This is a genomic window from Pseudoalteromonas sp. T1lg48, assembly GCF_002964785.1.
Lineage (GTDB): Bacteria > Pseudomonadota > Gammaproteobacteria > Enterobacterales > Alteromonadaceae > Pseudoalteromonas.
Genome location: NZ_PQCC01000003.1, coordinates 114,503 through 172,173, shown reverse-complemented (window position 1 = coordinate 172,173; position 57,671 = coordinate 114,503). Strand labels below are relative to the sequence as shown.

General features: G+C 48.4%; 47 protein-coding genes and 1 pseudogene (2 of these 48 running past the window's edge). 36 read left to right on the top strand and 12 right to left on the bottom strand.

The window, feature by feature from the left end; translation table 11 throughout:
- Together pepQ and C2M29_RS05315 are read right to left on the bottom strand one after the other, a co-directional pair.
- A protein-coding gene (pepQ, locus tag C2M29_RS05320) for a Xaa-Pro dipeptidase (RefSeq protein WP_105188762.1) crosses the window boundary here: on the bottom strand, positions 1 to 853 show its 5' portion. The gene continues 470 nt to the left of window position 1, outside the view; 853 of the gene's 1,323 nt are visible here — the first part of the coding sequence; the start codon lies at positions 851 to 853; the stop codon falls past the left edge of the window.
- A 59-nt stretch (positions 854 to 912) separates the two neighbouring features.
- Positions 913 to 2,796, bottom strand: coding sequence for a transglycosylase SLT domain-containing protein (locus C2M29_RS05315; RefSeq protein WP_105188761.1), 1,884 nt, complete (start codon positions 2,794 to 2,796; stop codon positions 913 to 915).
- A gap of 297 nt (positions 2,797 to 3,093) precedes the next feature.
- On the opposite strand from C2M29_RS05315, the gene fadB reads away from it, so the two are divergent.
- The 3 genes from fadB (at position 3,094) to tusA (ending at position 6,765) form a co-directional block, all read left to right on the top strand.
- Positions 3,094 to 5,256, top strand: coding sequence for a fatty acid oxidation complex subunit alpha FadB (fadB, locus tag C2M29_RS05310; RefSeq protein WP_105188760.1), 2,163 nt, complete (start codon positions 3,094 to 3,096; stop codon positions 5,254 to 5,256).
- Between the two features lie 2 nt (positions 5,257 to 5,258).
- Positions 5,259 to 6,422 (top strand): acetyl-CoA C-acyltransferase FadA, encoded by a 1,164-nt coding sequence (gene fadA, locus C2M29_RS05305; RefSeq protein WP_105188759.1) that lies wholly within the window; start codon positions 5,259 to 5,261, stop codon positions 6,420 to 6,422.
- A gap of 103 nt (positions 6,423 to 6,525) precedes the next feature.
- Positions 6,526 to 6,765, top strand: coding sequence for a sulfurtransferase TusA (gene tusA / locus C2M29_RS05300; RefSeq protein WP_105188758.1), 240 nt, complete (start codon positions 6,526 to 6,528; stop codon positions 6,763 to 6,765).
- On the opposite strand, the gene C2M29_RS05295 is transcribed toward tusA, so the two are convergent.
- From C2M29_RS05295 to glyQ, 3 genes and pseudogenes are all read right to left on the bottom strand, one after another.
- On the bottom strand, positions 6,762 to 7,208 hold the full coding sequence (locus tag C2M29_RS05295) for a hypothetical protein (protein WP_105188757.1): 447 nt from the start codon (positions 7,206 to 7,208) through the stop codon (positions 6,762 to 6,764). The two genes, tusA and C2M29_RS05295, sit on opposite strands and share 4 nt — an antisense overlap.
- A 114-nt stretch (positions 7,209 to 7,322) precedes the next feature.
- Positions 7,323 to 9,391, bottom strand: a pseudogene (glyS, locus tag C2M29_RS05290) (glycine--tRNA ligase subunit beta).
- 8 nt (positions 9,392 to 9,399) lie between these two features.
- Positions 9,400 to 10,299 carry a glycine--tRNA ligase subunit alpha gene (glyQ, locus tag C2M29_RS05285; RefSeq protein ID WP_105188756.1) on the bottom strand — a complete coding sequence of 300 codons (900 nt, stop codon included), beginning with the start codon at positions 10,297 to 10,299 and terminating at the stop codon, positions 9,400 to 9,402.
- Positions 10,300 to 10,586: 287 nt separating this feature from the next.
- On the opposite strand from glyQ, the gene C2M29_RS05280 reads away from it, so the two are divergent.
- Positions 10,587 to 11,732, top strand: a complete 1,146-nt coding sequence (locus C2M29_RS05280) for a S8 family serine peptidase (RefSeq protein ID WP_105188755.1) — start codon at positions 10,587 to 10,589, stop codon at positions 11,730 to 11,732.
- Between the two features lie 76 nt (positions 11,733 to 11,808).
- On the opposite strand, the gene gyrB is transcribed toward C2M29_RS05280, so the two are convergent.
- The 4 genes from gyrB to dnaA are packed head-to-tail and all read right to left on the bottom strand — an operon-like array spanning position 11,809 to position 17,783.
- Positions 11,809 to 14,226: a DNA topoisomerase (ATP-hydrolyzing) subunit B gene (gene gyrB / locus C2M29_RS05275; protein ID WP_105188754.1), complete on the bottom strand. Its 2,418-nt coding sequence runs from the start codon at positions 14,224 to 14,226 to the stop codon at positions 11,809 to 11,811.
- An 11-nt stretch (positions 14,227 to 14,237) separates the two neighbouring features.
- Complete coding sequence (gene recF, locus C2M29_RS05270) at positions 14,238 to 15,329, bottom strand: DNA replication/repair protein RecF (RefSeq protein WP_105188753.1); 1,092 nt, start codon at positions 15,327 to 15,329, stop codon at positions 14,238 to 14,240.
- 5 nt (positions 15,330 to 15,334) lie between these two features.
- A complete protein-coding gene (gene dnaN, locus C2M29_RS05265) occupies positions 15,335 to 16,438 on the bottom strand; it encodes a DNA polymerase III subunit beta (RefSeq protein ID WP_105188752.1) in 1,104 nt (367 codons plus the stop codon).
- A gap of 10 nt (positions 16,439 to 16,448) precedes the next feature.
- Entirely contained in the window at positions 16,449 to 17,783 is a 1,335-nt protein-coding gene (dnaA, locus tag C2M29_RS05260; protein ID WP_442792535.1) for a chromosomal replication initiator protein DnaA, read from the bottom strand.
- 661 nt (positions 17,784 to 18,444) lie between these two features.
- Between dnaA and rpmH the strand changes: the two genes are divergently transcribed.
- From rpmH to creD, 29 genes are all read left to right on the top strand, one after another.
- A complete protein-coding gene (gene rpmH, locus C2M29_RS05255) occupies positions 18,445 to 18,579 on the top strand; it encodes a 50S ribosomal protein L34 (RefSeq protein ID WP_008488847.1) in 135 nt (44 codons plus the stop codon).
- Positions 18,580 to 18,585: 6 nt separating this feature from the next.
- Positions 18,586 to 19,011 (top strand): ribonuclease P protein component, encoded by a 426-nt coding sequence (gene rnpA, locus C2M29_RS05250; RefSeq protein ID WP_105188750.1) that lies wholly within the window; start codon positions 18,586 to 18,588, stop codon positions 19,009 to 19,011.
- 91 nt (positions 19,012 to 19,102) lie between these two features.
- The gene (gene yidD, locus C2M29_RS05245) at positions 19,103 to 19,354 is read left to right on the top strand and encodes a membrane protein insertion efficiency factor YidD (RefSeq protein WP_105188749.1); all 252 of its coding nucleotides are present in this window, start codon (positions 19,103 to 19,105) and stop codon (positions 19,352 to 19,354) included.
- Between the two features lie 27 nt (positions 19,355 to 19,381).
- On the top strand, positions 19,382 to 21,010 hold the full coding sequence (gene yidC, locus C2M29_RS05240; protein WP_105188748.1) for a membrane protein insertase YidC: 1,629 nt from the start codon (positions 19,382 to 19,384) through the stop codon (positions 21,008 to 21,010).
- A gap of 128 nt (positions 21,011 to 21,138) precedes the next feature.
- Complete coding sequence (mnmE, locus tag C2M29_RS05235) at positions 21,139 to 22,503, top strand: tRNA uridine-5-carboxymethylaminomethyl(34) synthesis GTPase MnmE (protein WP_105188747.1); 1,365 nt, start codon at positions 21,139 to 21,141, stop codon at positions 22,501 to 22,503.
- A 471-nt stretch (positions 22,504 to 22,974) separates the two neighbouring features.
- Positions 22,975 to 23,421 (top strand): FMN-binding protein MioC, encoded by a 447-nt coding sequence (gene mioC, locus C2M29_RS05230; RefSeq protein WP_105188746.1) that lies wholly within the window; start codon positions 22,975 to 22,977, stop codon positions 23,419 to 23,421.
- A gap of 405 nt (positions 23,422 to 23,826) precedes the next feature.
- On the top strand, positions 23,827 to 25,716 hold the full coding sequence (gene mnmG, locus C2M29_RS05225) for a tRNA uridine-5-carboxymethylaminomethyl(34) synthesis enzyme MnmG (RefSeq protein WP_105188745.1): 1,890 nt from the start codon (positions 23,827 to 23,829) through the stop codon (positions 25,714 to 25,716).
- Positions 25,717 to 25,728: 12 nt separating this feature from the next.
- A complete protein-coding gene (gene rsmG / locus C2M29_RS05220; RefSeq protein ID WP_105188744.1) occupies positions 25,729 to 26,349 on the top strand; it encodes a 16S rRNA (guanine(527)-N(7))-methyltransferase RsmG in 621 nt (206 codons plus the stop codon).
- A gap of 15 nt (positions 26,350 to 26,364) precedes the next feature.
- Positions 26,365 to 27,150, top strand: a complete 786-nt coding sequence (locus tag C2M29_RS05215) for a ParA family protein (RefSeq protein ID WP_105188743.1) — start codon at positions 26,365 to 26,367, stop codon at positions 27,148 to 27,150.
- A gap of 20 nt (positions 27,151 to 27,170) precedes the next feature.
- Complete coding sequence (locus tag C2M29_RS05210; protein ID WP_105188742.1) at positions 27,171 to 28,079, top strand: ParB/RepB/Spo0J family partition protein; 909 nt, start codon at positions 27,171 to 27,173, stop codon at positions 28,077 to 28,079.
- Positions 28,080 to 28,222: 143 nt separating this feature from the next.
- A complete protein-coding gene (locus C2M29_RS05205; protein ID WP_105188741.1) occupies positions 28,223 to 28,603 on the top strand; it encodes an ATP synthase subunit I in 381 nt (126 codons plus the stop codon).
- 15 nt (positions 28,604 to 28,618) lie between these two features.
- Positions 28,619 to 29,449: a F0F1 ATP synthase subunit A gene (atpB, locus tag C2M29_RS05200; RefSeq protein ID WP_105188740.1), complete on the top strand. Its 831-nt coding sequence runs from the start codon at positions 28,619 to 28,621 to the stop codon at positions 29,447 to 29,449.
- Between the two features lie 72 nt (positions 29,450 to 29,521).
- Complete coding sequence (gene atpE, locus C2M29_RS05195) at positions 29,522 to 29,770, top strand: F0F1 ATP synthase subunit C (protein ID WP_105188739.1); 249 nt, start codon at positions 29,522 to 29,524, stop codon at positions 29,768 to 29,770.
- 40 nt (positions 29,771 to 29,810) lie between these two features.
- The gene (gene atpF, locus C2M29_RS05190) at positions 29,811 to 30,281 is read left to right on the top strand and encodes a F0F1 ATP synthase subunit B (RefSeq protein WP_105188738.1); all 471 of its coding nucleotides are present in this window, start codon (positions 29,811 to 29,813) and stop codon (positions 30,279 to 30,281) included.
- Between the two features lie 15 nt (positions 30,282 to 30,296).
- The gene (atpH, locus tag C2M29_RS05185) at positions 30,297 to 30,830 is read left to right on the top strand and encodes a F0F1 ATP synthase subunit delta (protein WP_105188737.1); all 534 of its coding nucleotides are present in this window, start codon (positions 30,297 to 30,299) and stop codon (positions 30,828 to 30,830) included.
- Between the two features lie 14 nt (positions 30,831 to 30,844).
- Complete coding sequence (atpA, locus tag C2M29_RS05180) at positions 30,845 to 32,386, top strand: F0F1 ATP synthase subunit alpha (RefSeq protein ID WP_105188736.1); 1,542 nt, start codon at positions 30,845 to 30,847, stop codon at positions 32,384 to 32,386.
- Positions 32,387 to 32,443: 57 nt separating this feature from the next.
- Positions 32,444 to 33,304, top strand: coding sequence for a F0F1 ATP synthase subunit gamma (atpG, locus tag C2M29_RS05175; RefSeq protein ID WP_105188735.1), 861 nt, complete (start codon positions 32,444 to 32,446; stop codon positions 33,302 to 33,304).
- 33 nt (positions 33,305 to 33,337) lie between these two features.
- Entirely contained in the window at positions 33,338 to 34,723 is a 1,386-nt protein-coding gene (gene atpD / locus C2M29_RS05170) for a F0F1 ATP synthase subunit beta (protein WP_105188734.1), read from the top strand.
- A 13-nt stretch (positions 34,724 to 34,736) separates the two neighbouring features.
- Positions 34,737 to 35,159 carry a F0F1 ATP synthase subunit epsilon gene (locus C2M29_RS05165; RefSeq protein ID WP_105188733.1) on the top strand — a complete coding sequence of 141 codons (423 nt, stop codon included), beginning with the start codon at positions 34,737 to 34,739 and terminating at the stop codon, positions 35,157 to 35,159.
- Between the two features lie 235 nt (positions 35,160 to 35,394).
- Positions 35,395 to 36,756: a bifunctional UDP-N-acetylglucosamine diphosphorylase/glucosamine-1-phosphate N-acetyltransferase GlmU gene (gene glmU, locus C2M29_RS05160; RefSeq protein ID WP_105188732.1), complete on the top strand. Its 1,362-nt coding sequence runs from the start codon at positions 35,395 to 35,397 to the stop codon at positions 36,754 to 36,756.
- A 199-nt stretch (positions 36,757 to 36,955) separates the two neighbouring features.
- On the top strand, positions 36,956 to 41,161 hold the full coding sequence (locus tag C2M29_RS16825) for a S8 family serine peptidase (protein ID WP_158684649.1): 4,206 nt from the start codon (positions 36,956 to 36,958) through the stop codon (positions 41,159 to 41,161).
- Between the two features lie 17 nt (positions 41,162 to 41,178).
- The gene (locus C2M29_RS16555) at positions 41,179 to 41,976 is read left to right on the top strand and encodes an Ig-like domain-containing protein (protein WP_158684648.1); all 798 of its coding nucleotides are present in this window, start codon (positions 41,179 to 41,181) and stop codon (positions 41,974 to 41,976) included.
- Positions 41,977 to 42,221: 245 nt separating this feature from the next.
- Complete coding sequence (locus C2M29_RS05150; RefSeq protein ID WP_158684647.1) at positions 42,222 to 43,049, top strand: MipA/OmpV family protein; 828 nt, start codon at positions 42,222 to 42,224, stop codon at positions 43,047 to 43,049.
- The gene (locus C2M29_RS05145; protein WP_105188730.1) at positions 43,049 to 43,441 is read left to right on the top strand and encodes a DUF3019 domain-containing protein; all 393 of its coding nucleotides are present in this window, start codon (positions 43,049 to 43,051) and stop codon (positions 43,439 to 43,441) included. The genes C2M29_RS05150 and C2M29_RS05145 overlap by 1 nt, the downstream gene beginning before the upstream one ends.
- Complete coding sequence (locus tag C2M29_RS05140; RefSeq protein WP_105188729.1) at positions 43,441 to 44,157, top strand: response regulator transcription factor; 717 nt, start codon at positions 43,441 to 43,443, stop codon at positions 44,155 to 44,157. The genes C2M29_RS05145 and C2M29_RS05140 overlap by 1 nt, the downstream gene beginning before the upstream one ends.
- A gap of 5 nt (positions 44,158 to 44,162) precedes the next feature.
- A complete protein-coding gene (locus tag C2M29_RS05135) occupies positions 44,163 to 45,362 on the top strand; it encodes an ATP-binding protein (RefSeq protein WP_105188728.1) in 1,200 nt (399 codons plus the stop codon).
- Between the two features lie 67 nt (positions 45,363 to 45,429).
- On the top strand, positions 45,430 to 46,101 hold the full coding sequence (locus C2M29_RS05130) for a response regulator (RefSeq protein WP_105188788.1): 672 nt from the start codon (positions 45,430 to 45,432) through the stop codon (positions 46,099 to 46,101).
- Positions 46,088 to 47,566, top strand: a complete 1,479-nt coding sequence (gene creC / locus C2M29_RS05125) for a two-component system sensor histidine kinase CreC (protein WP_199774858.1) — start codon at positions 46,088 to 46,090, stop codon at positions 47,564 to 47,566. Before C2M29_RS05130 ends, creC begins: the two co-directional genes overlap by 14 nt.
- A 76-nt stretch (positions 47,567 to 47,642) precedes the next feature.
- A complete protein-coding gene (creD, locus tag C2M29_RS05120) occupies positions 47,643 to 48,941 on the top strand; it encodes a cell envelope integrity protein CreD (protein WP_105188727.1) in 1,299 nt (432 codons plus the stop codon).
- Between the two features lie 68 nt (positions 48,942 to 49,009).
- Here the strand turns inward: creD and C2M29_RS05115 are convergent, their stop codons facing one another.
- The 3 genes from C2M29_RS05115 to C2M29_RS05105 form a co-directional block, all read right to left on the bottom strand.
- Complete coding sequence (locus tag C2M29_RS05115; RefSeq protein WP_233998359.1) at positions 49,010 to 50,302, bottom strand: LysM peptidoglycan-binding domain-containing protein; 1,293 nt, start codon at positions 50,300 to 50,302, stop codon at positions 49,010 to 49,012.
- Between the two features lie 253 nt (positions 50,303 to 50,555).
- Positions 50,556 to 51,851 (bottom strand): sensor histidine kinase, encoded by a 1,296-nt coding sequence (locus C2M29_RS05110; RefSeq protein ID WP_105188726.1) that lies wholly within the window; start codon positions 51,849 to 51,851, stop codon positions 50,556 to 50,558.
- Between the two features lie 6 nt (positions 51,852 to 51,857).
- Positions 51,858 to 53,261 carry a sigma-54-dependent transcriptional regulator gene (locus C2M29_RS05105; protein WP_105188725.1) on the bottom strand — a complete coding sequence of 468 codons (1,404 nt, stop codon included), beginning with the start codon at positions 53,259 to 53,261 and terminating at the stop codon, positions 51,858 to 51,860.
- Positions 53,262 to 53,487: 226 nt separating this feature from the next.
- On the opposite strand from C2M29_RS05105, the gene C2M29_RS05100 reads away from it, so the two are divergent.
- The 3 genes in view from C2M29_RS05100 to C2M29_RS05090 are tightly spaced (at most 10 nt apart) and all read left to right on the top strand, a layout consistent with a single transcriptional unit that may run on beyond the window.
- Positions 53,488 to 54,741: an efflux RND transporter periplasmic adaptor subunit gene (locus tag C2M29_RS05100; RefSeq protein WP_105188724.1), complete on the top strand. Its 1,254-nt coding sequence runs from the start codon at positions 53,488 to 53,490 to the stop codon at positions 54,739 to 54,741.
- A 10-nt stretch (positions 54,742 to 54,751) separates the two neighbouring features.
- Positions 54,752 to 55,453 carry an ABC transporter ATP-binding protein gene (locus C2M29_RS05095; RefSeq protein WP_105188723.1) on the top strand — a complete coding sequence of 234 codons (702 nt, stop codon included), beginning with the start codon at positions 54,752 to 54,754 and terminating at the stop codon, positions 55,451 to 55,453.
- Between the two features lies 1 nt (position 55,454).
- On the top strand, positions 55,455 to 57,671 hold the 5' portion of the coding sequence (locus C2M29_RS05090) for an ABC transporter permease (RefSeq protein WP_105188722.1). The gene runs 180 nt beyond the window's last position; the window shows 2,217 of its 2,397 coding nt (coding positions 1-2,217); its start codon is at positions 55,455 to 55,457; the stop codon falls past the right edge of the window.

Here is a 57,671-nt window from a genome sequence, read left to right as displayed (position 1 = left end):
AATTACACAGTTCTACCTGATGTTGGTTCATCACCGCCAGAAGCTCAGCAAACTGGCCCTGACGCGCAAAGTCGTAGGTACGGGTAATATCGGCGGCGTAGCCATTAAAGTTAGCGCCGGCATCGATCAAAAACGAACGGTGTTGCGCCGGGATATCCCGTTCAAAATGGGTGTAGTGCAAAATGGCACAATTTTCATTCAGGGCCACGATATTGCCATACGGCGTGTCGTTTTCGCTGTGTTTCGTCGCCAACAGGTAAGCATGTTGGATTTCAAACTCCGACTTGCCCTGATAGAAAGCATCACGCGCTGCCTTATGGCCAGCCACCGCCAGTTTATTCGCTTCGCGCAAACAGGCTAGCTCATACTGGGTTTTGTAAGCACGATGATAATGCAGATAATTCATCACCGGCTCTGGGTTCATCAACTCAAAGCCTAAGGCTTGCGCCACTTCTAAACACTCGCCGATGTAGGCATAACGCGCCTTATCATAGGGCAATAGTTTTTCTACCTGCTCCGGCTTAACCAGCAGCTCAATATCAAAATAGTCGGCCCAGTATTCGCTCGGCTCGTCAGGCACCTTGTGCCAGAAATCAACGGGACGATAGAAGATAAGTTTAGGTTTATCGCTGCCGTTAACGACCAGCCAGCAATGCGGGTTGTCGATCACCGGCAACCACGCCTTAAATTGCGGGTTTACCTTGAACGGATAATACATATCATCTAAAAACTGGCGCTTTGCCTGACCAGAATGAATTACCACACCATCAAGGTTTTCACGCTCAACAATTTCGCGCGTGCGTTTTTGCAAGGTTGCAATATGTTCAGCGTATAACACCGCTAATGTATTCATGTATCACCCACTTTGCTAATTATGTTTATGCCAGTCTATCATAGCCGCAGCCGTCGCGGCTAACCGCCAATGTTCATATCCAAAATTGTCGCCAACACATTTTCGTCCTTACCCTGCTTCGCCAGATAGACCTGACGATAGGCAAATACGTTTTTCACGTAATCACGGGTTTCACGATACGGGATCAGCTCAATCCACAACTCCGCCGGCATGGCTTCATCTGGGATCCACTTATTGACGCGATGATAACCGGCGTTATACGAGGCCGTGGCTAAGATTTGATTGCCGCGGGTCTTCCCTTCCAAATACTTTAAATACTTGGTACCTAAATTAATGTTAGTGCTGGGTTCATATAGACGATTGCTGGCAACCGAGCTGCGATTAATGTATTGGGCGGTACTCGGCAGCAGTTGCATCAGGCCCCTGGCGTTGGCTCGAGAGCGCGCATCGGCGGCAAAAGAGCTTTCCCTGCGGGCAATGGCGATGCTCCAATCCAGGTCGACCTTATGACGGTTGCTATAACGTTCGAAGAGGTTGGTGTAAGCATCGGGAAAACGCAGGTCGACATAATCCCAGGCCTTGAGCCCCGCCAGGGTAATAATGGCACGGTCGTGCCAGCCCTGCTCCGAGGCCAGCACCGCAGCGGCCAGTTTCTCGGCATTGCTAGAGGTATCGATAAGGTAATTCCATTCTCTTCTAGCATTGGTAACCCTATCCAACTCATATAAAACCTTTGCCCGTTTATAGCCCGGCGCCTGCTCTACCTTAGCCTTTAAACCCGGTGGCAGGGTCAACTCTTGGTTATTAAGGTTAACCGGCAAATCTAATCGCGCCGCCGCCAAAAAACCGTAATAGTCGCGTTCTGTTGCCAGCTTTTGCCATAACTCGTTCGCCTTCTCATGCTTGCCCTGGCGTGAATAACTGTAGGCCAGCCAATATTGATGTCCGGCACTGAGCTCTTTTTTCGGGGTAAAGAAGGCGATAATGGCCGGCCAGTCCTGCTCCCTAAGCATGTTGGCCAAATGCCATTGCACCAATTTATTATCCTGCTGGGCATCAGGCACCTTATTCAGCCAGAACTTGGCTTCATCATGCTGTTTTACCGCTAGGGCATAGGCCAGGGCATAATGCACCTTATCCTGTTGCTGCGCGCTAAAGGTAAACATGGTCGATAGTTTTTGCCAAGCACGAATGGCCAAATCTGGGTCTTGCCACACAAGGCGTTTAACCCCGTACACCGCAATTTCTGCTTCCTTGGACGATTTGTTCTTATAGCGATACAAACCGGCTGCGGCACTGGGGTCTTTTTTAACCTTGGTATATAAGTCCGCTAGATACCTTTCTTTGGCTGGCAATTGCGTTTTTAAATAGCCTACCAACTTATGCTGCCCCGCCTGGGCCGCCAACCCCAATCGTTGCCACACTATTTCCGGCGTCTGTCCGCCAGCCTTGCGCCAGTAAGAAAACACCCCATCGCATTCTTTAGGTTGTGATTTATTGACCAACCATAGCTTTTCTATTTGCTCCAGCAGGGCGTCTTTTGGCGCACCAAGCTGCCATTGAAAATCAAGGTACTGACAGGTGAGCTCGACATCCTTGGTAATGCTGTAATTTTCTACGAACTTGGCCTTATGCCCATGCTTAGCCAGGTACTTTAGCCAGGCACTGCGGACCGGCCATTCCAACGGCGTATGCTGATATACCTGTAAAAAATGCTCTATTTCAGTTTGATACTTGATATGTGGATGGTGCTTATAAAAGGCCATTTCCACATAGGGCTTAAGGGGATGCTTAAGTTGCTCGTTAACACGCTTAAATTCGGTGTAATTGCCGCCACGGGCAATTTTTTCGGCTTTTAGAAAATCATCGTGACTGCCGGCAAATGAGACACTGCAAACTTGCATTAAGGAGGCAGCCAGCAGGGTGTGAAGAAGTCGTTTCATGATAATCCTAACTGTATTTCGTGAAACAAAAGCAGCGAAGAAGCCAGCATTAGGCAAAAAAGGCGCGCTGCCCTCATTGAGTCAATGACTCTCATTAACTGTACTACATAAATGCCAGACTTTTGACCTATGCCAACCGCATTCTGGCGTGTTTTGGTCGCATCTATTTTTTGAGCTAACTTTAACCGTATGTAAATTTTAAGCTTAAATTTTCATTGCATTTTGCGATTAAAGGCGCGACACTGATTTAAATCCAACTCATCGTACCAGTTTCATGTGAAACAAAGGGAGATACCCATGATATTTCAGAGCGATTCCTTTGTAGTTTCTTTTATAAAGGACCAAATTGCCGAGTTTAAGTTCACTGTACCCGGTTCAGTAAACAAGCTTTCGCAGCAAACCCTGAGTGATTGCCATCAGGCAATTAAAGAATTAGCCCAACGCGACGACATCAAAGGTATGGTGTTCACCAGTGACAAAGATCACTTTATCGTTGGCGCCGACATTTTCGAATTCCTACCCACTTTCCAAAGACCAGAAGAAGAATTAATCGGTTGGATTAAAAATGCCACCGACGTGTTCGATGCCCTAGAAGATTTACCTTTCCCAACCCTGAGTGCCGTCAATGGCATGGCCTTGGGTGGTGGCTGTGAGTGGATCCTGACAACCGATTTCCGTGTAGCCAGCGAAACCGCCAAAATAGGTTTACCTGAAACCAAACTAGGTATTATGCCGGGCTTTGGGGGTACTGTACGTTTACCTCGCTTAATCGGCGCTGATAACGCCATGACCTGGATCACCACGGGTCAGGAAAACAGAGCGAACGATGCCCTAAAAGTAGGCGCCGTCGATGCCGTGGTGGCCGGTGAAAAACTCCTTGATGCCTGTGTCGGCATGTTAGAACAGGCCATTGCCGGCAAGCTAAACTGGCAACAACGCCGCGCACAAAAACAAGCGCCATTGAAGATGAACAAGGTCGAGCAAGGCATGAGCTTTGCAATGGCCGAAGGTCTGGTGATGGGTAAAACCAAGGGTCATTACCCCGCCCCAATCATGGCGGTGAAGACCATTAAAGCGGCCGCTAACATGAGTCGTGATGAAGCCATGGCCCTGGAAAACGCCAATTTCGCTAAATTGGCTAAAACCCAGGAAGCAGCGGCGCTAACCGGTATCTTCCTCGCCGACCAGTACATTAAAGGTAAGGCCAAGAAACTGGCCAAAGGCAGCGACACCCAAATTAATCAAGCCGCCGTGCTAGGTGCTGGCATCATGGGTGGTGGTATTGCCTATCAATCGGCCTATAAAGGTACCCCCATTATAATGAAAGACATCAACCAAGGTGCCTTGGATCTTGGTATGGGAGAAGCCGCTAAGCTACTTGGTAAGAAGGTAAAACGCGGCCATATGAGCATGGAGAAAATGGTTGGCGTACTGGGTAAGATTAAACCGACCTTGAACGATGCCGATGTGCAAGCCGCCGATATCGTTGTTGAAGCCGTGGTTGAAAACCCCAATGTGAAAAAAGCGGTATTGAGTGACCTAGAAAAGTCCATGCCCAAGGGCACAGTGCTGACTTCTAATACCTCAACCATTCGCATCGATGAACTGGCGACAGCGCTTGATAACCCAGAAAAGTTCTGTGGTATGCACTTTTTCAACCCGGTACCACGCATGCCGCTGGTAGAGATTATTCGCGGTGAAAAGACCTCTCAGGAAACCGTTAACGCGGTTGTCGATTACGCCCTTAAGCTGGGTAAGTCACCTATCGTCGTCAATGACTGCCCGGGCTTCTTTGTAAACCGCGTGCTATTCCCTTACTTCGCCGGTTTCAGCAAGATGGTTAGTGAAGGCGTCAGTTTCGCGAAAATCGATAAGGTCATGGAAAACATCTTTGGCTGGCCTATGGGCCCTGCCTACCTGCTTGATGTTGTTGGTATCGATACCGCCTTCCACTGTACCGGTGTGATGGCCGATGGCTTCCCTGAGCGTATGGCGCGTCAGGAAAAAGACCCGGTTACCATCATGGCCAATGCCGAACGTTTTGGTCAGAAAAATGGTAAGGGCTTCTACAGCTACGCCCCGGATCGCCGTGGCCGCTTGAAGAAAAGCCAGGATGCGCAAGCCCTAGAGCTAATTGCGCCGCTGTTCGATAGCGAGAAAGAGCTGGATAAGCAAGAAATCATCGACCGCTGTATGATTCCGATGATCAACGAAGTACTGCTTTGCCTGCAGGAAAACATTGTTGCGTCACCACAAGAAGCCGACATGGCGCTGGTGTACGGCATTGGTTTCCCTCCGTTTAGAGGCGGCGTATTCCGCTACCTAGACCAAATTGGCCTCGCCAACTTTGTCGCGGCAGCCGATAAGTACGCGCACCTAGGTGCTATTTACCAGGTTTCAGACGAAACCCGTCAATGGGCTGAACAAGGCCGTGTGTTTTATCAAGTGGAGGGACAATAATCATGAATAAGGTTGTTATTGTAGATTGTATTCGTACGCCCATGGGCCGTTCTAAAAACGGTGTATTCCGTCATAAACGTGCCGAAGATCTCAGTGCGCACTTGATGAAGGGGTTGCTGGAGCGCAACCCTGCGGTAGACCCGGCTTCTATCGACGATATTTATTGGGGCTGTGTGCAGCAAACGCTAGAGCAAGGCTTTAACGTGGGCCGTAATGCCGCCCTGCTTGCCGGTATTCCTCACACCGTGCCAGCCGTAACCGTAAACCGCTTGTGTGGTTCATCCATGCAGGCGCTCCACGACGCAGCCCGCGCCATTATGACCGGCGCCGGTGACACCTACCTAATCGGTGGTGTGGAACATATGGGTCACGTGCCTATGACGCACGGCAACGACTTCCACCCTGGCCTGGCAACATCCGTTGCTCAAGCGGCTGGAGTGATGGGTCTAACCGCCGAATACCTGGCTACCCTACACGGCATCAGTCGTCAGCAGCAGGACGAATTCGGTGCTCGCTCTCACCAGCGCGCGCACGCGGCAACGGTTGAGGGTCGCTTCAAATCAGAAATCCTGCCAATGGAAGGTCACGATGAAAACGGTGCTCTGACCTTGGTTGAGGACGACGAAGTTATCCGCCCGGAAACCACAGTGGAAGGCTTGTCTCAACTTCGTCCTGTATTCAATCCGGCATCAGGCAGCGTGACCGCGGGGACCTCTTCGGCCCTGTCTGACGGTGCGTCGGCCATGTTGGTCATGAGTGAAGACAAGGCCAAAGAGCTGGGCCTGCCGATCCGCGCCTATGTGAAGTCGATGGCGGTGGCGGGCTGCGATCCGTCCATCATGGGCTATGGTCCCGTACCTGCCAGTAAGAAGGCATTGCAATTGGCCGGTTTGACTATCGATGATATCGATGTGGCCGAATTGAATGAAGCCTTTGCCGCTCAGTCTTTACCTGTACTAAAAGACCTGGGCTTGCTGGATAAGGTAGACGATAAGGTCAACCTCAACGGCGGTGCTATTGCCCTGGGTCACCCACTGGGTTGCTCTGGCTCACGTATCAGCACCACACTTATCAATATCATGGAAGACAAGGATGCTAAATATGGTTTAGCGACCATGTGTATAGGCCTTGGCCAGGGTATTGCCACGGTATTTGAACGTCCGTAACCACAAACTTGGTGACAAAAAGGCGGGTTCAGCTTTATGCTCCCGCCTTTTTTCTTGCCGCGACTTTGGGTAAAATGGGCGTTTTATACACGAGCACTCATTTATGACCTTTGATACCGCCGATCACGTTCTTGACGCCCTTGGTTTACGCTGCCCGGAACCCGTTATGATGGTGCGCGGTACGGTGCGCAAAATGAATAATGGTGAAACCTTGTTGATCACCGCGGATGACCCTTCAACCACCCGCGACATTCCCAGCTTTTGCCGCTTTATGGACCACACCTTGGTGGCCCAGCAAACAGAGCAATTACCTTATCAGTACCTGATCAAAAAAGGTCTTTAATCAAAGACCTGATTAATGGTTACCAATGGCTTGCTAAAGCGTGAAAAGTTAATAGACACCTTGTACCAGCCCTCTTCCGAAGGGGTAAAGCTAAAGTAGTTATACACGCTGTTACAGTCCGCTTGAACCGGCAGGCCAATCTCCAATTGCTTATCCAGACCTTCGTCTAAATAGCCACAGTTATAATTTTCACTCCAGTCGGCATCGGCGATTTTAAATTCATAGGCCTTGCCCGGAGTCGATAGCTTGATCTTGGTTTCATAAATGGCCGGCGCCACCTTGACCATTTGATATTCCGGCTGCGCATCCCATAATGAGAAGTCACCACGCAGATACAGCGGCTTTTGCACTTCTTCAACCGGCACTATGTCGTCTAAGGTGACCGAGCTTGAACACGCACCTAAAAATAATGTGGCTAAAACGAGGGAGAGTTTTGTCTTCATTGTTATTGTTTCCAAATTTGACGCACTTTTCATCAGTCTAAGAAATTAGTGCATTAGCTTCAATAAAAAAGCCAGCTAAATGCCGGCTTTTGTCATGAATGTGAGAAATATTCACTATTTTTGCAGTACCGAGATATCGGCAACCTGTAAGAACAGATCCTGCAGTTGTGATAGAAGCGCCAAACGGTTGCGTTTAATTGCTTCGTCGTCCGCCATGACCATGACGTTATCGAAGAAAGCATCAACGCTTTGGCGAATATTGGCCAGCTCGCTTAGCGCTTGCTGGTAATCGCCTTGCTCGTATAAAGGCGCAAGTTTGGCCTGATAGGCCGCCACTTCTTGCGCTAAAGCCTGCTCTGGCGCTTCTTGCAGTAAGCTTTGCTCAATCGCTCCGCTTTCATGCACGTCATTTTTGCTCAGGATGTTACCAACACGTTTATTGGCTGCAGCCAGAGCCTCTGCCGGTTCAAGCGTACGGAAATGGCTTACCGCTTTCACACGCAGGTCAAAGTCCAGTGGCTTCGAAGGACGACGCGCCAATACCGCTTGGATCACATCCACTTCAATGCCCTGCTCATGATACCAGGCGCGGAAGCGACCCAGTAGGAACTCAAACACATCTTCGGCAACTTGTTCATTGCTTAGCTTATCGCCGAATAAGGTTTTCGCTTTCGCAACGATATCAAGCACATCCAAAGATAATTGCTTTTCAACCATGATGCGCAAGGCACCGATAGCGGCACGGCGCAGTGCAAATGGGTCTTTGTCACCTTTAGGGGCCTGGCCAATGCCGAAAATACCAACCAGGGTATCGAACTTATCCGCCAGAGCCACGGCACAGCTGATATCGCTGTGTGGCAAGGCATCACCGGCAAAACGCGGCATATATTGTTCGTTCATGGCCAGGGCAACGGCTTCGTCCTCACCGTCAAAACGCGCATAGTGCATACCCATCACGCCCTGTACGTCGGTGAACTCCATCACCATTTCGGTCATCAGATCGGTCTTACTCAACAGACCGGCACGCTCGGCCAGGGCCTTATCGGCACCCAGTTGCTCAGCGATATAACCAGAAAGCGCGCTAATGCGCTCCGATTTGTCCTTAAGCGTACCCAGTTGCTTTTGGAACAACACGGTACCCAAGGATTCCAGTCGGCTTTCCAGGGTTTTTTTTTATCCGTTTCAAAGAAGAATTGCGCGTCGGCAAGACGTGGACGAACCACCTTCTCGTTACCGGCGATGACCACGCTCGGGTCTTTGCTTTCGATGTTTGAAACAAACAGGAACTTGTTAATCAGCTTGCCATCTTGGTCTAGCAGCGGGAAGTACTTTTGGTCGTCCTTCATGGTGTAGATCAGGGCTTCGTCCGGCACCGCCAGGAAGCTTTCTTCGAATGATGCCGTCAGCGTGACCGGCCACTCCACCAAAGAAGTCACTTCTTCAAGCAGATCTTCATCCATTGCCACAACCGCACCGAGTTTAGCCGCTGCCGCTTCTATTTGGTTGCGTATCATGGCCTTACGGGTTTCATAATCGGCAATAACATAGGCGTTTTTAAGCTGCTCTAAGGCCTCATCTGCATGCTTGATGGTGACCTTTTCCGGGTGATGGAAACGGTGACCCTGAAGCTGGTTAGTAACCTGCTTACCCAAGATCTCACCGGCAATCAGGCTATCGCCATAAAATACCGTGGCCGTGTGCACCGGGCGGATAAACTGTGTCTTGTTAGCGCCCCAACGCATTGGCTTAGGAATAGGTAGTTTTGCCAGTGCCGCATTCACCGCGGCCACGATCAGTTCCTGAACCGGCTGACCGGCAACCTCGGCCTTGTGTAGCAGCCACTCACCTTTATCTGTGACATGACGACCCGCTTCACTCACATCGATACCACAACCACGGGCCCAGCCCATTGCCGCTTTGGTCGGGTTACCCTCGGCATCAAATGCCGCCTGGATCGCAGGACCACGCTTTTCTACTACCTTGTCAGCCTGTTTGCCATCAAGTTGTAGCACCATTAAGCCCAGGCGACGTGGTGAGGCGTACCATTGCACCCCGTCATGTGCCAGAGCAAGTTCTTCTAATTGTGCCTTCAGACCCTCTGCGAAAGCCTCGGCCAGCGTACGCAATGATTTCGGCGGTAGTTCTTCGGTACCGATTTCTACTAATAAATTTTGCTTTAACATGGTAATTCTTAATCCTTACACAGCGGGAAGCCAAGCGCTTCACGCGCCGCGTAGTAACTTTCAGCACAGGCTTTAGACAGAGCACGTACACGCAAAATGTAGCGCTGACGTTCTGTTACAGAAATAGCGTGACGTGCATCTAACAGGTTAAACGCATGAGACGCCTTCATTACTTGCTCGTAGGCCGGCAGCGGTAAATTCGCTTCAATAAGCTTCTGGCTTTCTTTTTCACACTGATCGAATTGCTTAAACAGCGCGTCTACGTCGGCGTATTCAAAGTTGTATTTCGATTGCTCAACTTCGTTTTGGTGGAATACGTCGCCGTAAGTCACCTTGCCCATAGGACCATCTGTCCAAACCAGGTCATAGATGCTGTCTACGCCTTGAATATACATGGCTAAACGCTCAAGACCATAAGTGATCTCACCGGTGACCGGTGCACACTCAAGGCCACCGACCTGTTGGAAATAAGTGAACTGAGTCACTTCCATGCCATTTAGCCACACTTCCCAACCTAGACCCCAGGCACCCAGTGTCGGTGATTCCCAGTTGTCTTCCACGAAACGTACTTCGTGTTTCAAGGTGTCGATGCCCATGGCCGCAAGTGAACCCAGGTAAAGCTCCTGAATATTATCGGGAGAAGGTTTTAACACCACCTGGAATTGATAGTAATGTTGCAAACGGTTCGGGTTTTCACCATAACGACCATCGGTTGGACGGCGGCATGGCTGTACGTAAGCACTCGACATCGGCTCTGGGCCGACGGCTTTTAAAAACGTAAGCGGATGGAAGGTACCGGCGCCCACTTCGAGATCGAGCGGCTGAGCAATAACACAGCCTTGCTGTGCCCAATAATCCTGAAGCGCAAGGATCAGGCCCTGAAAAGTTTGTAAGTCGTATTTTTGCATAATGACGTAAAATTCTGCTGCTTAGAGTGCGGTTTTATTGCTCACAGTATACCCCTTGCACCGCCTTGTTTTAAGCAGTTTCTTTTTATTGGCTTATGAGCGGCTTTGATAAATCTCCTGCATTCTTCATTTTCATCATCCTCAAAACACGCATTTTTTAATCTTTTTCTAATACCCTTTTCGTATTTTCTATTTGAAACAGTTGCTTTTTTTGCAAACCGTCCTAGATTGTTAACCTGGTGTTAAAAAACACCATTTTAATAATAACGATTATAAAGGTTAAACTAATGAACAAAACTCTCATCGCAACAGCTGTTTTAGCTGCATCAACCGGCTTCGCAAATGCCCAACCTGCTCCAGATCATGCAGGTATGGCAGCGGAACTTGAAATTGCAAATACCTGTATTATTCGCTTTAACGACAGCGTTTCTAAATTTGATGTCGAGGGCAAGGCCCGCGGCATGCTAATGAAGTCTCAGTCTCAAGCAAAGCACATTTATAGCAATGCCATTAAAGGTATGGCCATTAACATGAGCTGTGATAAAGCGAAAAGCGTGTTTGCTGACGAAGCTGATATCATGCGCTTTACTCCTGACGGTATCGCCCATGCTTCTCCATCTATTGATCAAGGTAAGCCTGGTGGCGGCGGCGGCAGCCAAGGTCAACAAACACCTTGGAGTGTAACCCGTGTAGGTGGTCCGGTAGACGGCTCAGGCTATACCGCTTGGGTTATTGATACTGGTATCGATCTAGACCACGGCGACTTAAACGTTGATGCTAGCCGCGGTTTTAGCGCCTTCACCAGCGGCCGTAATGCCGGTATGGATGATGGCAATGGCCATGGTACCCATGTTGCCGGTACTATCGCTGCCCTAAATAACCAGCAAGATGTTGTTGGCGTTGCAGCCGGTGCAACCGTGATTCCGGTAAAAGTATTGGACTCTCGCGGCTCTGGTAGCTGGTCTGGCGTATTGGCCGGTGTAGATCACGTGGCAGCGAATGCGTCTGCCGGTGACTGTGCGAATATGAGTTTGGGCGGTGGCTTTAACCCTGACCTGAACGATGCCGTCGAGAATGCAGCCCAGCAATCGGGTGCTTTCTTTGTTGTTGCCGCGGGTAACGAAAGTCAACATGCAGGTAACGTGTCTCCTGCCAGTGCATCACACCCTCGCGTGTTTACCATTTCTGCGACCGACAGCAACGATAACTTCGCTAGTTTCAGTAACTATGGTAACCCACCGGTAGATTATGCGGCGCCAGGCGTAAGCATTCTATCTACTCGTTCTGGCGGTGGCACGACAACCATGTCGGGTACCTCTATGGCATCTCCTGCTGCCTGTGCGGTTATCATGATGCGCAATGGTAACCCAGGTACAGATGGCCAGGCCATTAATGATCCTGACGGCAATGCAGACCCTATCCTTCACCTCTAAGATTGTTGTGAACTAAATAAAAAGCCCCCGCGATTGCGAGGGCTTTTTTATGCTTGTTTATCTATATCGACAGGGGTTATACGTCTAGGTTAACCACACGCAGTGCGTTCTGCTCGATAAACTCACGACGCGGCTCAACCTGGTCACCCATCAGGGTCGCAAACAGTTGGTCGGCAGCGATGGCATCTTCGATGGTAACGCGCAGCATACGACGGGCTGCCGGGTCCATGGTGGTTTCCCACAACTGATCCGGGTTCATCTCACCCAGTCCTTTATAACGCTGGGTATACAAGCCCTTCTTAGAGTCACTGATCAGCCATTCTAATGCCTCAACAAAGGTGTCGACCGTCTGGGTCTTCTCACCACGTTGTACGTAAGCACCGGCACCGATAAGATTACCCACCTTCTCTCCGGTAACGCAAATGCGCTGGTAGTCTTTAGAAGTCAGGAAGTCGTGATTAAGCACATACTGCTTGTCCACACCGTGCTGACGAATATTGACCATGGGGTAATACAGCTTACGCTCATCGTCGAAATGCGTATGGGCGCTGTAGATTGCCGCGTCTTCGTCGCGGACCACCAAATCGTCAACCAATGCCTGAGTCCACTCCTGTACCTTGGCTTCTTCGCCTAAATCGGCTTCGCTGATGCAATCGCGATAAATTAGGCTATGCATCATGGCCGACGGATATTTGCGGGCTAAACGTTCAATTACCTTCTCGGTGCTTTGATAATCACGCACAAGGTTTTCCAGTGCATTACCTTCGATAACCGTCGCGCCCTCGCTGCTATAGAGCGCAGAGCCATTTAGCGCCAACGACGTTAGGTACTCGACCAGGGCGTTATCATCTTTAATATAACGCTCTTGCTTGCCTTTTTTAATCTTGTATAACGGTGGCTGGGCAATGTACACATAACCACGCTCGATGATTTCCGGCATTTGGCGATAGAAGAAGGTCAATAGCAAGGTACGAATATGCGAGCCATCGACGTCGGCATCGGTCATGATAATGATGCGATGATAACGCAGCTTCTCGGGGTCATATTCATCACGACCAATACCACAACCAAGGGCGGTGATCAGGGTTGCAACTTCTTGCGAAGAAAGCATCTTATCAAAACGCGCTTTCTCAACGTTTAATATTTTACCCTTTAGCGGCAGGATGGCCTGGTTCTTACGGTTACGGCCCTGCTTGGCAGAACCACCCGCAGAGTCACCCTCCACTATGTACAGTTCAGATTCTGCCGGGTCTTTTTCCTGACAGTCTGCCAGCTTACCCGGTAGGCCTGCTAAGTCCATGGCGCCTTTACGACGAGTCATTTCACGGGCTTTACGGGCCGCTTCACGAGCACGGGCAGCATCAATGATCTTACCTACCACAATTTTCGCGTCGCTTGGATTTTCCAAAAGGAATTCACTGAGCTTTTCACCCATGGCTTGCTCTACCGCTGTCTTCACTTCACTGGAAACCAACTTATCCTTGGTTTGTGATGAGAATTTAGGATCAGGAACCTTAACGCTAACAACCGCGGTCAAACCTTCACGGGCATCATCACCACTGGTCGATGCTTTAGCCTTTTTGTTGAGGCCTTCTTTTTCCATATAGGTGTTCAGCGTACGCGTTAGTGCGGCACGGAAGCCGGCAAGGTGAGTACCACCATCACGCTGTGGAATATTGTTGGTAAAGCAGAAGATGCTTTCCTGGAAGCCATCATTCCACTGCATTGAAACTTCAACGCTGATACCGTCTTCACGTTCATGAGTGAAGTGGAATACGTTCTGATGTACTGGTGTTTTCTTACGGTTTAGATAGGCAACAAAGGCTTCGATACCACCTTCATATTTAAAGTGGTCGCGCTTATCTTCCTCACGCTCATCGGTCAAAATAATCGACACGCCCGAGTTCAGGAAAGACAGCTCGCGTAAGCGCTTGGCTAAAATGTCGTAATGGAAGTTGGTGTCACTAAAGGTCTGTGAACTAGGCCAGAAACGAATTTCCGTGCCCGTAGAATCGGACTCACCAATCACAGCTAACGGCGCATCCGGCTCACCCATTGAATAAGTTTGCTTATGTAATTTACCGTCGCGACGAATTTCCAGCGCAAGTTTCTCAGATAGAGCGTTTACTACTGAAACACCTACTCCGTGCAAACCACCGGATACTTTATATGAGTTATCGTCAAACTTACCACCGGCGTGAAGCACGGTCATAATAACTTCTGCGGCCGACACCCCTTCTTCCGGGTGCAGCTCGGTTGGAATACCACGGCCGTTATCGCGTACCGAAACGGAACCATCGGTATGAATTGTCACGTAAATATCGTCACAATACCCCGCCAACGCCTCATCGATAGAGTTGTCGACTACCTCGAATACCATATGGTGTAAACCGGTGCCATCATCGGTATCACCAATGTACATTCCTGGTCGTTTCCGTACAGCGTCTAGTCCTTTAAGTACTTTAATACTTGATGAATCGTAATTTTCAGACATGGTGTTTCCATTTATCTTGTTATTAGTTCGCCATGTTTCACGTGGAACAAAGCCTTGGGTCTTGCCAACGCCTCTAACACGGCGGAGACACTCTGGGATTCAATCGTTGTTATGAATATCTGTGCATCACAGCGAGAAAGCAGTTGCCCTACTTTCTTCTTTGTATCTTCACTTAATTCCGACGGTAAATCGTCAATAAGCAGAATCGATTGTTTTCCGGTCTCTTTTTCTATTAAGCTATTTTGCGCTACTTTGAGCGCATATAAAAGCAATTTTAACTGCCCTCGCGAGAAGGCCGTTTCTACCGGGCCGAGCGATGTTTTTATCGTTAGGTCGGCCTTGTGTGGCCCTTTGCTGGTATAGCCCCGCATCAGGTCACTATCCCTGTTTTGTGCCAGTACATCGGCGAGGGACTCAGTGCGCTTCCAACCCCAATTGAAATCAATTTCGAGGTCGTTTAGCAATTCTAATTCTGTACACAGTCTATCAAAAAAAAGCGCCTTAAACCTCTCTATATACGACTCTCTTAACTGGGTAATCTTCTCCGCCAGGCGAACAAATTCTTTATCCCATATGGGCAGCATGGTACGTAGATCGGCGGGCTTATTTTTCAATAAGGCATTGCGTTGCCTGAGCACCTTATTAAAGTTTTGCCAGTGGATAAAAAACTCTTGTTCCACGTGGAACACGCCTAAATCAATAAAGGCACGTCGCTCTTTAGGACCACCAAAAAAGAAGGAGTAGCTTTCCGGAGTGATCACTTGAACAGGCAACTCCTGAGCTAGATCTGAAATCCGCCGACTCGCCTTCCCTTGAATTTTTACCTGAGTTTCACCCTGGATATTTTTTTGTATCCCAAGGGGTATGGTGAGGTTGTTGCTGCGCTTTTTTGCGTGCAGGGTAAAATGCGGTTGGCCATCACGAATCACACTGCGGTGTTTATTGGTGCGGAACGAACGCCCGTGAGAAAGGAAATAAATGGCCTCTAAAAAACTGGTTTTACCGCTGCCATTTTCACCATAGATAATATTGACCGCTTCTGGAGCTAAGGTAGCAGCCTCAATATTACGGAAATTATTGAGGCTAAAAGAGGTTAGGCTCATGGCCGTTAGAGTCGCATCGGCATAACGACATAAAGGGCTTCGCCATCTCCCGCGGCTTCCATCAAGGCACTGCTGTTTGAGTCAGCGAGGGTGATAGAGACATCTTCCGTCTTAATGGTGTTAAGTACATCAAGAAGATAAGAAACATTAAAGCCAATCTCCAAATCATCCCCTTGATACATGACTTCAATCACCTCTTCCGCCTGCTCTTGTTCAGGGTTGTTGGCGCTGACCTTTAGCATGCCCGAACTTAAGTTCAAGCGCACGCCACGAAACTTTTCGTTCGATAGAATCGATACACGATGTAAGGCATTACGTAACCATTCACGGTTAGCGATAATGATCTTATCACCACCACGAGGTAGCACGCGGCGATAGTCTGGGAAACGGCCATCAACCAATTTACTGGTAAAGGTGAATTCGGCATCTGTGATGCGAATATGATTCGCACCAAATTGAATGGTAACCGGCTGGTCATCCGCGGGCATTAGGCGCATAATTTCCTGCACCCCTTTACGCGGCACGATCAACTGACGCTGGCTGTTTAACGACTGGGGTAACTTCTTCTGCGCTATGGCTAAACGGTGACCATCGGTGGCGACGGTTTTAATTTCGTCATTTTCCACTTCAAACGACATGCCGTTAAGGTAATAACGCACATCTTGGTTAGCCATAGAAAAGTGAGTGCTTTCCAACAGCTTACGTAGCTCTAGGCGACTTAACTGAAATTCTACTTCGCCATCCCATTGCTCTAGATTAGGAAAATCTTCTGCCGCCAAAGACAACAAGGCAAAGCGGCTTTGGCCGGACGTCAGTACGACCTGATGTTCCTGAGTGGTCAAGGTGATATCACTGCCATCGGGAAGGCTTTTACAAATATCTAAAAGCTTTTTCGCCGGTAAGGTGATCTTGGTATCGGCACAAGGATGTTCTAGGGTGACCGAGGCAACCAGCTCTATTTCCAGATCGGTCCCCGTCATAGACAACTGACCATCGCGCACCTCGAGTAATACATTGGAGAGCACGGGTAAGGTGTGCTTTCGCTCGATGGCGCCTGATACCTGCATTAAAGGCTTTAAAAACTGATCTCTAGCGATAGTAATTTGCATAAGGGTAACCTTAAGATGACAAAGTTCTTATTAGATTTTGATAGTCTTCTTTCACTTCATGGCTTTCGTCACGAAGCGCTTTAACCTTGCGGCAGGCGTGTAATACGGTGGTATGGTCACGACCGCCAAAGGCATCGCCGATTTCCGGCAAGCTGTGGTTTGTTAATTCTTTTGATAGCGCCATGGCCACCTGGCGCGGGCGCGCAACTGAGCGACTACGGCGTTTAGACAATAAGTCGGAAACGCGAATGCGATAGTACTCCGCCACCGTGCGTTGAATATTGTCTATGGTCACCAGCTTATCTTGCAGTGCCAACAAATCACGCAACGCTTCTTTTACAAAGTCGATGGAAATAGGTCGACCGGTAAAGTTAGCATTGGCGATCACTCGGTTTAATGCCCCTTCCAGCTCACGAACATTAGAACGTAATTTCTTGGCAATGAAGAAGGCTACTTCATGAGGCAAGTTAATCTTACTCTGCTGTGCCTTCTTCATTAAAATGGCTACACGAGTTTCAAGTTCGGGCGGCTCAATGGCAATGGTCAACCCCCAACCGAACCGAGACTTAAGTCTGTCTTCAACCCCTTCAATTTCTTTGGGGTAACGATCGGACGTCAAAATGATCTGTTGGTTGCCTTCTAATAGCGCATTAAAGGTATGGAAGAATTCTTCCTGAGAGCGCTCTTTATTAGCAAAGAACTGAATATCATCGATAAGCAAGGCATCCACACTGCGATAATAGCGTTTAAACTCTTCTATCGCATTGTTTTGTAGAGCTTTTACCATATCTTGAACGAAGCGTTCAGAATGCATATAAACAATTTTAGCGTTCTCTTTTTTCGCTAAAATGCCATTGCCTACCGCATGTAACAGGTGCGTTTTACCTAAACCGGTACCACCGTAAATAAACACGGGGTTAAATGCTGAACCGGGATTGTCAGCTACTTGCGTTGCCGCGGCCTTGGCTAGCTGGTTTGACTTACCTTCAACGAAGTTGTCAAAAGTATAGTTTTCTTTAATATTCGACTTGTACTGTGACTTGGGCGCAGGTTCAACCGCTGCGGGTTGAGCCGGTTGTTTAGCCCTATTAGCCTTGGCGTTGTCACTGGCGCCATTTACGCCCTGACTCGGTGCCTGTGCCGTAGTATTCACAGCGGTATTAAGCATGGGCTTGCTGCCCACATCAAAACGTAATTCCGGCGCTTCATCACCACAAATTTCGACTAACAGCTCATTAATGCGATTTAGATATTTTTCTCTAACCCAATCAAGCACAAAACGGTTAGGCGCATAAATAGTCAGAGTATCATCGGTACTTTCTGCCTGCAGTGGTCTAACCCACATACTAAATTGCTGTGATGGCAATTCATCTTGCAACACGTATAAACAACTTTGCCAAACAGACAGATACACTGTGTACTCCCGAAAATAGAATAGTGGTTTCGATACTCGTTCATCACGAGTTTAGCGCTTGTTATTCTTCCCTGAATCACGGCTTTTTAGTGATCGGGCCGCCCATTATGACGCCTATTTATCCACAACTTCAATATTGATTTTTACTGAAAATGTGCTCTAACAAAAAACACATCATAACAAACTGTTTTTATTAGATATTTATTTTAAAAAAAGAATTTAATTTAACGCTTTACAAAACATTGATCTTGATCAATCGGGATGATCAAGAGGGGTTATTCAGGGGGTTTATGCACTTTTTATACAGCCCCTGTGGAAAACTTTCATTTTTAACGATCCTTTGAGGATCGCTATCACGATCTTTGTCGCTTGCTGCTATTATATAGGCTCTTCGTTGTTCGATTATCGTTGACTTTAGCACCAAGCCTCTATAGAATCTCGCGCTCGCTAAGGCACCACGGAATGTCCGTTGGAAACACTCGGTGAACATCACAGAGTGAGAAAAACTTGGCATCGAAGTTGTGTTAGCGTCTGAGTGAGGATCGCGACCCACACAGATAATTTAAACCTTAACCGATCGGATGGAATTGTTATGAAAAGAACTTTTCAACCTAGCGTATTAAAGCGTAAGCGTACTCACGGTTTCCGTGCTCGTATGGCTACTGCTAACGGCCGTAAAGTACTAGCACGTCGTCGTGCTAAAGGCCGTAAAGTTCTTTCTGCTTAATATTTAGTGGAAGACTTTCGCTTTGGCAGGGAGTTACGTCTGTTAACTCCCTCGCATTACTCCCGCATTTTTAATGAGCCTGCTCGGGCTGCTACTTCATTATTTACTCTTTTAGCGAAACCAAATTCTTTATCGCACCCGCGATTGGGTCTCACCATAGCTAAAAAGAATGTAAAACAAGCCAATCAAAGAAACCGTATCAAGCGCATTGCCCGTGAAAGCTTTCGCCTGCATCAGCATAAACTCGACAATATTGATATTGTGTTGATGGTCAAACGCGGTATCGACGAGCGCTCAAACGCCGAGATTCGTCAAGAACTTGATAAGCTGTGGCGAAAAATCAATGAACGCTGTAAACCTGGATACAAGCCACCACCCCGTAGACAGGGTAAAAAGCATCACAATGCTAAGCAAAAGCGTGGCCAATCATAGAATTTACCGACTTTTTCAGGTATCTTTAGCTCACCTTTTAATCGACTAACTGAGTATTCACTTAATTCCCTACTCAGTGCTGCAGGCCTTTATGTTAGCTTTTATATTAGCAATACCTAAAAATAGCCTCATTACTGTAATAAAGGTCTATCAAAAGTGGATCAGCCCCTTGCTTGGGCCAAATTGTCGCTTTAATCCCAGCTGCTCTTCGTACGCTTTGCAGGCTATTAAACTGCATGGTGCGGTAAAAGGCAGTTGGTTGGCAGCAAAACGAATAGTAAAATGCCATCCTTTACACGCCGGGGGGGATGATCCCGTTCCTGGCAAACGTAACCACCATTAATCTTAACAACGAGAAATAAGAGCTGTTATGGAATCGCAACGCACGTTTTTATTTATCGGCCTGTTGTTGGTGTCATTTTTATTGTTCCAAGAATGGAATAATGATTATAACCAACCGGCCAACAATCCAAGTGCTCAAACCCAAAGCAATGCCCAAACTAACGCCGGGCAAAGTGACGTTCCCAATTCGGATATTGCCGAACCGCTAGCATCAACTTCGGCGAGCCAACAAATTATTACCGTAACCACAGATGTGTTTGCAGTGAAAATTGATACCCTTGGCGGCGACATCATCGAAGCCAAGTTGCTTCAGCATGCGGAAACTCATGGCAGCGACGAACCTTACCTGTTGTTAGGCCAGTTTGAAGGCAATGAATATTTCGCCCAAAGTGGTTTAATCGGCTTAAACGGTCCCGACGCCCGTAAAGAAGGCCGCCCGGTTTATCAAAGTGAGCAACAAAGCTATACGCTAACAGGCGATACGCTAGAAGTACCGCTTACCTTTGTTGATGCCCAAGGCGTAAGCTACACCAAGACCTATACCTTCCACAAAAACCGTTACGACGTGACCTTGGATTATGATATCCAAAACAACACGGCTAACGCGGTGCAAGTGCAGCTTTATACCCAGGTTAAACGTACCGTCCAGGACAAGGGTAGCCTGATCGATCAAAGCTACTTAGGTGGTGCTTACGGTACCGATGAAGTTAACTACGAAAAGTACTCGTTCGACGATATTAAAGACAAAGAGTTGAAAGAGCCGACTCAAGGTGGCTATGTGGCTTTCCTTCAGCACTATTTCGTTAGTGCCTGGGTACCGGCGCAAGATCAAGCAAACACAGTCTACATGCGCTTACCAAACGCGAATATCGCACAAATTGGTATTAAGTCAGAGCCAGTCAATATTGCTCCGGCCAGCTCAGCTAACTTTGAGTCGACTTACTACATGGGCCCGAAAGACACGGATGCCTTGGAAGCGTTACACCCTAACCTGGACCTGGCCGTGGACTATGGCTGGTTATGGTTTATCTCACAACCGCTGTTAACACTGCTGAAGTTTTTATACAGCTTCCTGGGTAACTGGGGTCTGGCTATCATTGCTATCACTATCGTTGTGAAGTCGCTTCTATACCCGCTGACGAAAGCCCAATATACGTCTATGGCGAAGATGCGTGCCCTACAGCCTAAGATGCAGGCACTAAAAGAGCGCTATGGCGACGACCGTCAGAAATTCGGCCAAGCCATGATGGAAATGTACCGCAAGGAAAAAGTGAACCCTATGGGCGGCTGTTTCCCACTGTTGCTGCAAATGCCTATCTTCCTGGCGCTATTCTACGTATTCCTGGAATCACCAGAGCTACGCCACGCCGAATTCGGTCTATGGTTAACCGATTTGTCATCAAAAGACCCATTCTACGTGCTGCCTGTCCTATTCGGCGCCAGTATGTTCTTGATGCAAAAGCTACAACCTATGACGGTAACGGATCCAATGCAGCAGAAGATGATGACCTGGATGCCGGTATTCTTCTCGGTATTCTTCCTATGGTTCCCATCGGGTCTGGTACTGTACTGGTTGGTTTCAAACCTTATCTCTATCGCCCAGATGTTGATCATCTACCGCGGTATGGAGAAAAAGGGCTTAAAGGTGCGAGGCTAGATTAAAGCCTGAACCAAGATCAGAAAAGCGGCTTATGGCCGCTTTTTTATTGCCTGAATCTCAGCTTCTTCTTGTTTTCGGCCACATTAGGTTACAATACACACATTGCCGCTTTATCGAGTTATTCTATGTTTTCTCAAGACACTATCGTTGCCCAAGCCACGGCCCCCGGACGCGGCGGCGTGGGGATTATTCGCGTCTCTGGAGCCCTAGCCAAGGACGTTGCCGAGCAGATCATCGGCCACTGCCCTAAAACCCGCTACGCCGAATATGTGCCCTTTCACGACCTTAATAAGCAACAGCTGGACCAGGGCATCGCCCTATTCTTTCAAGGCCCCAACTCCTTTACCGGCGAAGATGTGCTTGAACTGCAAGGCCATGGCGGCCCAATTATTCTCGACATGTTGCTACGTGAAATCGCCGACATTGATGGCGTACGTCTGGCAAAGCCGGGAGAATTCTCCGAGCGTGCATTTTTAAACGACAAGCTGGATTTAACACAGGCCGAGGCCATTGCCGATTTGATCAATGCCACCTCGGAGCAAGCCGCCAAAAGCGCCCTACACTCGTTACAAGGAGAGTTCTCCAACCACATCACAGAGCTGGTGGAACAAGTAATCCATCTGCGCATGTATGTTGAAGCGGCCATTGACTTTCCCGATGAAGAAATTGATTTTCTCAGTGACGGTAAGGTTGCGGGCGATTTGCAACGCATACTCGATCAGGTCGAGCAGGTACGTGCCCAGGCCAAACAAGGCAGCATTATTCGCGACGGCATGCGGGTGGTCATTGCCGGACGTCCCAACGCCGGTAAATCAAGCCTGCTTAACGCCCTGGCCGGCCGTGAAGCCGCCATAGTTACCGATATCGCCGGGACCACCCGAGACGTGCTTAAAGAGCACATTCATATCGATGGCATGCCCCTGCATATAATCGATACCGCCGGGTTAAGGGAAAGCCCGGATAAGGTAGAGCAAATTGGCATCGAGCGCGCCTGGGAAGAAATAAACCAAGCCGATCGCGTGCTCTTTATGGTCGATGCGCAAGATACACAGGCCAATACGCCGGAGCAAATTTGGCCAGAGTTTGTTGCCAAGCTTCCCGAAAATATGGGCATTACCGTGATCCGTAATAAGGTTGATTTAAGCGGTGAGGAGCTCGGGTTTGACGACAGCCATAGCCATCCGGTGCTAAGGATCAGCGCTAAAGAAGGCCTGGGTATCGACTTGGTACGCGAGCACCTAAAGGCCTGCGTTGGCTTTGAAGGGACTCAGGAAGGCAGCTTTATGGCCCGTCGACGCCATTTAGATGCATTAGAGCGTGCTTTGAGCCACCTGCAAACTGGCCAGGAGCAACTTGAAGCCCATATAGCCGGCGAAATTCTCGCCGAAGAACTGCGCTTAGCACAGCAATACCTCAACGAGATCACCGGCGAATTCACCTCGGATGATCTGCTCGGCAAGATCTTCAGCTCATTCTGTATCGGCAAATAAGCCTCCACAGAACAAAAAAGCCCGCAATTAAGCGGGTTTTTTTATGTCTAAAGTAAAATATCGAACGAAATTAGGGATCAGATCTTCCTTTTTGTACATTTTTACAGCTAAACACCGCCCTATCTCTGAATTTAATAGAAGTTTTAGATCTAAAAATTAAATATATAGATCTAAAATTATGTCTCCATTTGCACAAAACGATCATTATCCACAAGCAATTAGTACACAGGGGTCCCTATCTGCCCTAATTACCTGGAATCCCTATTTTTGATGACCGGATATAGCTATTTAACCTAAGCTTATCGACTTTTTATCAACAGCTTGAATTTATAAAAACTTGATATTTTTCAGATAATTAAAAATATATTCCACACAAGCGAAAGTAATTATTTATGCACAGATAAACAGATCCATTGAGTGACGCTTAAGATCAGGTATCATACGGGCCTATTAAACGATTAGTTTGACGCGATGAAACAGCTGGAAATTATCATAGGTAGCCAGATGGGTGGCACCGAGTATGTGGCCGAACACCTTAGCCAGTTATTGGCGGATCTAGGGGTGGAAAGTCAGTTGCACGAGCAACCGGATCTGCAGCAGATTAGTTTTGATCAGCCTTGGTTGATCTGCACCTCAACCCATGGTGCTGGTGATTATCCCGATAATTTACTGGCATTTATCGAACAACTAGCAGCAAGTGAGCGGCTTAATCAGGTTCGCTTTGCGGTGATCGGGGTGGGCGATTCCAGCTATGATACCTTTAACTTTGCCGCTAAAAATATCGTGACCTTATTACAAACTAAAGGCGCCACCCTGTTATTGCCACAATTAGAAATAGATGTACTTGGCGATGATCTGCCCGAAGATACGGCGGAGCAATGGTTACCCAGTTTGCTGCAAGCTTGGAAAAGTGCATAAGGATCTTACTCAAAACTTATTCACAAAATATAGAAAAGTTAGATCGGATTGTGGATAAAAGCTTAGTATCATGAGATCCTAGCCATGATTATGCACTTGATAAGATCTATCGCGAATTGCCCTGTGTATAAAACAGCTATTTGATCAGAGCTTATTAGCCCTTAGATCCGATCATATCTACAGTAACTTAGGTCTCTTAATTGTTTGAATTTATAGAGCTTTTATCGGTTATCAACAGATCTGGGCGATACTAATAGTAAGATCAATAAAAGATCTCTTTAAAGATCCTTTATTTTATATATGATCCACTTTGAGATCTTGAACACTATTTAACCATTTCCCTTCCCTCATTTTCTAGGTAGAATACGCACCCTTTTCTTATTCTCCGGTTGTAGGAAACGTTAAATGATTTTCCATGAACACTTTGATGTCATTGTTGTAGGCGGCGGTCATGCTGGCACCGAAGCGGCATTGGCCGCAGCACGTATGGGCATGAATACCCTGCTGTTGACACATAACATGGACACCCTTGGGCAAATGTCTTGTAACCCCGCGATCGGTGGCATAGGTAAGGGTCATTTAGTTAAAGAGATCGATGCTTTGGGTGGCGCTATGGCCAAAGCCATCGACAAGGGCGGGATCCAATTTAGAACCCTGAATTCCTCGAAAGGTCCAGCGGTACGAGCAACTCGTGCTCAGGCGGATCGCGCTTTGTACAAGGCTGAGATCCAAGCCATTTTACAACGCCAGGAAAACCTAAAGATCTTCCAGCAATCCTGTGATGATCTTATCGTTGAAGGCGATAAGGTAACCGGTGTGGTAACCCAAATGGGTCTTAAATTCAGTGCTCAAAGCGTAGTACTGACCGTTGGCACCTTCCTTGGTGGCCAGATCCATATTGGTTTAGAAAACTTCCAAGGCGGCCGCGCCGGTGATCCACCTTCGATCGCATTGGCTCGACGACTACGCGAGTTACCATTTCGCGTTGATCGCCTCAAGACAGGTACGCCGCCACGTATTGATGCGCGTACGGTTGACTTTAGCAAGATGCAAACTCAGCCTGGTGATACACCAACACCCGTTTTCTCTTTCATGGGTAAGGTCAGTGATCACCCGCAACAGATCCCGTGTTACATCACCTACACCAATGAGAAGACGCATCAGATCATTAATGACAATCTGCATCGCTCTCCCATGTATTCCGGGGTCATCGAAGGCATAGGCCCGCGTTATTGCCCATCGATAGAAGATAAGATCGTTCGTTTTGCCGATAAAGACAAACACCAGATCTTCGTTGAACCGGAAGGCTTAACGTCGTATGAGCTCTACCCTAACGGCATCAGTACAAGCTTGCCGTTCGATGTGCAAATAGACATAGTGCGCAGCATTGCCGGCTTTGAAAATGCCCATATTTGTCGTCCTGGTTATGCCATCGAGTATGACTTTTTCGATCCCCGTGATCTAAAGCCATCGCTGGAAACCAAATTTATCAATGGCCTGTTCTTCGCCGGTCAGATCAACGGCACCACGGGCTATGAAGAAGCCGGTGCCCAAGGCTTGATCGCCGGTATGAACGCGGCACTGCAAGTGCAAGGCAAAGATGCCTGGACACCACGTCGTGACGAAGCCTACACCGGCGTATTGATCGACGACCTGGCAACCCTAGGCACCAAAGAACCGTACCGCATGTTTACCTCCCGTGCCGAATACCGCCTGTTGCTGCGTGAAGACAATGCCGATCTACGCTTAACGGGCAAAGGACGAGAGCTAGGCCTGGTATGTGATGAGCGCTGGGCTGCGTTCAATGACAAGCTGGAAGTGATGGAGCAGGAAACCCAGCGTATTCGCTCGACCTGGATCCATAAAGATCACCCTGCCTTGAATGCGGTAAACGAATTACTTAAATCGCCTATGACCCGTGAAGCGAGTTTAGAAGACTTGATTCGTCGTCCGGAGATCAACTACAAGGATCTGATGGCCATTGACGGTTTAGCGTCTGGTTCCGACAACGAGCAAGCCCTTGAGCAGGTAGCTATTCAAACCAAGTACGCCGGTTATATTGCCCGTCAGCAAGATGAAATCGCCAAGCAGTTACGCCACGAGCAAACCTTGTTGCCAAAAGACTTCGATTACAGCCAGGTTTCTGGCTTGTCAAACGAGGTGGTTGCCAAATTGACCGATGCGCGCCCCGACACTATCGGCCAGGCGTCGCGTATTTCTGGTATTACTCCAGCGGCGATTTCGTTATTATTGGTGTATCTCAAGAAGCAAGGAATGTTGCGCAAATCGGCGTAACCAAAGGCAAGCGTGTTAGAAAACAAATTTAAACAATTGCTGGCGCAAGCCAGCATTTCTCTTAGTGAGCAACAAATTCAGCAGTTACTTGCCTATGTTGCTTTGCTGGACAAGTGGAATAAAGCCTACAACCTCACCTCGATTCGCGATCCGAAAGACATGCTGGTAAAGCACATCATGGATAGCCTGGTTGTGGCCGAGCACCTCAAGGGTCAACATTACATCGATGTGGGTACCGGTCCGGGTTTACCCGGCATGGTATTGGCCATCGCCCTGCCCGACACCGAGTTCGTATTACTCGACAGTCTTGGCAAGCGCGTTACCTTCTTAAAGCAGGTAAAACATGAGCTTGGGCTAAAAAATGTAACCCCGGTGCAGAGTCGAGTTGAAGAATATCAGCCAAGTGTTAAATTAGATGGTGTGCTATCTCGCGCCTTTGCCTCTATTGATGATATGCTGCATTGGTGCGCGCATTTAATTGATCAGGACGGACGCTTTATTGCGCTTAAAGGTCAGTACCCTGAGCAGGAATTAGCACACCTTCCCGACGGCTTCTCTTTTGAGCAAAATATTGAGCTTAGGGTTCCTGAATTAGAGGGCGAGCGCCATCTTATAATTCTAAAAAAAGATTAATTGGCGAGGATCAACGTGGCTAAAGTCATTGCTATTGCAAACCAAAAAGGCGGTGTGGGTAAAACCACCACAGCCGTAAATTTGGCGGCCTCAATGGCTGCGACCAAACGTAAGGTGTTGTTGATCGATCTCGACCCTCAGGGCAATGCCACCATGGGCAGCGGCGTTGATAAATACGATGATGTTGCCACCGTCTACGATCTGCTGATCGAAGATAAGCCCTTTAACGAGGTGGTGATCACACAGACCTCTGGCGAGTATCATTTGATCGCCGCCAACGGTGATGTCACCGCGGCGGAAGTCAAGCTGATGGAATTGTTCGCCCGCGAAGTGCGTTTGCGCAATGCCCTGGAAAAGATCCTTGCCGACTATGAGTATATTTTTATCGACTGTCCACCGTCGTTAAACATGCTTACCGTCAATGCTATGGCCGCTGCCGACTCGGTATTGGTTCCCATGCAGTGTGAATATTATGCCCTTGAAGGGATCACCGCATTGATGGGCACCATAGAGCAGCTAGCGCAGCTGGTTAACCCCAAATTACAGATTGAAGGCATTTTGCGAACCATGTACGATCCGCGCAACCGCCTTGCCAACGATGTTTCCGAACAGCTGAAACAGCACTTTGGCGATAAGGTCTATCGGACTGTTATTCCGCGCAACGTTCGCCTTGCAGAAGCACCCAGCTTTGGTGCCCCGGCCATGTATTACGACAGAGCCTCTGCGGGAGCCAAGGCCTATCTTGCCTTGGCCGGCGAAATGCTGCGTCGCAAAGAAAAACAAACACCTGCAGTCGCCTAAATCTAGAGGTAAGCGAATCAATGTCTGCTAAAAAACGTGGATTAGGAAGGGGCCTGGACGCCCTACTCACGTCGTCAAAGCCCGTCGCATCAGCGTCAGAGCAAAGCGCCAATGAGGCGCCAAGCGAACAAGCCGTTAAGGGTGAGTTGCAAAAGCTGGCGATCGAGTTTTTACGCCCCGGCAAATACCAGCCGCGCAAGGATATGGCCGAAGATGCGCTTGAAGAATTGGCCAGCTCTATTCGTGCCCAAGGCATTATTCAGCCAATCGTGGTACGTCAGTTAGGTGAGCAGCAATATGAAATCATCGCCGGTGAGCGTCGTTGGCGTGCCGCACAATTGGCCAAGCTGGATTTGGTGCCCTGTTTAATCAAGGACGTGCCCGATGAAGCGGCGGTAGCCATCGCCCTGATCGAAAATATTCAGCGTGAAGACCTTAACGCCATGGAAGAGGCCATTGCCCTGGAGCGTCTGATCCAAGAGTTTGCCCTGACGCATCAACAAGTTGCCGATGCGGTCGGTAAATCCCGTACCACGGTCACCAACCTGCTGCGTCTGAACAACCTCAATGACGATGTAAAAATTATGTTAGAGCATGGCGATATTGAAATGGGCCATGCGCGATGTTTGTTGGCGCTCAGCGGTGAAGCACAGTCTGAGGCCGCCCGCAGTGCCGTGGCCAAAGCGTTGACCGTGCGGGAAACGGAAAAGCTGGTGCGTTCCCTATTGGAACCCACAGAAAAGCCAGTTAAGAAAGAAAAAGACCCGGATGTCAAACAGTTAGAGCAAAAGCTTCAAGATAATCTCGGCGCCAAGGTTGAAATTAACTACAACCAAAAAGGCAAGGGTAAGTTAGTGATTTCTTACACTAATTTAGACGAGCTTGAAGGTATTTTAGAGCGCATCGACCCACAGCTAAATCAGTCTTAATAATTCCCTTCTCGCCCCCGTATTCACGGGGGTGAAATTGACACAATTTCATCCCGCTCAAGTTGCAAATCGGCCAGAAATAAGTATAATTTCGCCAGTTTTAGCACCCGAATGAAACTTAACGTTATTAAGGTTAATAAAAAGTGACGCAAAGGTTGTCTGGCCCATATCGCCAAGCCGCATTAAAAGGCGTTCTTTTACAGGGTGTCGTAGCAATCATAGCTGCAGTAATAGTTTTAGTAGGTTGGGAAGTAGATGCCGCGGTTTCAGCATTGGCTGGTGGACTGGTGGCGGTACTTCCTAACTTTTTATTTGCCATCTATGCGTTCCGATATGTGGGCGCTAGCAAGGCAAAACAAGTGTATGCCTCATTTAAAAGAGGCAACGGATTAAAATTTTTGCTAACGATTTTCTTGTTCGCACTGATATTTAAGCTTTATCCGGTAATGGCGTTGCCATTTTTTTCCTGCTTTATATTGGTGACGTTTACACAGTGGTTAGCGCCGATTTTTTTTAATCATTAACTTTTGGGATAAAACATGGCTGCAGGTGAAGAACTTACCTTAACGGGTTACATCCAGCACCATTTAACTAACGGTCAAGTCAGTATTGGCGACGGTTGGTTTTGGAAGCTGAATGTAGATACCCTCGCATGGTCTATCGGTCTTGGACTGATTTTCTTATGGATCTTTAAGCGCGCTGCGAACAAAGCAACGCTTGGCGTTCCCGGGAAATTTCAGTGCTTTATCGAGATGGTCGTAGAATTCGTCGATCAAAACGTGAAAGATACTTTCCACGGTAGAAGTCGACTAATCGCTCCTCTTGCTCTGACAATTTTCGTCTGGGTATTCCTGATGAACTTAATGGACTTGATCCCGGTTGATTTCCTTCCTGCACTTGCAGGTCAAATCGGCGTACTTTCAGGTGCCGTAGAAAGTTCTCACGATGTATACATGAAGGTGGTACCAACAACCGACCTTAACCTAACCCTAGCGCTAGGTATCGGGGTGTTTGCACTCATCATCTTCTATTCGATTCGTGTTAAGGGCTTAATGGGCTTTATCAAGGAGCTAACGCTTCACCCATTCAGTTCTAAAAACGTGGTTGTTCAAGTCCTATTTATTCCGGTTAACTTGCTTTTAGAATCAGTAACTCTAATCGCGAAGCCGGTTTCATTGGGCTTACGTCTATTCGGTAACCTTTATGCTGGTGAACTTATCTTCATCCTAATTGCTGCGCTTGGTTTGTTCCAATTGCCGCTGCACTTTGTATGGGCGGTATTCCACATCCTGGTTATCGTATTGCAAGCATTCATCTTCATGATGCTGACAATTGTTTACCTGAGCATGGCGTCTGAAGACAACCATTAAGAACCGGCTCAAAAAAGATTTTTTTAACTTTAACTTTAACTTTAATCATTTACAAAAATATTGGAGACAATAATGGAAATCGTAATCGGCCTTAAATATATCGCTGTTGCCCTACTTATCGGTTTTGGTGCCCTTGGTACTGCTATCGGTTTCGGTAACCTAGGTGGTAAATTCCTAGAATCAGCTGCTCGTCAGCCTGAGCTTGCACCTCAACTACAAGTTAAAATGTTCATCGTAGCTGGTCTTATCGATGCTATCGCGATGATCGGTGTAGGTATCGGTCTATACATGTTGTTCGCTCTAGCTCCATTTGCAGGTTAATTTCTACTATTTTGCGAACAAAATGTAAGGAGGAGCGGTCGTGAACTTAAACGCCACTCTAATTGGTGAATTAATCGCTTTCATCGTTTTTGTATGGTTCTGCATGAAGTTCGTGTGGCCACCACTAAACGGTGCAATCGAGGCTCGCCAAAAGAAAATTGAAGATGGTTTAGCTGCCTCTGATAAAGCTGAAAAAGATCTTGAACTTGCTCGTAAAAAAGCAACCGAGCAACTTAAAGAAGCTAAAGCAGAAGCTGCTGAAATTATCGAGCAAGCTAAAAAGCGTGCGACGCAAATCGTTGACGAAGAGACATCTCGTGGTCACGAAGAGCGTGAAAAAATCATTGCTCAAGGTCATTCAGAAATCGAAGCCGAGCGTAACCGTGCCAAAGAAGAATTGCGTAAGCAAGTTGCTTCTCTAGCGGTTATCGGTGCCGAGAAGATCTTAGAGCGCGAAATCAATGAAGCCGCGCACAGCGACATAGTTGAAAAACTTGTTGCCGAGCTTTAATAGGAGGGTATGAGCATGTCTGAACTGACTACTATCGCTCGCCCATACGCTAAAGCGGCTTTTGAATTTGCCGTTGACAAAGGTGCGGTCGACGCATGGAACGAGATGCTATTTTTCGCTGGTGAAGTAGCGAAGAACGAGCAAGTTACTCGATTCCTGTCGAGCAGTGCCTCTGCTGAAAAACAAGCTGAAACTATGATTCAGCTTTGTGCAGAGCAACTCAACGAATATGGCCAGAACCTGGTAAAGGTAATGGCCGAAAATGGACGTTTAGTCGCCCTACCGGCGGTTGCACAATTATTCGCTGAATTTAAAGCGGATTATGACAAAGAAATCGACGTTGACGTCGTTTCTGCAACCGAGCTTGCTGCAGCGCAGCAAGAGAAACTAGTCGCGGCACTTGAAAAACGTTTCGCACGCAAAGTTAAGCTGAATTGTAGTGTTGATAACACGGTTGTTGGTGGTCTGGTTATTAAAGCCGGCGACACCGTAATCGATGGCAGTATCAGCGGCAAATTGAGCCGTCTGGCCACTACACTACAATCGTAATTGGGAAGAAGAGCATGCAACTTAATTCCACTGAAATTTCTGATCTGATCAAAAAACGTATTGAGCAGTTCGAAGTTGTAAGTGAAGCTCGTAACGAAGGTACTATCGTATCTGTTACTGACGGTATCATCCGCATCCACGGTCTAGCTGACTGTATGCAAGGTGAGATGATTGAGCTTCCTGGCAACCGTTATGCTATCGCACTAAACCTTGAGCGTGACTCAGTAGGTGCCGTAGTAATGGGTCCATACGCAGACCTTAAAGAAGGCGTAAAAGTACAATCTACCGGTCGTATCCTTGAAGTACCTGTTGGTCGTGGTCTACTTGGTCGTGTTGTTAACACACTAGGTGCACCTATCGATGGTAAAGGCGCTCTAGATAACGACGGCTTCGAGCCAGTTGAAAAAATCGCACCAGGCGTAATCGAGCGTCAATCTGTAGATGAGCCAGTACAAACTGGTTATAAGTCTATCGATGCGATGATTCCAGTTGGTCGTGGTCAGCGTGAGCTTGTAATCGGTGACCGTCAGACTGGTAAAACTGCACTAGCTATCGATGCTATCATCAACCAAAAAGGCACAGGCGTTAAGTGTGTGTACGTAGCGGTTGGTCAAAAAGCATCTACTATCGCTAACGTAGTACGTAAACTTGAAGAGCACGGTGCACTAGAGAACACGATTGTTGTTGTTGCATCTGCTTCTGAATCAGCAGCGCTACAATACCTAGCGCCATTTGCTGGTTGTACTATGGGTGAATACTTCCGTGACCGCGGTGAAGACGCGCTAATCGTATATGATGATCTTTCTAAGCAAGCTGTTGCTTACCGTCAGATCTCACTACTACTTAAGCGTCCACCAGGTCGTGAAGCTTACCCAGGTGACGTATTCTACCTTCACTCACGTCTTCTAGAGCGTGCATCACGTGTAAACGCTGATTACGTTGAGAAGTTCACCAATGGTGAAGTGAAAGGTAAAACAGGTTCATTGACGGCATTGCCTATCATTGAAACTCAAGGTGGTGACGTTTCTGCGTTCGTACCTACAAACGTTATCTCTATCACCGACGGTCAGATCTTCCTAGAAACTGACTTGTTCAACGCGGGTATCCGTCCAGCCGTTAACGCTGGTATCTCGGTATCTCGTGTAGGTGGTGCCGCGCAAACTAAAATCGTTAAGAAACTAGGTGGTGGTATCCGTCTAGCGCTAGCTCAGTACCGTGAACTAGCGGCGTTCTCTCAGTTCGCTTCTGACCTTGACGATGCAACTCGTGCCCAGCTTGAGCACGGTGAGCGCGTAACAGAGCTAATGAAACAGAAACAGTACGCACCTATGTCTGTTGCGGAAATGTCTCTGTCGCTATTTGCTGCTGAAAAGGGCTATCTAAAAGACATCGAAATCGCGAAAATCATGGATTTCGAAGCGGCTCTTATTTCTTACGCAAACAGCACTTACGCAGAGCTAATGGCTCAAATCAATGAAACTGGTAACTACAACGCCGAGATCGAAGCGCAGCTGAAAGAACTTCTAGAGAAGTTCAAGTCTACGCAAACTTGGTAATTAGTTATGAACGGTGAGTTTTAATTTTAAAACTCACCCAGATTCGGAGAAAGAGTCATGGCCAGCGGAAAAGAGATAAAAAGCAAGATCGGGAGTATCAAGAATACTCAGAAGATCACTAGCGCTATGGAAATGGTTGCCGCTTCTAAAATGAAGAAGGCGCAAGACCGTGTGGCTTCAAGCCGTCCATACGCTGAAAACTTACGCAAAGTGATCGGTCATGTTGCTAATGCTAGCCTCGAATATCGCCATTCCTATTTGGAAGAGCGTGAGGTCAAGCGCGTTGGTTATATCGTCATCTCTACCGACCGTGGTTTGTGTGGTGGCTTGAACTCAAACGAGTTCAAGCAAGTAGCCCTAGAAATCAAAGCATGGAAAGAAAAAGGCGTATCTGCGGATTTCGCCGTACTAGGTAGCAAGGCTGCCGGTTTCTTCCAGCGTTTTGGTGGCTCTGTGCTTGCCAAAAAATCAGGTCTAGGCGATGCGCCTTCGGTTCAGGACGTAATTGGTCCTGTAAAAGTTATGCTTGATGCATACAACGAAGGCAAATTAGACCGCTTGTTTGTTGTTTACAATAAGTTTGTAAACACCATGAAGCAAGAACCAACAATCGATCAATTGTTGCCTTTGCCGAAAACAGAAAGCGAAGAACTAGCACACCGCTGGGACTACATCTACGAGCCAGATCCAAAAGCACTTTTGGAAACACTAATGGTTCGCTTTGTAGAATCTCAGGTATATCAAGGTGTGGTTGAAAATGCTGCCTCTGAGCAGGCCGCCCGTATGGTTGCGATGAAAGCCGCAACGGATAACGCCGGCGACCTGATGGATGAGTTACAGCTTGTTTATAACAAGGCTCGTCAGGCCGCAATCACACAAGAAATCAGTGAGATTGTTGGCGGATCAGCAGCAGTTTAATGCTTCGGGCAAAGATTAACGAGAGGAATAGACATGAGTTTAGGTAAGGTCGTCCAAATTATCGGCGCCGTTGTGGACATCGAGTTCCCACAAGACAACGTGCCTGCCGTATATGACGCACTAAAAGTTACAGACGGCGACCTAGCAGGTCTGACACTAGAAGTTCAGCAGCAGCTAGGCGGCGGTGTGGTACGTGGTATCGCACTTGGTACTACCGACGGTCTACGTCGTGGTACAGCAGTAGAAAACACAGGTGAAGCGATCAAGGTTCCAGTAGGTAAAGCTACTCTTGGTCGTATCATGAACGTACTAGGTGAAGCAATTGACGAAGCTGGCCCAATCGGCGAAGAAGAGCGTATGTCAATTCACCGTGAAGCACCTTCGTACGAAGATCAATCAAGCTCGGTAGAACTACTTGAGACTGGTATCAAAGTAATCGACCTTGTATGTCCATTCGCTAAGGGTGGTAAAGTAGGTCTATTCGGTGGTGCTGGTGTAGGTAAAACCGTAAACATGATGGAACTTATCCGTAACATCGCGATCGAGCACAGCGGTTACTCTGTATTCGCCGGTGTTGGTGAGCGTACTCGTGAGGGTAACGACTTCTATCACGAAATGAACGATTCAAACGTACTTGATAAAGTATCGCTTGTATACGGTCAGATGAACGAGCCACCGGGTAACCGTCTACGTGTTGCTTTGACTGGTCTAACTATGGCTGAGAAGTTCCGTGACGAAGGTCGTGACGTTCTTTTCTTCGTAGATAACATCTATCGTTATACGCTTGCCGGTACTGAGGTATCAGCACTACTAGGTCGTATGCCTTCAGCGGTAGGTTACCAGCCAACTCTTGCAGAAGAGATGGGTGTACTACAGGAGCGTATCGCGTCTACTAAGACTGGTTCAATCACGTCAATCCAGGCCGTATACGTACCTGCGGATGACTTGACTGACCCATCTCCGGCGACTACTTTCGCCCACTTAGATGCGACAGTTGTACTTTCTCGTGATATCGCAGCTCTAGGTATCTACCCAGCTGTTGACCCACTTGACTCAACTTCACGTCAGCTTGATCCGCTAGTAATCGGTCAAGAGCACTACGACACAGCTCGTGGCGTTCAGACTGTACTTCAGCGTTATAAAGAGCTGAAAGACATCATCGCCATCCTAGGTATGGACGAGCTGTCTGATGAAGATAAGCTAGTGGTATCACGTGCTCGTAAAATCCAGCGTTTCCTATCTCAGCCGTTCTTCGTTGCTGAGGTATTCACAGGTGCACCTGGTAAATACGTATCACTAAAAGACACCATTGCAGGCTTTAAAGGCATTCTAAACGGTGAGTTCGACGACATGCCAGAGCAAGCGTTCTACATGGTTGGCTCAATCGAAGAAGCGCAAGAAAAAGCTAAAAGCATGTAATTAGGAGGGGAGTATGGCAGCTATGACCGTACATCTTGATGTAGTGAGCGCAGAAGGAAAGTTATTTTCCGGTCGTGTAGAAACACTTCAAGTGACAGGTAGTGAAGGTGAATTGGGTATTTACCCAGGTCACGCGCCGCTACTAACTGCCCTGAAACCTGGTATGGTGCGTTTAGTTAAGCAGCTAGGTGGTGAAGAAATCATCTATGTTGCAGGCGGTACGCTTGAGGTTCAACCTCATAACGTAACCGTGCTGGCTGATACAGCCGTTCGAGCCGAAGAGCTGGACGAGCAAGCAGCAGAGCAAGCTAAGCGCGAAGCGCAAGAACAAATGGATAAAGCACAAAGTGATGAGCTGGATTATCAGCGCGCCGCAGTGCAACTCGAAGAGGCTCTTGCCAAACTTCGCGTAATCCGTCTATTGCGTAATAGCTAATTGCTATCGACCGAAAAGGTTTGCAAAAACCCACGCTAACAGCGTGGGTTTTTTTATGTCTGTTCGTTCAATGTTCATGGTGGAGCGGTTACAATATTGCCAATTTGTACACAATGGTACAGTTACGGCGTTGGTCAAGACTTGAGTGGACTTTACTCTATCCAGACACAGGATGTGCTGATTTAAAGCGCCAAATTGAACCGTGTGACAGTGGATGCGAAAAAAGGATATTAGAATGAATTTAACCACAGTTATTTTGGCCGCGGGTAAGGGTACTCGCATGCGCTCAAAGCTTCCTAAGGTATTGCACCCGATAGCCGGTAAGCCCATGGTGCAACACGTTATCGACAATGCCAAGGCCCTTGGCGCCAAGCACACCAACCTGGTCTATGGCCACGGTGGCGAGATGCTGCAACAGCAACTCACCGGCAACGAGCTTAACTGGGTGCTGCAGGCCGAGCAGCTGGGTACGGGCCACGCCGTGGCCGTTGTAAAAGAACATATCGGCGATGACGATACCGTGCTGATCCTTTATGGCGATGTACCACTCACCAAGAAATCAACATTAGAGAAGTTATTGGCTGCTACGCCCGAGCAAGGCTTAGCCGTACTGACCGTCGATCTTGAAAACCCTACGGGCTATGGCCGTATGCTACGTGAAAACGGCAAACTAGTAGGCATCGTTGAACAAAAAGACGCAACCCCTGAGCAGCTAGCGATCACCGAAATCAATACTGGTATTATGGCCTGTAACGGCGGCCTGTTGAAAAAGTGGTTAGGGAACCTCTCAAATAACAATGCCCAGGGCGAATACTATCTAACGGATATCGTCGCCATGGCGCACGCTGAGGGTGTTGAAATCAGCTCTAGTCAGCCTGAGCACCCGATGGAAGTGGAAGGCGCTAATAACCGCGTACAGCTCGCCCAATTAGAGCGTGCCTATCAAGCCTGGCAGGCCGAAGAATTGATGATTAACGGTGCCAGTTTATCGGACCCTGCGCGTATAGATGTACGTGGTCAGGTAAAAACCGGGCAAGACGTACAAATCGATGTGAATGTTATTTTTGAAGGTAACGTCGAGCTGGGGGATGATGTTGTTATCGGTCCTAACTGTGTGCTGAAAAACTGTAAAATCGGCGATGGTGTGGTGATTAAGGCCAACACCCTGATTGAAGATGCTACCGTGGCTGCCAAATGTACCCTTGGCCCATTTGCACGCCTGCGCCCCGGTGCGGTGATGGAAGAAGACTCGCACATTGGCAACTTCGTCGAGATGAAAAAGTCGCGTTTAGGCAAGGGCTCAAAGGCGAATCATCTAACCTATCTTGGCGATGCGCAAATCGGCGAGAAGGTAAATATCGGTGCCGGCACCATTACCTGTAATTATGACGGTGTTAATAAGTCGCAAACCATTATCAGCGATAACGCCTTTATCGGTTCTAACTCATCGCTGGTGGCACCTGTTGAGATTGGTAACACGGCAACTGTGGGTGCCGGCTCAGTGGTAACTGCTAAGGTGGGTGATAACCAGTTGGCTGTAGCTCGTGCAAAGCAGCGTAACCTGGATGGCTGGCAACGCCCGGTTAAAAAGAGCTAATTGCCTATTATATTTAGAAAAAGTCGCTTTAAGCGGCTTTTTTTATGTCTGCAATTTGATGGCAACACATGTCGCAAAATGGATCAAAGTGTCTTTTTTATTGCCATCAAATTGCACGTATATGAATAAAACATAACCATCGGCGAGGGGAAGTTATTACAACTTCATTACAAAAAATAAATAACACCGAAGGTTAAGTATGTTTAACTTGAAGAAAGTCTCCTTTATGGTGGCTTCAGCCTTGTATATCGGCGGTTCTGCGGCCAGTGCCGTGAATGTTTCTGCCGAGCAGTGGGTTGCACCATCATCAGACTACGCGCCAAAACCTATGATCGAAGAAATTCATTGGTCGGGCGACGTTGCTCAAACAGTAAAGAAACAGGGAAAGATCTTCCGAGCGGAAGAAGGCGTGCATGGTGAGCACACCTATATCGTTGAGTTAGAGGATGCGCCGCTATCGGCTTATGAGGGTCAAATTAGTGGTTTGGCCGAAACAAAGTCAGTTGTTGCTTCTGCGCGCTCGCAACAAGGTAAGCCCCTGAACCTAAATACTCAGGAACTTTCAGGTTACAACAAGTACTTGAACACTCAGCGCCAGAACTTCATTGCTCAAGCCAGCGCTTTGCAAGGCCTGAACCTGAATGTCGAACGCGCCTACTCTGTGGCTATTAACGCCTTCACCACGACCATGACGCAAGATGACGCGATGCGCTTGGCAAAAGTGCCGGGTGTAAAGCGCATTACTCGCTCAAAAGTGTATGAACTTTCAACCTTCAACACCATAGAGCAAACGGGTGCTAAGCAACTGTGGGCTAACGCTTTTGGTGGCGGTAGCAACAAGGGTGAAGGCATGGTGGTGGGTGTGATTGATACTGGTATCAACAGCGATCATCCATCGTTTGCAGCAGTGGGTGGTGACGGTTACGAGCATATTAACCCTTTCGGCACCGAGTTTTTAGGTGACTGTGCGACCGCTGAATTCTCAGACAAGTGTAATAACAAGTTAATTGGTATTTACTCTTACCCTGAAATCACTAATACCTACAGTGACCCCGTGTTTGCAGAGTCACGTCCGGCGTATGGTGAAGACTATAACAGCCATGGTTCACACGTAGCGGGTACCGCAGCGGGTAACGTTCTTTATGATGTACCATTTAAGCTAGCGGACGCAGCGGCGCAATCAACGGGTGTGGAAACGGATCTGGTTTTTGAAGAAGTATCGGGTATGGCACCGCATGCGAATATCATTTCTTACCAGGTATGTTGGCCAGGTGGGGGCGGTGATCCCTATGCCGGCTGTCCTACCACGACTATCCTTGCAGCGATTGAACAGTCGATTATCGATAATGTTGATGTCTTGAACGCATCACTGGGTGGTCTTGAAGAAGATCCATGGCTTGACCCAATTGAACAAGCATTTTTCAATGCTGCAAATGCGGGTGTATTCGTTGCCGTTGCCGCGGGTAACTCGGGCCCTCAATTAACCACCGCCGACCATTCTTCACCTTGGGTAACCACGGTTGCAGCCCATTCACCGTCTTCTACCGTGGATTATGGTGTTAAATCAATTGAAAACTTCAGCGGTGGTGACACGGCCGCACCTGGACCTATTAAAGGTTACTCATCAACCTTTGAAGAAGTAACCGGACTTATTGTAAAAGCCGAAGATTTTGAAAATCCGGGCACAACAACCTGGAATATCGCAGACTGCGACAGCGAATTTCCCGCTGGTACCTTCGATTTGGCCGATGATCCAGAGACCCTTGATATCGACGAAAGTGCTCAAGATGTTATCGTCGTATGTCGTCGTAGCTCACGCCCACTTTATAATAAAGCCTTAAATGTGGCTGCTGGTGGCGCGGAAGGGGTGATCATCTACAACCGCTTTAGCTTCCAGGATAGCGCATCTATTCCAGTGCTTCCGCACCCACTACCGGCAATCCATATTACCAATGCGGATGGTACCGAGCTGCTTAATTGGATGGACTCAGGCTCGGGTCACATGGGTACGGTTACCAGCGCTCAAAGTGAAATTGTGCCAGTAGACAAAGAGCGTGTTGCCTACTTCTCTGGTCGCGGCCCATCTTATTTTGGTATTGATACCATGCTGGTGGATATCGCCGCGCCAGGTGTTGATATTTATGCGCCGAGCTCGGATGACCAGCCATTCACAAACAACCCTCGTACTGCAGATTGGCAAACCATGTCGGGTACCTCAATGGCGAGCCCACACGTAGCAGGTGCTGCTGCATTGCTACAACAATCTCACCCAGAGTGGACGGTATCTCAAGTGCAATCAGCCTTGATGCTTACTGCGGGTAACGATCTAACTAATGCTCGCTTCCTAAGCAACTATAAAGATGATGGCATCAAGTCTAGCTTGCAGGACATGGGCGCAGGTCGTATGCGTGTGGAGCTGGCTGACAAAGCCGGTCTAACACTGCATCAAGAAATTGCTGACATGGCAGATGCGAATCCGGCAATGGGTGGCCGTCCTGAGGATATGAATACGGCGTACGCTGTTGATAATACATGTCCAACAACCTGTACATTTGTACGTGAGTTCACCGCAACAGAAGACGCAAGCTGGACTGTACACACAGAGGAATGGATTGGTGCGTTCGAATTAAAAGCCGAGCCTGCACAATTTGATATCAAGGCGGGCGAAACGCAGCAAATCGTTATTACCGCCACCAGCAAGCCAAATTCAAGTGCAGCAAGCTATATCGACTTGAGTGGTAACCAAGGCCAAGTAACCCTGGTATCAAGCAACAGTGCGTCGCCAGTGCTAGAGCTCCCGGTATGGACATTCACCGGTGATCGCGGTTTACCTGATTATGTCAAAGTAGACGCACACCGTACTTCAGCTGAAATTGAAGTGGGTCCTTTTAACACTGCGGAAGTAACTGACTTCACCGCACGTAGTTACGGCATGGTTAAAGGTGATGCGAAGACAGTTAAACTCTTCTCTGATCCAACCGCAGGCGACCCGTTTGATCTTCATGAAGAAGAAGGGGAAATGGTTAACATCAACCACGTTGAGTGGACACAAGTGCCAGAAGGCAGCAAGATGTTTAGCGCAAGTGTAGTGGGTGCTGAGCCGGTAGAGCGTGTGATTCTGTTCACGGGTCAAGACGCTAACGGTGATGGCATGGCCAGCATGGACGAAGTGCTGTGTATGTCGACCAACTACAGCATCAATAACTTCTGTAATATCGTTGAGCCGAATGCGGGCGACTACTTCACCGTGTTTATGAGCACCGCTTATATCCAGTATGGCGAAGTGGATGAAGGTCGCGATGTGACCATTGCAACCGGTGTTGTCAGTGAAGACAACGGTGGTTTAATTGTCAGTGCCGAGCAGCAAATTTCTGGCTACGAGCAATACAATGTAAACCTGGCTTATAACCTTCCGGAAATGGAAATCGGCGATATCTACTTTGGTGGTTTCGACCTGGGTTCAAATCCGCAAGACGCTGGCAACTTGGGTTATGTGCCGGTACTTATCTCGCAAATTGATGATGACGTGACCTTCACTGCAGACAAGCACCAGGCAAGCCCGGGCGATCTTGTTAACTTCACCGTTGATGTAATTGCGAACAATGAAGCACAGGCGCGTAACTTTGCCCTGACTACGGACTTCCCTGAGGGTATCCAGATCATTGCAGACAGCTTAGTAACAACCGCATCGACACCGGTTGCTCCTGAAGTCGCAGACAATGTGTTGTCATTGGTGGGCGTACAAGAAACGACGAAAGACGTGGTTCGCAACTACATCATGACGACCAATGTAACCGATCAAAAATGTTCGCTGTTAGCGGGTAACTCACCTTACCCGGATTACCTGAACTTACGTGACTTAGGTTGGCGTACCCTTGAGGGTGTTGAAGGTCGTTACTACAACGAGTACAAGTACTCCTTTAAAGAATTGATGCAAACCGATATGGATGTGTCATTCCCATTCTTTAACAAGTATCACTTTGACTCAATCAAGCTAAACCCAGCGGGTCTAGTGACCTTTGGTGACCAAGGCCGTACCACGCCATTCCACGTTGAATTTCCGCGTGCAGCGAGCATGCCGCCTCCGCCACCTTACATCATTGCACCTTTCTGGGTGGGTGATAACACCATTCCACAACGTATCGATGCAAGTTCACGTGTTCCTGGTGATCCAAATGCAGGTATCACCCCAACCTTTACTTACTCCCGTGAGTGGTTAGTACTTGAGTGGGATAACGTTGAGCGCGCTTACTCGGACGGCCAGAGTGTCGACTTTGAAATGTTCATGCGTATGGGCATCAACTATGAGCCGGGTGAGTACGAGCTAATGTTTGCTTACGACAACGTTAACCTAGTTGATAATCAAGGTTCTATCGGCTTTAAGCCGCCGATGGTCGTATCCTAGTAGATGGCGACATGCCTATGGATATCAACTTGGGTGACGGCTTTGCCTATAACAATATCGACGAAGTTGTGCATGACGGCTTAGTGGTTTGTATGGACTACACAGGCCCTGAAATCTCTAAATTCAGTGTAAGCTTTGATGCCTATGTTTCTGAAAAAGCGGCTAACCAGGTACACACCTTGTACTTGAATAATGGCCTTGAAGGTTCAGACACAGAGCGTTTGAGTGTAGAGCTTGATGTGATGGGTAATATTACCTTGGTTGACCTAAAAGACCTTTCTGTTGCTGAGAATGAGTCTATTAGCTTCGATGTTATCTACGCAGACAAAAACGGTGTGAGTAATGAAATCGTGGTAACCGGTGACAACGTGGCCGCCGAAGTGAGTGGCCATGAGTCTGGTTCAACCGTGACCTTAACGCCGGATGCAAACTTCCACGGTGAAACGCACATTACCGTGATGGTTAAGGACAGTGTTAACGGTACCGATATGGCCTCGCAAACCTTTATGCTGATGGTTGAATCTGATGGCGAAGAGCTAGGTTGTACAGACCCCGAAGCAACTAACTTTGATGTGTTAGCTAATACTGATGACGGTAGCTGTACATATCCAGAGCCAGTTGAAGTGTTAGGTTGTACTGACCCAGCCGCAACTAACTACGATGCATCGGCTAACACTGATGATGATAGTTGCACCTATCCAGTACAAGTAACACCCGAAGACACAGTGAAAGCAAAATCATCAGGCGGTTCAATGGCTTGGATGTTACTACTATTCATGCCGCTAGCGCTTCTTCGCAGAGCTCGTAACGGTTAACTTTCATAGACCCTAGTAAGTAAAGCCAATTGGAAACAATTGGCTTTTTTCTTACGCAAAAACATTTTTTAATTATTAATAGAGTTTCTAAATTGTTACAAAAGTGTACACTATTTGCGTTGACTGAGACCCCCCCTCAAGCGATCCTTCTACCTCGATTTAAGCAGTGTTATTCATTAACGAGAGTTGGTAGCAAGGTGTATAAGGCAGGGCTGTTGCTGGTTATTGCGCTATTGAGTAGCGCTGTGAGTGCGAGTGAAGAGACAATCTACACCGCGCAATCAGGATGGCAGTTTGGGCTGAGCGCCGGTTATGGTCAAATCGATAATCCTGTTTACAAATCTGATGATATTCCCCTTTATTTGATCCCCAAGGTCGAAGTGTTTTATGGCGACTTTGCCTTTAGCAATTTTGAACTTTCTTGGACCCCTTTGAGTAATGACAACCACCAGCTGTCCTTCGTCACTAAAATGAATCGTGATGGTTTGTATTTTATCGACAATCTAGCGGTGAGTTCGGCTGTTGCTTCGTTGACATCCAGTGTGATGCCAGGGGCGCCGCGCCCGCCCAGTGCCCAGCAAGAGTCACAACAACAACCTAAAGTGTCGAAAAGAGTTGGGAATATCACCAAAATACCCGATCGGGAGTTGTCTTTTTTGGCCGGGGCCCAGTACCTGTTTGATTGGCAGCAATGGCGTCTTAGTGCCAGCTACTTTACAGAAGTTACCAACTATCATCATGGTCAAGAAGGTGCGCTGGTGCTTTCCCGTTATCAGCGGTGGGACAAGCATTTACTCGTTGCTGCGGCGGAGATCCAATACCAAAGTAATGAGGTAACCAAATACTATTATGGTAGTCACCGCCAGGAAATTGCCGCTGGATTTTCACTGTATCAGCCACAGCATGCTTTCAATAAAGGCCTACAGCTAACCTACCAATATCAAATAGACGAAGATTGGCGGTTTATTTCCGATCTCAAGTGGCAGGTGCTCGACAGTGAAATCGCCGACAGTCCGCTAGTATCGAAGCAGCATTTGCTTTCGTACTACGCCGGGGTGGCGTGGAGTTTCTAATGAGTCAACGTGTGGCTATGCAGTTTATCATCCCCTTACTCCTGTTGCTGATACACAGCGGCAACGCCAGCGCGCTTGAAAAAAACTACATTAAGGCCAAGCCAGAAACCTGTGTGACCACCCAGCCCAGTTGCCAGATAAACCTTTTATTAAGTTGGCAAGGAGAGCCCACCACGACCTATTGCTTACAGGTTGAAGCCCGTGAGCCAGAACTAATTTGTGACGTCCCCAATCGTGCACAGCACTATAAATTGTCATTGGAATCTGCTTCCGATGTGATGATTTATCTAGTGCGTAAGCAAGATAAACAGCGAGTTGCGCAGGTGATGATCGACGTTCGACGCCACTTTCTAAATCAAAAGCGTCGCAAGGTAGCTTGGAGTATTTTTTAATGAGTGAACAACAAAAATCTATTCTTTATGTCGAAGACGACCTGAAATTGGCCGAGCTGATCTCTACCTTTCTAATTTCTAATGGTTTTGCCGTGACCCATATCAGTTCACCGCATATTGCTGCATTTGAGATGATGAAGCGGCGTTATGATCTGGTGTTACTCGATATCGGTTTGCCGGAGAACGACGGCTTTAAAGTTTTTGAAGAGCTGCAGCGCCAGTATTCGGTGCCGGTTATATTTCTCACCGCGCGACAAAGTCATGTGGATCACATCCATGCCCTGGAACTTGGCGCCGAGGACTACCTTACAAAGCCCATTTCTCCCTCTATTTTGCTGGCGCGTATTAATCACTGCTTGCGTCGCAATGAACTAAAATACTGTGCCAAGAACGCCGCCCAGTCGCAAACCCTGACCATAGGCAACCTGGTGATCAATCGTTATCAGCGTCAGGCGAGCTTAAATGGCGACCGCCTGGAGCTCACCACGGGTGAGTTCGATTTGTTGGAAAAACTCGCCTTTAACGTTGGTCAGGTGGTGAGCCGCGAGCATTTATTCGAGGCCGCTATCGGCCGTAAGTACGACGGTCAGAACCGCACCATAGATGGTCGTGTCAGCCGTTTACGCAAAAAGCTGGGCGATGCCGATGAGCATCCAAGTCGCATTATCACCGTATGGGGTAAGGGTTATATCCTTTCACCGGATGCGTGGAAGTGAGCTAAGTGCTCAAGGTTTATGGTTACCTTTTTTCAACCCTGGTACTGTGCTTAGGTATAAGTGCCTGGCTGATTAACAGCCATCTCGGCGACACCGCCATTGCCAGTGACGCCGAGCTTGCCCTGGCTCGGGGCATGCTGCAAACGCCTAATCCACAGACCAGCCACCTGCTCACCGCAATAGCCCTGAGCGATATTCACTTTGACCCCCATATAGACGAGCAATTGCGCAGTGGTGCCGTTGTGCCTATGCTGGATCAAGATAGTCAGTTACTTTTTTACTACCTCGATGGTAGCCAACAACGGATCTTGATGCTCGGCCCCTTGCCACGGCCGCAACGCGATTCTCAACAGATGCTGATCGGCATGCTGTTTTACACCAGTGTTGCAATAGCCGTGCTGCTGGTGTGTTGGCCACTGTTTCGCGATCTCAACCAGTTACGCCAAGCCAGTAAAAAAATTTCTGTAGGTAACTTTAGCGCCGAGGCCCGACTGGGGCGTTTAAGTGCGATTAAACGCATCGGCGATGCCTTCGATGAGATGGCCGAAGAATTGAAAAATCAAAGCGATTATCAGCGCCAGTTGATCAATGCCGTATCCCACGACTTTTTCACGCCCATCAGCCGAGCTAAGTTTGCCCTAGAAATGGCTGCTCACCAGCCAAGCGATGCCGTCGACTGTAATAGCGTGCTGCAAGATCTGACCGAACTGGAAATGTTGGTGGAGGAGTTTCTAACCTATGCCGAGCTTAATCAGTGCAAGCCGGTGATCCGCCCGGTCGCCCATAATGCCCGGGAGTTGTTAGAGCAGGGCTGCGATAAATTTCGCATCTATAGCGATTTGAGCATACACATAGACTGTCACTGCGAGGTGATAGAGGTGGATAGGCGCAGTTTCCTGCGTATTCTCACCAATTTAATGAGCAACGCCGTACGCTTTGCCCACACCCAGATTCATATCAGTCTGCGTGCTCATCCCCATGGTATTGAGCTCACCGTGGCCGATGATGGCCCCGGCTTTAATGAGCTGCTCAGTCCCAGACTACTCCAGGCCTTTGTTAAAAATCACCAAGTTGCCCAGCGCGAGCACACCGGCGTGGGCCTAGGCCTATCCATCGTCAGCAAGTTGTGTCTGTGGAATGACGCCGATATTCAACTGGAGCAAAGCGCGACCTTAAAGGGTGCCTGCGTGCGGATCGTGTTTTAGTTGATAAACCGGTATTGTCCTGTAACTATAGGCCGGAACAATAAAAAAGGGACAGATGGACAGCAGCATGACAAGCCAGCGAATTGTAGTCATTGAGGATGAACCGGCCATAGCCGATACCCTGGTACATGTGATTGAACAAGCCGGATTAGCCGCTTCCTGGTGTGCCACCGCCGCCCAGGGATTAACCGCTATTCAAGATGAGCCTGCGGCCCTGGTGCTGCTCGATGTAGGTCTCCCCGATGGCAATGGCTTCGAGCTTTGCAAACAGATACGCACCTTCTCCACTGTGCCTATTATCTTTTTAACCGCCCGTAGCGATGAAATCGACAGGGTGGTGGGTCTTGAGATCGGTGCCGATGACTATGTGACCAAGCCCTTTAGCCCCAGGGAAGTACTGGCCCGCATTAAGCTGCGCATGACCAAGGTTGAAGCCCCAGAGTCTGCGGCACAGGTCTGCACCGGGCTCCATGCCCGCCAATATGATTTTTATGTCGGCGCTCAGGCACTGCAGTTAACGGCGCTGGAATATAAGCTGTTACATAAGCTCCATAGCCAGCCGCACCGGGTTTTTAGCCGCGAACAACTGATGAGTGCCGCGGAAATGGCTAATGCCTCTCACTACGCCCGCAATATCGATTCCCATATCAAGGCCATACGCCAAAAGCTGAAGTGTCATGATCTGGCAGAGGTGATCCACACCAAGCGCGGTTTCGGGTATTTCTATGAGCCCAAGTAGCCATCCTTCCTGGGTTGATAAGCTGTTTCAATGGCCCCGTATTCCCCTTGGCTTACGGTTGTTTTTGCTGTACGTGGTCGTGGTGGTGTTAACCACCTATGTGGTCAGCTCAACGGTGATGCGCGAGATTAAGCCCACGGTGCGACAGGTGAGCGAAGAAACCCTGGTGGATATGGCCAACCTGCTGGCAACCTTGGCGGCGCCACACCTGCAACAGGGCACCTTAGCGCGCAGTGAATTTGCCGAGCTGTTGACTCACTTCGGTAAACGCGACCCGAATGCGGCGATTTGGGGCGTGGACAAAAGCAGTATTAACCACCGGATCTATATTACCGATGCCGACGGTATCGTCCTGGTTGATTCATGGCAACGGGATGTGGGATCAGATTTTTCTCGCTGGAATGATGTGTACCTGACCCTGCGCGGCCAGTATGGTGCCCGCTCCAGTGCTCAATTGAGCGACGACCCGGATTCAACCGTAATGCATGTGGCGGCACCCATTCGGGTGGCTGGCGAGATCATTGGCAGTGTCACCGTGGCCAAGGCCAATCGTTCGGTACAACCCTTTATTGATAAGGCCAAATATCGAGTGCTTACCTGGCTGGTGGTAATGAGTGTGGTGGCCTTGTTACTCGGGGCGCTGATCGCCTGGCGCATCAACACGGCGCTGGACAAACTGGCAGACTACGCCGCCAAAATGGGCCGCGGCGAAAAGGCCAAGCAGCCGGTGTTTCGCATCTTTTATGAATATGGGCAACTGAGCGATGCCCTGGCAGCCATGCGCGCTAAGCTGGATGGTAAAAACTATGTGGAGCAATATGTGCAAACCCTGACTCATGAGCTGAAAAGTCCACTGAGTGCCATTAAAGGAGCGAGCGAGTTGTTGCAAACGCCCCTGACGGAGCAAAAACAGCGGCTCTTTGCCAATAATATTGAAAAAGAAAGCGCCCGCATGCAGCATCTTATCGACAATCTTTTGGCCCTGACGCGACTTGAAAAGCAGCCACAATTGCAAAATAAAGAAGTGATTGTTCTCGCCCCCTTGATCGCCCGGGTATGTGACTCCCTGTTGGCTCCCATTACCCAAAAAAAGGTGCAGATGCAGCTTCAATGTGACCCTGGGTACAGCCTGCTTGGCGATGCATTCTTGGTGCAACAGGCGCTCTACAATTTGTTGGAAAATGCCCTCGATTTTGTGATGGAAGGCGGCGAGGTGAATATTTCGGTACATCTTGAGTGTCATCGCACCCTGATACAGGTAGTTAACCAAGGCCCGGCCATACCGGACTACGCCCTCGGTAAGGTATGCGAACGTTTTTATTCGCTGCCGCGCGCCAATGGCCAAAAAAGCACCGGCTTGGGCTTAACCTTTGTTGAGCAGATTATGCAACTGCACCAGGGGGAGTTGTTGATAGCCAATGTGCCAGGTGGAGTGCGCGTCACCCTGGTATTTACAACTCCATAAAATCTCCACATTAACCGCACCTAAACTCCAATTTGGCTGAATAAGCTAAGGCTATTCATCACATGGAGTTTATTAAATGAGACAAAAACTAGGTAATAAATTACTCATTATCGCCGGCCTTATTCTGCTGATTTTGGTGCCCATCATGTTGATTAAGGGGCTGATCTTCGAGCGATCCGAGCGTCACCTGCAAGTACAGCAGGAAATTGCCCGCAGCAGCAGCGGCGAGCAGAGCATCATCGGACCATTTTTGTATTTGGAATATGTGGAAACCAAGCATAACGAGCAAGGGCAAAGCTATTCCGTGTTACACAAGCAGGTACTGTTGCCGAGCGAGCTAAAATGGCAGGCCCAGTTAAGCACGTTCGAGAAGTTTCGCGGCATCTATAAGGCCAATCTGTACCGCTCGAAAAACGATATTTCAGCCACCTTCAACACGCGCAAACTCAAAGACTATGCCGATAAAAATATTACCAAGTTCAATCTGGTGATGGTGGTTCAGGATATTCGCGGTATCGGCGTTGGCAGCGCGGTGAAAATGGCCGGTAAGCCATTGGCATTCCAGCCCGGTAGTCAGATAAAGCAACTGGCCGATGGCGTGCATGCGGCTTTGGACTTACAAGGCCTGTTGGCTCAGGACAGCGTAGCGGTGCAGATCAACCTCAATCTCCAAGGCATGAAGCGTTTCGCCATAGCTCCCGTGGGGGAAGAAACCCATGTTTCCATGAGCGCCGATTGGCCTCACCCAAGCTTTGTTGGTGACTACTTGCCAACTTCGTCAAGCATAGATAATGAACAGTTTACCGCCATTTGGCAAACTAACTTCTTCGCCACCAATATGCAGGAGTTGTTTGGTAACTGTGTGCGCAGCAATGGCGATTGCAGTAATTTGCGCGAGCGCAGTCTGGGTGTAAATCTGGTGGATGGCGTCGATCACTATCTGAAAAGCCACCGCGCTACCAATTATGCACTCTTGGTGTTGGTACTGGTGTTCTCAAGCTTCTTTTTACTGGAGATCCTTCGAAAAGACGCGATTCATCCGGTGCAATACGGCTTTGTTGGCCTCGCCATCGCGGTGTTTTATTTGTTGCTGGTATCGCTCAGCGAGCATTTTGGTTTTAATCTGGCTTATATGTTTTCGGCTTTGGCTTCTGGCTTTCTGTTAAGCATTTATGTGGCTGGCATGCTGCACAGCTCGCGCCAGGGGGTGGTATTCTTTGCTGGCATTGCGTTGCTTTACGGGGTCTTATTCAGCCTGTTGGCGGCGGAAGATTACGCCTTGTTAATGGGTGCAACCCTGGTATTTGCTGTACTGAGCTTGATCATGATGCTGACCCGCAAGTTTAACTGGTATGGCAATAATGAAAGTGAATGAAACAGGGCTTACCCCTGTGGAGTCTGAAAACAATAAGGCCGCTATTTAGCGGCCTTACTTCTAAGGGGTTAGCTGCGTGATAAAAACAGCGTCAGGGTTTCGCCAATACGCAGGGTATCTTTAGAAAGGTTGTTCCACTGCTTGAGCTTGGCCACGCTCACCTGATAACGGCGGGCTATTTTCCACAGGCTATCGCCACGAGCCACCTTGTATTCGATTTGCTCATCCGCGAGCACCGGCAAAATAAGTTTGTCGCCAATGCGGATGCGGTCCGATTTAAGGTTATTAAAGGTCTTCAGTTGCTGTACCGTGAGCGCATAACGTGCGGCAATCACGCTCAGGCTATCTCCCCGGGCTATGGTGTAATGCTGCCATTGGCTGTAATCACCGCTTTGTTGGTCGGCGATGAGTGTTTGCCATTGCTGTTTTTTCTCTACCGGGACAACAATATGTGGGGCATCTATGATGGCTGGAAAGCGGATCACTCCATGGTTGAGCTGCTCCAGCTTACCCCATTTGCTCTTATCGGCCAGCACCACGGCACCGGATAGCGGCAAGGTGGTAATGCTTGGCTGGTTATTGATTACCGGAAATTCCATCTTCTGGTGCTTAAGCAGTTGTACCGCCGCCAGCAGTTTTGGGACATAGTGGCGAGTTTGTTTAGGCAGCTTAAGGGCGAAAAAGTCGGTGCTTTTACCGGCCTTTTTATTGTTTTCAATGGCTTTTAATACACGGCCTTCACCGACGTTATAGGCGGCAATGGTGTGATACCAGTCGCCGTCAAAGCGTTTGTGCAGATATTCGATAAAGTCCAGTGCCGCCTGGGTGCTGTCGATCACATCCTGACGACCGTCATACCAGGGGCTTATTTTTACACCAAAATACTTGGCCAGAGATGGGGTGAGCTGCCACAGTCCCGAGGCATGCTTATGGGAGTAGGCACTGGCATCAAAGTCACTTTCTATCAGCGGCATCAGCGCCAACTCAATGGGCAAGTCGCGCTTTTCCACTTCGGTGACTATGTGGTACAGGTAGGGCTCGGCACGGCGACTGATCTCTTCCATGTAGTTAGGGTGTGCCAGATACCAATCAATACGTCGCTGCACCGCAGGGTGATTAGAGTCGGCAAAGCGCAGTTGCATGCGAATACGTTGCCATACATCATCAACCTGTTGTGGTGTGAGCTTGGTTTCAACCTTGGCCTGCTGGTCTTCCTGCGTGTCGCTGGTGTGGTTGGTATTGTTGGCCGCGCTGTCCTCGCCCGGCGCCATATCCTGCTGTTGCTCCTGGTCGGCAACCGGCGGCGTATTTTGACAGCCCGCCAACACCAGGAAAAAAGAAATAAATAAAATTCGATACATAAAAATTCAGTGTTATTTAGATAAAAAGTTACATGTGCGCTATTTGGGTGGTCATAGCGAAAGGGTGTGAGCTTAATCGGTTAGCCTGAACACAAAGTGAGCTAAATCTGAGCGCCAGCTTAAGTGACTGAGCCACACCTGAATATTAATTTTTTGCCTCAAGGTAGACCGTTGATTCGTATGGTGGTTCCTTCTGTGCTTGAGCATAGCACATAGGAAGGTGCAGAGCGTAAATTTACCCCCGGTCTAAGCACTAACCAAACATGCAGCGAAAACAGGCGCCATCGGGTAGCGGCTGGTAGATAAGGTCGCCGCCATGGCTGACCATGATTTGTTTGCTGAGCGCCAGGCCTATGCCTGAGCCCTGTTGTTTGGTGGTAAAAAATGGCACAAACATCATTTCCTGAGCCTGCTCGCTGATCCCACCACCACTATCGCTTACAGCAATATAGAGTTGGCCCTGGCCATTTTTATCTATCTCCAGGCGCAGCTCTTTGCGATTCTCGCGCTGGCTCATGGCTTCGATGGCGTTTTTAATCAGGTTGATCAGCACCTGCTCAATTTGCTGGGCGTCACACATTACCAAGGTGTCGGCGGTTGTCTGCAGCTCAAGGTGGATTTGCTGCTGTGCCAGGTCATGCTTTAACAGGGTACAGCACCGCTCTACCACGGTCGCTAACGATTGCACGCTGAGCTCTGGCTTTGGCAGATTACTGATGGAGCGGAAGCGGGCGATAAAGTCGCTTAGGCCCTGGGTGCGGCTTTTCAAGGTGGCCAGTGCCAGCTCAAGGTCTTCCTTGTCTTCCTGATCGGCAAAGCACAATTGTTCGGGCATTAAGCCGGTGCAGGTTTGTGCTAAAGACGACAGCGGGGTGATGGAATTAGCAATTTCATGGGTCAACACCCTGGTGAGGCGCTTATAGGCCTGCTGCTCTTTGTGCAACAGCTGCTCATGGATTGATTGCAGGGTTACGATTTTTAGCGCCTGACCCTGGATGGTGGCAATACTCAGTTGCACCGACAGGGTGTCCTGTTGTTCACCACGGTGCCACAGCGCCGTGGACTGGCAGTTGCTTTGGGCTTCATCAATAAAGTGCCCAATTTGCTCCAGATCGCGGGTGTGTTTAATGGCTTTGCCGAGTAACCTGGCTACCGCGGGGTTATGTTCTATGGTGTCACCTTTATGATCAAACACCAGCACCGCCATATCGATATGAATAAGCAGGGTCTGCATAAACTGGGCTTGCTGCTCGGCGGCTAAGCGCGCCTGCAGAATTTGCTCTTTAACCTCGTCATACTGCACCCGCATCGGATGCGACTGGGTCAGACCCAGGCTGCTGTCGCCATTGGCCAGGGCTTTGAGTGCCAGTTGTGCCTGGCGGCTTTGTCGCCTAAACAGCACGACTATTCCGTAGCAGCTTATCAAGGCGCCAATCATCAGACCTGTGGTCAGGGCGGACAGGTGCCAAAAGGTATAGGCATACTGAGCCCCAAGGATGCAGGCCAGCAGCATCACCAAGAGCAGGGCAAGTTTAGTCTGTGCTTGCATGTCGAGCTAGAGTCCGTATTTTTCAAGGCGGCGATACATGGCGCCACGGGTTAACCCCAAAGCCTTGGCGGCATGGCTGACGTTGCCCTGATAATGGGTGAGGGCGGCGCGAATGGCTTGGTGTTCCAGCTCTTCAAGATTGAAGGTGGAAAATGCCTGAGTGTCGCCGCCTTGCGGGCTTTGCGAGGCCGTATTGGTGCCGGAGGCGACCACAGAGCCTATGTCCAGCTCGGTGCCACTTGAGAGGATCACCGCCCGCTCTATGGCATGGGCCAGTTCGCGCACATTGCCCGGCCAAGGGTAGTCGCTTAGTGCCCGCATGCTTGAAGTCGAGACACCGAGTTCGCGTTTATATTTCTGACCAAAATGATTGAGGTAATAGTCCACCAGCAGGGGAATGTCTTCGCGACGTTCGCGCAGTGGTGGCAGGGCGATTTCCACCGTGTTGATACGATACAGGAGATCCTGACGAAAGCGACCTTCGCTGACGCTTTGTTGCAGGTTGTCATTGGTGGCGCTGATCAAACGAATATCCACATCTATGGTTTTACTGCCGCCAAGGGGGGTGATTTGTCGGTTTTGCAATGCCGCCAATAGCTTCACCTGTTGCTCAAGTGGCAGGTTGCCAAGCTCATCTAAAAACAGGCTGCCGCCGTTGGCGAGTTCAAAACGGCCGACACGATCTTCTTTGGCATCGGTAAAGGCGCCTTTTTTATGGCCGAACAGTTCACTTTCCAACAATGAGGCGCTCATGGCCCCCATGTCTACGCCGATAAAGGGGCCCTGATGGCGCAGGCTCTGCTGGTGAATGGCATGGGCGGTGAGCTCCTTGCCGGTACCGCTTTCGCCGGTGATCAGTATATTGGCGTCGGTTTGAGCGGCTTTCGCTATGGTGTCGAACACCCGTTGCATGGCCTGGCTTTGGCCTAAAAATGCAAACTTGTTGCTGTTGAGGGCATCGTTGAGCCCCTGGGTTTGGCGTTTAAGCTGCCCCACTTGGCGCTTATCTTTGCCGTGATTAAAGGCCGCAGTCACGCTGGCCAGCAGTTGCTCGTTTTGCCAGGGTTTAGCGATAAAGTCGGCGGCGCCGGCCTTAATGGCATCCACCGCCAGTTGAATATCGCTGTACGCGGTCATCAACAAAACCACTATGCTGGGGTCCTGCGCAACAATCTTCTTAAGCCAATAGAAACCTTCTCGCCCGCTAATGGAGTCCTGGGTGAAGTTCATATCCAGCAAGATGACATCAATGGGCTGATCCGCTTCCTGTTGAGCATTGATAATGCCCTCGATATCGAAGGGGTTATCCGTGGTTTTAACCACCTGATAGTGCTGTTTTAGCAGTAATCGTGCGGCGATTAGAATATCTGGGTTGTCATCGACGATGAGAATGGCACCGGCCTGTTTCATATTTGTAATTATTATTGTGTGTTTTCAGTAGCCTAATCCAAAATAGGGACAGTGTCCATTAATGGACGTTGAGTCACCCGGCGAGTGTTCTACCAGTGGACACATGTTCTTGAGCTTACTCTGTAAAATTAATATAACCATCTGTTTTAATTGATAAATAAATCTTGGCACGGGAATTGTTACATTCATGGGTAATTAGCATTTAGAACAATCGCAAGGCGTTGACATGGATAAGAAAATTGCCCGCTCAGCAACAGATAAATACCTTAAGAAATCACTTCTTGGGCTTGGCTGCCTGGTGGTGGCCGCAGCCGCCTATGCCCTGACCCAAAGCGATGCGCAGGGTCGCAGTCAAACGGTAAATGACCAAAACCTCAGTGTGAGCACGGTGCACCAGGGCGAGTTTGTCGATGCCCTAAGCCTGCGTGGCCAGGTGGTACCGAGAACCAGTATTTATCTCGACACCATAGCTGGGGGCCAGGTGGAAGAGCGGCTCGTCGAGCAGGGCGAGTATGTTAAAGAAGGTCAACCCCTGGTGCGCTTAAGCAATACCAACTTGCAGTTGGATGTAATGAGTCGCGAAGCCCAGGTCACCGAGCAGCTTAACTTTTTGCGCAATACCCAGATGGCCATGGAAACCAGTCGCTTGAATCTGCGCCGCGATCTATTGGAAATCGATCTGAAAATTACCCACCTAAGCCGGCGTTTAAAACAAACCGAGCCCCTGGTTAGTAAAGGCGTCTTGGCCAAGGAGCAATTGGCCGAAATTAAAGAAGATCTCGCCTATTACCAGGCGCGCAGGGAGCTGACACTGGAACGCCAGCAGCAGGAAAGCAGTATCCGCGAGGTGCAATTAGCCCAGCTTCAGGACAGTGCGAAAATGCTGGAGAAAAACCTGCAGTTTGCGCGTAAAAATCTGGAAAATTTACTGATCACCGCGCCCGTTGCCGGTTACCTCAGTGAGCTGGATGTGGAAATCGGTGAGTCCAAGGATCGTGGCGCGCGACTAGGGCAAATTGATATCCCCAACGAGTACAAGCTGGTGGTACGCCTCGATGAGTTTTATCTCAACCAGGTTCATTCCGGGATGGATGTGGTCATTGAACTGGAGCAGGGCAAGGTAAATGCGCAAGTCAGTAAAATAGATAGCAGAGTGCAGCAGTCACAGTTTCAAATCGAAGTCGAGTTACCTAAGGATATCAGCAACATCAAGCGCGGCCAAAGCCTGGACATAGAGCTGATGCTGGGTGATAGGCAGGCCAATGCCCTATTGCTTAAACGCGGCGCCTTCTTTACCAGCTCCGGTGGTAACTGGGTGTATGTGATGAGTGAGGACAACAGCCAGGCGCTGCGCCGTGAGATTCGCCTCGGCAGAAAAAACCAGGATTACTACGAAGTGCTCAGTGGCCTTGAGGCCGGTGATCGGGTGATCACCTCCAGCTACAGCAACTTTGATAAAGCACAACAATTACAGTTTTAAGGGAACAACAATGATTAAACTTACTAATTTATCTCGCGTATTTCGAACCCAAGACGTTGAAACAACAGCACTGAATGACATTAACCTAGCGGTGAACGAAGGCGAGTTTCTGGCCATCATGGGGCCATCCGGCTGCGGCAAATCGACACTGTTATCAATTTTGGGCATGTTGGACTCACCGAGTAGCGGCCGCTTTGAGTTTCTGGGCGAGGATATCGCCGGCTACAGTGAAAAGCAGTTAGCCGAGCTGAGAAAAGCATCCATCGGCTTTGTATTTCAAAGCTTTAACCTGATTGACGAGCTGACGGTATTTGAAAACGTTGAGCTGCCTTTACAGTATCAAAATATCTCAAAGAGTGAGCGCAAGCAGCGCGTCGAAGCGATCTTAAAGCGTGTGGCAATCGACCATAGAGCAGATCACTTACCGCAGCAGTTATCGGGTGGTCAGCAGCAGCGTGTTGCAGTAGCCAGAGCGCTCGTGATTAATCCTAAACTGATTTTGGCGGATGAGCCTACAGGTAACCTTGATTCAAAAAATGGTGATGAAGTAATGGCGATGCTGCGCGAGCTGAATCGCGAAGGTACTACGGTAATTGTGGTTACCCACTCAGAAAAAGAAGGCAATTATGCTGACCGTTTAGTGCGCTTGCTTGATGGCCAAGTGATGGTTGATAAAGCCAACAGAGTACAACAAACAGCAGAGGTGGCATAACATGATTTTAAGTTATTTGCTCACCGCGCTACGTGCGTTTAAAAACCAAAAGCAGCACTTTATTTTAAATGTTCTGGGTTTAAGTGTGGGCTTAGCTGCGGCAATTTTAGTTGCCTTATTTGCAAAAAATGAGCTCTCGTACGATAGCCAACAACCCCATGCTGAGCGTGTTTATCGCGTTGGCCAAGACTTCTCAAAACTTGGTTTAGCTGTGTTGCCTCTTTTTAATTATATGCAGTCAAAACAGGCAGAAGATTACAGCCAGGTTGAAGAAGTATTTGGATTAACTCTGGTAGAGCTGACCCGTGAAGCCATGGTTGATGTGAGTTACCGTAACCAAGGCTATAAGTTAAATGCCTTGTATGGTGCGACAGCAAATATTGAAAACTTCATTGCTATGGAAACGCTTGCGGGTGACTTAAAAACCGCAATGAGTACACCAGACAGCCTGGCCCTAAGTGAGACAGAAGCACTGCGCATTTTTGGCCGCACTGATGTGGTTGGTGAAACGCTGACGCACGAACAAGGACAATACACCGTTCGCGCAGTGTTTGCAGACTTAGCTGACAACACTCACTTTGCCTTTAAAAACCTTGTTTATGTTAAGCATGAGCCAAGCGAATTTAATGTGAACAGTAGTTATGTTTATATGCGTTTAGCTGCGGGTACCGATACAGACGCATTAGCTAAAACCTTAACAGAGCGCTTTTTTAGCGGTTCGATGCTTGAACAAGTTAGTTTAGAACTACATCCATTACTTGATTTACACTTAACGGCTAAATCTCCTTTTGAAATGAAAGCGGGCGGTGCTAAACAAGTGGTGATGATCTGTGTCGGTTTAAGCGTGTTACTTATTCTTATTGCAGGTTTTAACTTCATTAATATGACGGTAGCCCAGTCGACTAAACGTGCAAAAGAAGTCGGTGTGCGTAAAGCGCTAGGGGCAAGTAAAGGCCAATTAGTAACTCAGTTTCTATCTGAATCTGTTTTGGTTTCGATGCTTTCAATGGTGATTGCTTGTGCCTTGGTGGAGCTATTTTTACCAAGCTTTAACCAATTAGTAGACCGCGAATTAGCAGTCAATTATGCCTCTGAATTTGGTATTGCGATTATTGTAGTGGCGATTGCTGTGGGCATATTAGCTGGGCTTTATCCTGCATTCTTTATTTCGTCATTCAGTGCAAAACGAGTTTTAAGTGGTGACTTACAACGTGGTAATACAGCAATCAGGGTTCGTAAGAGCTTACTAACCCTACAGGCATCGTTGGCAATAGGTTTGATTATTGCGTCTGTTACCTTGTTAAAGCAGTTAACTTACTTGCAAAGCTTGCCTTTAGGCTATGAAACAACACAAAGACTGGTTATTTCAGAGCTACCTGTAGGGGAAGTATTCACGAAAGAAAAAAATGCTTTAGTTAACCGTATTAGTGCAATTCAAGGCGTACAGCAAACAACAGTGATTGATACCCGTTTAACGGTTTCAATCAATAATACACTTATGCCAACGTGGCCAAATGGTGAAGCATCTGGCAGCTTAACTCCTGTAGTAGGCGCAAGTTACGATGTTGTAAAAACGCTAGGTTTAAAACTGGTTGCAGGGCGTGATTTTAGCCGCGAGTTTGCCGGTGATTGGGCAAGCCGTGAAAATGGGGTAACAAGTACAGGTACGATTGTGACTGAATCTGTCGCAAGACAAGCGGGTTACACTAACATGAGTGACATTATCGGTAAGGTAATTAAAGACTCAGGTAGCGGCGTAGATATGCGTGTTGTGGGTGTGGTTGAAGATGTAAAAGTAGGTAATGCTAAAGATGCCAACTCTAATATCATGTTTTTGTGTGGCTTTAACTTCTTAACACCTGTATCTGAATTAATTTTAACGATTGATCAGCAAAACTTGCCTTACATTAAAACGCAGCTCGCTGAGGTATTAGCAAGTACAGCCAATATCTATGAGCCTAAAATTAACTTACTCGCAGACAACTACAAAACCTTGTTAAAAGGTGATGAGCGTATTTCAAATGTAGTTTTAATCTTTACCGCTCTTGCTGTGTTCTTAACTTGCTTAGGTACCTTTGGTTTGGCTTCGTTTGCAACAGTGCGTCGTCAGAAGGAAGTGGCTGTTCGAAAAGTTCTAGGCGCATCACGCATCAGTATTGTTAATATCATTGCTAAAGAGTTCTTAGTGCTGGTGGCAGTGAGTGTTGCTCTTGCATAC

Excerpts from the sequence above, each read along its gene's own strand:
- C2M29_RS05315 (WP_105188761.1), bottom strand. The coding sequence starts at position 2,796 with ATGAAACGACTTCTTCACACCCTGCTGGCTGCCTCCTTAATGCAAGTT.
- fadB (WP_105188760.1), top strand. The coding sequence starts at position 3,094 with ATGATATTTCAGAGCGATTCCTTTGTAGTTTCTTTTATAAAGGACCAA.
- fadA (WP_105188759.1), top strand. The coding sequence starts at position 5,259 with ATGAATAAGGTTGTTATTGTAGATTGTATTCGTACGCCCATGGGCCGT.
- tusA (WP_105188758.1), top strand. The coding sequence starts at position 6,526 with ATGACCTTTGATACCGCCGATCACGTTCTTGACGCCCTTGGTTTACGC.
- C2M29_RS05295 (WP_105188757.1), bottom strand. The coding sequence starts at position 7,208 with ATGAAGACAAAACTCTCCCTCGTTTTAGCCACATTATTTTTAGGTGCG.
- glyQ (WP_105188756.1), bottom strand. The coding sequence starts at position 10,299 with ATGCAAAAATACGACTTACAAACTTTTCAGGGCCTGATCCTTGCGCTT.
- C2M29_RS05280 (WP_105188755.1), top strand. The coding sequence starts at position 10,587 with ATGAACAAAACTCTCATCGCAACAGCTGTTTTAGCTGCATCAACCGGC.
- gyrB (WP_105188754.1), bottom strand. The coding sequence starts at position 14,226 with ATGTCTGAAAATTACGATTCATCAAGTATTAAAGTACTTAAAGGACTA.
- recF (WP_105188753.1), bottom strand. The coding sequence starts at position 15,329 with ATGAGCCTAACCTCTTTTAGCCTCAATAATTTCCGTAATATTGAGGCT.
- dnaN (WP_105188752.1), bottom strand. The coding sequence starts at position 16,438 with ATGCAAATTACTATCGCTAGAGATCAGTTTTTAAAGCCTTTAATGCAG.
- dnaA (WP_442792535.1), bottom strand. The coding sequence starts at position 17,783 with ATGTGGGTTAGACCACTGCAGGCAGAAAGTACCGATGATACTCTGACT.
- rpmH (WP_008488847.1), top strand. The coding sequence starts at position 18,445 with ATGAAAAGAACTTTTCAACCTAGCGTATTAAAGCGTAAGCGTACTCAC.
- yidD (WP_105188749.1), top strand. The coding sequence starts at position 19,103 with ATGTTAGCTTTTATATTAGCAATACCTAAAAATAGCCTCATTACTGTA.
- yidC (WP_105188748.1), top strand. The coding sequence starts at position 19,382 with ATGGAATCGCAACGCACGTTTTTATTTATCGGCCTGTTGTTGGTGTCA.
- mnmE (WP_105188747.1), top strand. The coding sequence starts at position 21,139 with ATGTTTTCTCAAGACACTATCGTTGCCCAAGCCACGGCCCCCGGACGC.
- mioC (WP_105188746.1), top strand. The coding sequence starts at position 22,975 with ATGAAACAGCTGGAAATTATCATAGGTAGCCAGATGGGTGGCACCGAG.
- mnmG (WP_105188745.1), top strand. The coding sequence starts at position 23,827 with ATGATTTTCCATGAACACTTTGATGTCATTGTTGTAGGCGGCGGTCAT.
- C2M29_RS05210 (WP_105188742.1), top strand. The coding sequence starts at position 27,171 with ATGTCTGCTAAAAAACGTGGATTAGGAAGGGGCCTGGACGCCCTACTC.
- atpB (WP_105188740.1), top strand. The coding sequence starts at position 28,619 with ATGGCTGCAGGTGAAGAACTTACCTTAACGGGTTACATCCAGCACCAT.
- atpE (WP_105188739.1), top strand. The coding sequence starts at position 29,522 with ATGGAAATCGTAATCGGCCTTAAATATATCGCTGTTGCCCTACTTATC.
- atpH (WP_105188737.1), top strand. The coding sequence starts at position 30,297 with ATGTCTGAACTGACTACTATCGCTCGCCCATACGCTAAAGCGGCTTTT.
- atpA (WP_105188736.1), top strand. The coding sequence starts at position 30,845 with ATGCAACTTAATTCCACTGAAATTTCTGATCTGATCAAAAAACGTATT.
- atpG (WP_105188735.1), top strand. The coding sequence starts at position 32,444 with ATGGCCAGCGGAAAAGAGATAAAAAGCAAGATCGGGAGTATCAAGAAT.
- atpD (WP_105188734.1), top strand. The coding sequence starts at position 33,338 with ATGAGTTTAGGTAAGGTCGTCCAAATTATCGGCGCCGTTGTGGACATC.
- C2M29_RS05165 (WP_105188733.1), top strand. The coding sequence starts at position 34,737 with ATGGCAGCTATGACCGTACATCTTGATGTAGTGAGCGCAGAAGGAAAG.
- glmU (WP_105188732.1), top strand. The coding sequence starts at position 35,395 with ATGAATTTAACCACAGTTATTTTGGCCGCGGGTAAGGGTACTCGCATG.
- C2M29_RS16825 (WP_158684649.1), top strand. The coding sequence starts at position 36,956 with ATGTTTAACTTGAAGAAAGTCTCCTTTATGGTGGCTTCAGCCTTGTAT.
- C2M29_RS16555 (WP_158684648.1), top strand. The coding sequence starts at position 41,179 with ATGGATATCAACTTGGGTGACGGCTTTGCCTATAACAATATCGACGAA.
- C2M29_RS05145 (WP_105188730.1), top strand. The coding sequence starts at position 43,049 with ATGAGTCAACGTGTGGCTATGCAGTTTATCATCCCCTTACTCCTGTTG.
- C2M29_RS05140 (WP_105188729.1), top strand. The coding sequence starts at position 43,441 with ATGAGTGAACAACAAAAATCTATTCTTTATGTCGAAGACGACCTGAAA.
- C2M29_RS05130 (WP_105188788.1), top strand. The coding sequence starts at position 45,430 with ATGACAAGCCAGCGAATTGTAGTCATTGAGGATGAACCGGCCATAGCC.
- creC (WP_199774858.1), top strand. The coding sequence starts at position 46,088 with ATGAGCCCAAGTAGCCATCCTTCCTGGGTTGATAAGCTGTTTCAATGG.
- creD (WP_105188727.1), top strand. The coding sequence starts at position 47,643 with ATGAGACAAAAACTAGGTAATAAATTACTCATTATCGCCGGCCTTATT.
- C2M29_RS05115 (WP_233998359.1), bottom strand. The coding sequence starts at position 50,302 with ATGTATCGAATTTTATTTATTTCTTTTTTCCTGGTGTTGGCGGGCTGT.
- C2M29_RS05110 (WP_105188726.1), bottom strand. The coding sequence starts at position 51,851 with ATGCAAGCACAGACTAAACTTGCCCTGCTCTTGGTGATGCTGCTGGCC.
- C2M29_RS05105 (WP_105188725.1), bottom strand. The coding sequence starts at position 53,261 with ATGAAACAGGCCGGTGCCATTCTCATCGTCGATGACAACCCAGATATT.
- C2M29_RS05100 (WP_105188724.1), top strand. The coding sequence starts at position 53,488 with ATGGATAAGAAAATTGCCCGCTCAGCAACAGATAAATACCTTAAGAAA.
- C2M29_RS05095 (WP_105188723.1), top strand. The coding sequence starts at position 54,752 with ATGATTAAACTTACTAATTTATCTCGCGTATTTCGAACCCAAGACGTT.